The sequence below is a fragment of the uncultured Neptuniibacter sp. genome, assembly GCF_947498015.1.
Classification (GTDB): domain Bacteria; phylum Pseudomonadota; class Gammaproteobacteria; order Pseudomonadales; family Balneatricaceae; genus Neptuniibacter.
Genome location: NZ_CANMIR010000005.1, coordinates 167,860 through 225,530 on the forward strand (window position 1 = coordinate 167,860; position 57,671 = coordinate 225,530).

The following is a 57,671-nucleotide window of genomic DNA, read 5'->3' on the forward strand; positions in this document are numbered from 1 at the left end:
GCCGAAGCGGACCCGACATTTGATGTTGAGGGGATCGATGCTGCACATAAACTGACTATCCTTGCATCGCTGGCATTTGGTGTACCGCTGCAGTTTGAAAAGGCATTTACTGAAGGGATCAGCAAGATCACTCGTGAAGATGTTCAGTATGCAGAAGAGTTGGGTTACCGGATTAAGCATCTGGGTATCAGCCGTCGCACTGAGAAGGGTGTTGAGTTGCGCGTTCATCCGACACTGATTCCGGAAAGTGCTCTAATTGCTAACGTCAACGGCGTCATGAATGCCGTTTTAGTTGATGGCGATGCGGTTGGACAGACTATGTATTACGGTCCGGGTGCGGGTGCAGAGCCAACGGCATCTTCTGTTGTGGCAGACATTATTGATGTCGTGCGTACGCTGACAGCGGATCGTGATAACCGTGTTCCTCATCTGGCATTCCAGCCTTCTGAGCTATCAGATGCGCCGATCCTTCCGGTCGAAGAGACAGAGTCTGCATACTACCTGCGGATGAATGCTCAGGAAAAACCGGGTGTACTGGCTAAAATTACCAGCATTCTGGGCGAGCAGGGAATCAACATCGAAGCGATCATCCAGAAAGAAACCTCTGAAGAGCAGGTGCCTGTCATCATTCTGACGCAGAGTGTTCTGGAGCAGAAAGTTAACGATGCGATTGAGCAGATCGAAGCGCTGGATGAAATTAACGGCAATGTAACACGTATCCGTGTTGAGCAGTTTGGTAGCTAAGGAGTTAATACCGTGAAATATATCTCGACCCGCGGACAAGCTCCTGCGATGAATTTTGAAGAGGTCCTCTTGGCTGGGCTGGCAAGTGATGGTGGCTTATATGTTCCTGAAACACTGCCAACTTTCAGCAAAGAGGAGATCGCTTCCTGGGCTGGCCTGCCTTATAACGAGCTAGCTTATAACATCATTAAACCATTTGTTGATGATTGCATCGAAGATGCTGATCTGAAGCAGATGATTGATGAAACCTATGCTGGTTTCAATCACATCGCGGTTGCCCCGTTGAAAGAACTGGGCACTAATGAGTGGGTTCTTGAGCTATTCCACGGTCCTACACTGGCGTTTAAAGACTTCGCTCTGCAGTTGCTGGGCCGTCTGATGGATTATGCCTTGGAGAAGCGTGGTGAACATCTGGTGATCATGGGAGCAACCTCTGGTGACACCGGTTCTGCTGCGATTGAAGGTTGCTGCCACAGCAAGCATCTGGATATCTTCATTCTGCATCCACATAACCGAGTTTCTGAAGTGCAGCGTCGTCAGATGACAACCATCATCAAAGACAACGTGTTTAATATCGCGCTTGAGGGTAACTTTGATGATTGCCAGCAGATGGTTAAAGACAGCTTTGCCAATCAGGATTTCCTGAAGGGCATGAAACTGGGTGCAGTAAACTCCATCAACTGGGCACGTATCATGTCCCAGATTGTTTACTACTTCTCAGCGTCTCTGGCGGTAGGTGGTCCCCACCGTGAAGTAAGCTTCTCTGTTCCTACAGGGAACTTTGGGGATATCTTTGCCGGATACCTGGCCAAGCAGATGGGTTTGCCTGTTAAACAGTTGGTTGTCGCTACTAACCGGAACGATATCCTGCACCGTGTTATTTCTGGCAATGATATGTCTAAAGGCGAGCTGGTTCACACACTCTCACCTTCAATGGATATCATGGTCTCTTCTAACTTTGAGCGTATGCTGTTTGATGTCTATGGCCGAAACGGTGAAGAGATCAGCGATCTGATGGCACGTTTCTCGAAGGAATCCGTTGAGCTTGATTCAGCTCGCTGGGAGAAGGTGCGTGAGCTGTTTGATAGCTATGCAGTCGATGATGAAACGACCTGTGAAGTGATTAAGCAGGTGTACGCTGAAACAGAATACCTGCTCGATCCTCATACTGCGATCGGAGTTAAGGCTGCACGTGAGTGTAATCGCGATCGTTCCGTACCGATGATAACCCTATCTACGGCACATCCGGTTAAATTCCCAGAGCCTGTAGTCAAAGCGGGTCTGAAATCACCGCAGCTGCCTGCGCATATGACAGATCTGTTTGAGCGCGATGAAAAGTTGGAAGTGTTGGACAATGATCTGTCCACTGTACAGCAGTACATCGCGAGCCATGTGCACACTGAGTAATTAGCGCGTAGGTATGATAATCTGAAAACCCGACCTTACTTAGTCGGGTTTTTTGTATCTTTAGGACCACTCTGTATCTACACAGGAACATCATAGAATATGACGGATCTGTTCTTTTACCTTTCAAAAATCTTCTGGGTGGTCGTGCAACCTGATCATTTCCTTCTGCTGATGCTCCTGTTGGGGTTGCTGCTATGGAATCGGCTGAGCGGTGTGCTGCTGGTTTGGGGGTCAGTGTTAAGCTTCTTCGTGATTAGTCTGTTCCCTGTCGCTAATTTCCTGCTGGAACCACTGGAGCAACGATTCCCACAACCTGACCTGTCGCAGCTATCAGAGCCCATTGCCGGCGTTATAGTACTTGGGGGAGGTGAGGATGCAGAACGCTCTGCGATTCATCAAAGGGCGGAGTTTAATCAGGGAGCGGAGCGCCTGATGGTTGTCCCTGAACTACTGACTAGATTCCCTGAAGTCAAAGTGCTGTTCACGGGCGGCTCGGGTTCGTTGATCCGGCCTGATTATCGGGGTGGTGATGTGGCGCTGCAATGGCTGTCGCAACAGGGCCTGGAAAAACGTGCTGTGATTGAGCGGGAGTCCCGTAATACCTTTCAGAATGCAATTTATTCCCGAGAGCTGATCAACGAGAGGGCTGACCTGCCTGAAGGGAGATGGATTTTGGTGACATCTGCATTCCATATGCCGCGTTCTGTGGGGGTCTTCCGCCAGGCAGGGATTGATGTGCTGCCATTCCCGGTTGATTTCCGCACGGGAGAGATGCGTTTTCATCCAGATCTGAACTGGAATATGGGGGATCTGAATACCGCAGTCAGAGAGTGGATCGGTATCGCCGTTTACTATCTCACCGATAAAACCTCTGAACTACTTCCTGCACCTGAGCCGGGTGTAAACCGCTTATGAAACAACTCGTGATAACGCAACGTCCGGTTGCTGATCCCCACCTTCCTGTTTTTCTACAAACCAACCCGGTGCTGGCGCGCATCTATGCGTCCCGTGGCATTCATGATCTGAGTGGTTTAGGGCGGAACTTAAGTGAACTGCTTCCCGACAGTGGAATGCTGGGTATCGAGGAGGCCGTTTCCCGCCTGCAGAGAGCGATTGAGCAGCAACAAAGGATTCTGATCGTAGGGGACTTCGATTGTGATGGTGCGACCAGTACTGCAGTTGCTGTTCTGGCACTTAGAATGATGGGTGCAGCAGCGGTTGAGTATCTGGTTCCCAACCGGTTTGAGTATGGATATGGGCTCAGTCCAGAGATTGTTGTTGAGGCGGTTAAGCGCTCGCCGGATCTGCTCATTACCGTTGATAACGGCATCTCGAGTATCGACGGTGTTGCTGCAGCTAATTTGGCTGGATTGGATGTCATTGTGACAGATCACCATCTGGCAGGGCATAGTTTGCCGGATGCTTGTGCGATCGTGAATCCCAATCAGCCTGCGTGTAGCTTTAGTGCGAAATCCACCTGTGGAGTGGGTGTGATCTTCTATGTGATGATTGCTCTAAGGCGTGCACTTCAACAAAGTGGCTGGTTTCAGCAACAGGGGTTAGCAACACCCAATTTGGGTGAACTTCTGGATCTGGTTGCATTGGGTACAGTCGCGGATGTGGTCCCTTTAGAGCAGAACAATCGTGTTCTGGTGTATCAGGGGCTGCAAAGGATCAAAGCCGGACGTTGCCGCCCTGGACTCACGGCTTTGATTGAACTGTCAGGTCGGCAGCAGTACAAGATCAACTCTTCAGACCTGGGTTATGCGCTGGCTCCACGACTGAATGCGGCGGGCCGACTGGAAGATATGTCGATCGGTATCGAATGTCTGTTGACTGATTCTGAGTCTAAAGCCCGGGAGTTGGCAGATACCCTTAATGAGCTGAATCAGGAGCGTAAAGGGATCGAACAGGAGATGCAGCAGCAGGCGCTTGACCTGTTGGCAGGGCTGCAGCTTGAGACAGACCAACTACCTTTTGGGCTCTCTCTGTATGAGCCGGAGTGGCATCAGGGTGTGATTGGTATACTCGCTTCCCGTATTAAAGAGCGTACCCACCGACCCGTGATTGCGTTCGCGCAGGGGGATGAGGGGGAGTTGAAAGGATCTGCGCGCTCTATCCCGGGCTTTCATGTCCGTGATGGATTGGATTCGATCGCCACTCAGTATCCCGATCTGCTACGAAAATTTGGTGGCCATGCGATGGCTGCGGGCCTGACAATTAAAGCCAGCGATCTGTCTGTGTTTAAACAGGCTTTTGATACGGAGGTTCGGCGTCAGCTGTCTGAGGCGGATCTACAGCAGCAAGTTCTGACCGATGGTGCCCTGAACGCGGAAGAGATGACGTTGGAGCTGGCTGAGATGCTTCGTCAGGCGGGGCCCTGGGGACATCAGTTCCCGGAACCTCTGTTTGAAGGTGAGTTTGCTTTATTACAGCAACGTGTGGTCGGTCAGCGTCATCTTAAAATGGTATTGATGGAGCCCGTTTCGGCTCTGGCGATCGATGCGATCCAGTTTAATGCGGATATGGATCAGTGGCCTGATGAGTCGGTGACAACTGTCCGGGCTGTCTATCGGCTGGATATTAATGAGTTTCGTGGTCGGAAAACGGTTCAGTTGCTTGTGGATCATCTGCTGCCTGCGTAAACCAATGTGGTAACGAAAGGATATAACAAATGAATGAATTCTCTTTGGAAGAGCTAAACCTACTACTCGGTGTTTTTGAAAAAGCCGGGATTGCTGAAGAGTCGGGTGGTGAGGAGGGCGAGATGTTTAAACGCCTTAAGCAGGCTCAGGAAAATCGCCAGGAGATTGAAGATATGGCGTTTGATGATTGCCTGGGTGGGGCCTGCAAACTATAGGGGGGTGGTATCGCCCTTCCTTTACGACTAGCCTGAGAGCCAAATGGGCTTGATAGCTATCAAGTAATTCTCCTTCGGCCACTGATACGCTGCCACTCCACACATAAGTCTGGGGAGGTAGCTATGGAGTTGGTCTGTCCTGCAGGAAGCTTTCCTGCACTCAAAGCAGCGGTTGATAATGGCGCAGATGCAGTTTATCTGGGCTTTCGTGATGTCACCAATGCCCGTCATTTCCCCGGGCTGAATTTTGATCGTCGAAAAGCAGAGAAAGGTATTCGCTACGCCCATGAACGGGGTATTAAAGTACTCTGCGCCATCAATACTTATCCACAACCTCAAGGCTGGAAGCATTGGACGCAAGCAGTAGATATGGCTGCTGGCCTTGGCGTTGATGCCCTTATCGCTGCGGATATGGGGGTGTTGGGCTATGCGGCTGACAGCCATCCGAATCTGAATCTGCACCTGTCGGTTCAGGGGTCAGCTACCAACTATGAGGCCCTGAACTATTACCAGGCTCAATTTGGTATTAAGCGCGCTGTTCTTCCCCGGGTGCTATCGCTGGCTCAGGTACAGCACCTGGCTCTGCATAGTCGTGTTGAACTGGAAGTTTTTGCCTTTGGTAGTCTTTGTATCATGTTGGAGGGGCGTTGTTATCTCTCCTCTTTTATCACCGATGAGTCCCCCAATACCTGCGGTGCATGCTCACCTGCCAAGGCGGTACGCTGGGAGGAGAGGGAAAAAACGCTTGAATCTCGTCTGAACGAGGTCCTGATTGACCGTTATACGGAGGAGGAGAAAGCGGGTTATCCCACACTCTGTAAGGGACGGTTTGAGGTGGAGGGAGCTGTCTATCACGCCATGGAGGAGCCCACGAGTCTAAATACGATCGACCTTATCCCGGAACTGCTGGAAGCAGGGATCAAAGCGGTAAAAATCGAGGGAAGGCAGCGAAGTCCAGCCTATGTAGCGACAGTCACTAAAATCTGGCGCGATGCATTAGATCAGGGAGATAAGCCTGATCCGCTCAGTAGCGGGCGTTGGAACCAATCATTGTCCGAGGTATCTGAAGGTTCAGTTACTACCCTCGGTGCTTATCACCGCCGCTGGCAGTAGGAGAGAGAGTATGACGCAACAGATGAATCTGACACTGGGGCCACTGCTCTATTTCTGGCCAAAACAGGATGTGTATAACTTTTACGCTGCGATGGCGGAGACTGATCTGGATCTGATCTATCTGGGGGAAACGGTCTGTTCTAAACGACGGCAGCTTAAACTAGATGACTGGATAGGGTTAGCTCGTGACCTTCGATCCTGTGGTAAAGAGGTGGTGCTATCCACAATGGCACTGCTGGAAGCGGAATCGGAACTTAAAACCCTGCGACGGATCTGCCGTAATGCGGAGTTCCAGGTAGAAGCGAATGATATGGCTGCGGTACAGCTACTGAGTGAAGAGGGCGTGTCATTTTCGACCGGGCCTTCGATCAACATCTATAACCTGCGTGTTCTTCAGCAACTCTATCGAAGTGGAATGCGTCGATGGGTGATGCCTGTTGAGCTTGGGTATCAAACACTCACCGAGCTGCATCAACAGATCCTAGAGTGTGATTCAATACCAGACCTTGAAACTGAAGTCTTTGCCTATGGGGCGTTACCACTGGCTTATGCTGCACGTTGTTTTACTGCGCGCTATCGAAATCTACCGAAGGATAATTGTGAGTTTTGTTGCCTCTCTTATCCCGAAGGCCTACCGGTGAGATCACAAGAGGGTACGCCCCTGTTTACGATCAACGGAATCCAGACCCTATCCGCTGAACACTATAATTTGGAATATGAACTGGAAACAATGAGGCGGATTGGTGTGAGCCATGTGCGCCTTAGTCCACAACAGCAGGGGCTGGAAACCGTAGTGCAGCGTTTTAGTGAGCGTTTGCAAGGCCGGTCGCCCTCACATATCGCGATATTAGAGGGACAGTGTAACGGTTACTGGTTTGGACGGCCCGGTATGGAGCATGTTGAGAGATCTGAGTAGATACCAGAGCGTCACTGCTCAGGTGTACGCTTTCCGAGTAGATTGAGTAACATCTTCACACTCTGTGGTAGTTCTTCCCAGTCGATACTGTCGAGAATATTTTTGATGGTAACACCCAGCTCAGTATCCCCTTCAATCAGTAGCTTACGTTGAAAAAAAAGTGAGTCAGGATCTTCCTTCTGCTGCATTAAACTGTGAAAGCTGAGGAGTTCACCTCGGATCCATGTCTCTGCCTCATAGGTTTCCTCAGCGCAAAGTTTATCTTCGGCATTGAGGCTGATGACTAGCCTGACCTGAATATCGACCAGATCGATCCCGATACGCCGCCCTTTCAAACAGTCAAAGTCACCGTCATTCAGAGGCTGGGAAAACACGAAATTTAATAACTTTGTGATCAGTGTACGCTGTAATCCATGGGGGGTGAGTTGGTGAGTGGTACGCATCGCTGGACGCAGAATTGGTAAAATTGAATCTGCTTTAATACCCGAAAAAATCATAGTTAGCTCCTCATTTCGCTATCGAATAGTAAACAAAAACTTTTTTCCTACCCTTGATATCTGTCAAGGTCACAAAAATGATAGAAAACCCATAATGCACAATATGTAGTGTTTTATTTTAAAAAATTAACCATATATAGTGTTGGTGTCAGTATGGATAACTACCGTTCAGTAGCAGTGAAAAGTACGATTGATGAGTACCTGCAGCGGCAAGACTGGCGCGTTAATGCCAATGCCAATCAGGGCTACTCCCTGGGAGGATTGATCCTTAACGTATCAGGTAAGGTGATTGCGAACTATTGGTTGAATGAGGTGTACCCCGCTGAGATCGGCAGTGCTCATCGTCAGGGGGATCTGCATATTCATGATCTGGATATGCTGTCAGGGTACTGTGCGGGTTGGTCCCTGCGTACACTGCTTCATGAGGGGCTCAATGGAATACCGGGTCGTCTGGAGAGTGGTCCCCCTAAACATCTAAGCAGTGCGGTAGGCCAGATCGTGAACTTTCTGGGGACGTTGCAGAATGAATGGGCTGGGGCGCAGGCGTTTAGCTCCTTTGATACTTATCTGGCCCCTTTTGTGCGTAAAGACAACTTGTCCTATGAGGCGGTGCTGCAGTGTATTCAGGAGCTGATCTACAATCTCAATGTTCCCTCGCGGTGGGGTACGCAAACCCCCTTCACGAATCTGACATTCGATTGGCACTGTCCTGATGATCTGAAAGAGCAGATTCCGGTGATTGCGGGGCAGGAGATGCCATTCAGTTATGGGGATCTTCAGGCAGAGATGGATCTGATTAACCGGGCCTATCTTGAGGTGATGTCACAGGGGGATATCAATGGCCGCGTGTTTACCTTTCCAATCCCCACCTACAACATTACCCCTGATTTTGACTGGGACAATGATAATGCAGAGCGTCTGTTTTCGCTGACTGCAAAATACGGGTTGCCCTATTTTCAGAACTTCATTCGTTCGGATCTTGAACCCAACATGGTCAGGTCAATGTGCTGTCGACTGCAGCTGGACTTGCGCGAACTACTCAAGCGCGGGAATGGACTGTTCGGCTCGGCAGAGCAGACCGGATCGATCGGCGTTGTAACCATTAATTGTGCGCGATTGGGGTTTCAGCACCAGGGGGACTGGAAGGGGTTATATGAGCATCTGGATCAGCTACTCATTATGGCCAGAGACGCTCTGGAGTTGAAGCGTGAACGTATTCAGCTGTTAATGGATGAGGGTCTGTTCCCCTATAGCAAACGCTATCTGGGTACCCTGAGAAATCATTTCTCGACCATCGGCGTTAATGGTATGAACGAGATGCTGCGTAACTTCAGTGATGATTATTTTGATATCAGCACGGCACTGGGTCAGTCTGAAGCGGTCAGGATGCTGGACCATATCAATCAAAGGCTCTCAGAGTTCCAGATAGAGACAGGTCACCTGTATAACCTGGAAGCGACCCCTGCTGAGGGCACAACCTACCGTTTTGCCAAGGAGGACCGAAAACGTTTCCCTGAGATCATACAAGCAGGTACTCAGGAGCAGCCCTACTATACCAATTCAAGTCAGATACCCGTTGGGTTCACGGATGATCCATTTAAGGCGCTGGAGATGCAGGATGAACTTCAGACTCGTTATACCGGTGGAACGGTGTTGCACCTGTATATGCGTGAACGGATTTCGAGTGTACGAGCGTGCAAGCAGATGGTTAAAACAGCCCTGACCCGATTTGCACTGCCCTATCTGACCATCACGCCCACATTCTCGATCTGTCCCGTTCATGGCTACCTTTCGGGTGAGCATGAGTTTTGCCCCCGTTGCGACGAGCAACTGTTACTCGATCAAAACAGTGAATCACACACCCATCATTAAGCAGAGGTTATTACGATGAAAGATATCTCAACTGAGCAGTTAGATGCATTAAAACCTGAGCAGCGTCAGCGTTGTGAAGTCTGGACCCGTGTGATGGGCTACCACCGCCCGGTTGCACAGTTCAATGTCGGGAAAAAAGCGGAACATCGGGAGCGCCGTCATTTCTGTGAAACGGTGTAATCTACCGAGTCAGGATCTGGATTGCTCAATCGGAGGGTTAACTCCGTTGACCACCATTGATTTTCCAGATCACCTGGCCTGTGTTATCTACACGCAGGGATGTCCGTTGCGCTGTGGTTACTGTCAGAATACAGAGCTGATTCCTCTCGTGCCGGGGTTGTCCGTTGATGCTCGCTGGACCTGGACAGATGTGGTCGAATTTCTACGTGCGCGGCAGGGGTTATTGGAGGCGGTCGTGATCAGTGGTGGTGAACCATTGATTCAACCCTACTTGCCCCGCATGGTAAAACAGGTCAAGGCGATGGGCTTCAAAGTGGGTCTGCATACTGCAGGTATCAGTGCCGCAGCCTTATCCAGGGTGATCGATGATCTTGATTGGGTCGGGTTGGATATCAAGGCTCCTGAAGAGGATTATGCCCGTGTCACTGGCAGGCGGAACCTGTGGCCGCAGGTGGAGCAGTGCCTGCAACTGTTGCTGCAGGGTGGAGGGGCGTTCGAATGCAGAACAACGGTGGATTGGCACTATCATACGGTGCCGAAGCTCAGATCCCTGGCACAATATCTGAGTCAGCAGGGGGTAACACACTATGCGGTGCAACAGAATCATGGGACCGGTTGTCTGGATCCTAAACTGTGCCAGCCGCTGTTACAGCCGGTCGATATTATCGCTCAACTGCAGCATCAGCTCGATTCGATGTTTACATGTTTCACATGGCGCACTTAGTTACTTTAACCAGAATGCAATCAGCGTGAAGATGGCGATCATGAACCAGACCAGCGACATGAGCTGCCAGAAGATCAGGGCGTTTGGTGATTTCTGTGCAGCTTCGCGCGGGATCAGGAAGTCCGGGTTTGGTTGAGTCAGGTCCTGCATAAACTGGTCGATACTGTCGTAACGTTGTTGGGGGTCTATCATCATCGCCTTCTCAAGTGCCCGGTCGAACCAGATTGGAATAATCGGGTTGTGCCGGTCAGCCGGTATATATTTGAGTTTCTGAAGCTGGTGGGGTTTTTCACAATTTTCCAGACTATCGCCAAAAGGAAGAGCGCCGGTAAACATTTCGTATGTGATGGCGGCCAGTGAGAACATATCTCCTTTAATACCGGTGTTCTGGCCGAGTCGGAATACCGGGTCGGAATAGTTCATCGTCCCTAGAATCCGGTCACGCTCAAGCGGAACGAAGATCTCATTGATACCGGCAACAAAGACCGATCCGAAATCCACAATCACGGCACTGTTGTCAGGTCGAATCATCACATTGCTGGGCTTAAGATCCTGATGCAGGGTTTCACGTTGATGGAACGCTTTCAGGCCCGCCGCGATATCTTTCACGATCTTGATCGCTAACGCGGGCTTGGGGGTAGGGTTTGATTCGATCCATTCATCAAGTGGAACCCCATCGATCGACTCCATCAGATAATAGAGAAAGGTTTTAGCTCGATTTGGAATGTGAACTTCGACCACATGGGGGCTATCGATACGGCTACCGACCCACTCCTCCATGACAAAGCGTTCGATATAAGCGGTGTCATCATCATAGTTCTGCGAGGGGGTTTTCATCACCCAGCACTCATCGGTCTCCAGATCGCGCACTCTGTAGAGCTGGCTTCGATTACTGGCGTAGAGTTCCTGCTCAATCAGGTAGCTGTCGATCTTCATGCCGGTTTCCAGTTCCGGCGGGAAGGGGAGAGTGGTCAAGCGATCAGTCATATCGCTGATAGAATCATCGTCGATCTGATTAACCCGTAGCAGTTGGCAGCTCAGGTTGTCTGTACTGCCTGCATCATAAGCGGTTTGCACCAAACTCTGGCAACACTGATTCAGATCAGAATCGCCCAGTGCAAGGGCTTTCAGTTGTGAAGGCTCTAAAACATCATGGATACCATCGGTGCTCAGCAGAAACAGATCGCCCTCTTCGATATCGATCACCTTGTAGTCGATCTCCAGATGGGTATCCATCCCCATCGCGCGCGAGAGACAGCTGTTGCTCTCACTCAGACGGGTGATGTGATCCTCTGTCAGGAGTTCGAGGCTATCCCTTCTAATCAGGTAGATACGACTATCACCGATATGAAACAGATGGGCTTTCCGTGATTTGATCACCAGTGTGGAGAGGGTACATACGTGCCCCCGTGTGGTCGAAAGGTACTCATGACTGCGGGCGTAGAGCAGACGGTTGATTGAGGTCAGGACCTTTTGTGCGGATTTGCTGACGGTCCAGATATCAGGGGTATCAAAATAATCACTGAGAAACTCCTGCACACAGTACTGGGCAGCTTCAGCGCCCGCCTCTGCGGTGCTCACACCGTCTGCAATGATCGCAACCGCCCCTTTGGTCGTTAACAGGTTTCCTTCAGGCTGAAAAAAGCCCAGACAATCTTCATTGCGGGCTTTACGGCCTTCTACACTGTGTTGGCCTATGGCGATATCGATCTCATTGCTCAGGTACATAGTTGCTTCCTGTATCTGCACCAGCGGGATTGACTGAGGGTGGAAGACCCACCCTCAAGTTTAGTGCGATAACTTACTCCACATCGATCAGTTGTACTGTGCCATCTGGCAATATCTCTGCCATCTTACCACTGGGTTCATCCATAAATTGAACCATCAGGAAGACCACCGCAGCAGATGCTGCAATCACCAGGAAGAAGGTTGAGTAGTCAACGAAGCTTAGGACTGTCAGGTAGCAAACTGCACCCACGTTGCCATAAGCACCTGCCATCCCCGCGATCTGTCCGGTCATGCGACGCTGAATCAGAGGGACGACTGCGAAAACCGCACCTTCACCCGCCTGTACAAAGAATGAGCAGCACATAGTGGCAATCACTGCCAGAGGGATCCACCAGGATCCATCGATCTGGCTAAGAACGGTATAGCCGATCGCCAGGCCGAGAATCAGAACACTCAGTGTCTTTTTACGTCCAATTTTGTCACTCAGGTGGCCCCCTGTGGGGCGCGCTACCAGATTCATAAAGGCAAAGCCTGATGCCAACAGACCCGCCTTCACCGGATCTAGGCCATCAAAGGTTTCCAGGAAGAACAGTGGCAGCATGGATACAACCGCCAGCTCAGAACCGAAGGTTGCAAAGTAAGCCACATCCAGTACGGCTACCTGCTTGAATTTGTAGCGGTGCAGCTCTGGTACACCATGTTTAAGGTTCTCTTCATTCACATGGTAGATTGCTCGCAGCTGCACGAAAAACAGCAATACCAGCGTGACATAGATCGCGTTTGTAGAAAACTCATCCAGCAATCCGATATTGGGCGGCGACAGCTTCCAGGTCAGGACCGCTAAGGCAGCGTACATCGGTATATTCATAAGAATATAGAAAACGAAATCTTTCTTACTGGTGACCTCCAGTCCACCACTTTTCTTCGGCTTGAAGTAGGTTGAACCTTTAGGCGTGTTGCGTGCCATCTTGTAGTAAAGAAAGCCGTAGCAGATAGCTATCACACCGATCGATGCCAGTGCATATCTCCAGCCATTCTCACCACCGTACATTAAAGCGATTGTTGGCAGGGTCATTGCGCCAGCAGCAGAACCAAAATTACCCCAGCCGCCGTAGATCCCCTCCGCGACACCTACCTGTTTGGCAGGGAACCACTCGCTGACCATACGGATACCGATTACAAAGCCAGCACCGATAAAACCACTGAAGAAGCGCATAATAGCAAGCTGTTCATAGGTCTGCGCCGCGGCAAAACCCAGGCAGATCAAGCCACCAATGACCAATAGTATGCTGTAGATAATTCGGGGGCCGTACTTATCAACAAGGGTACCGATCACAATCCTGGAGGGGATCGTCAACGCAACGTTCAATATGAGGAGTGCTTTCACTTCAGCACTGGTCAGATCAAACACCTCTTTGATATACGCCAACATGGGGGCATGGCTGAACCAGACAACGAATGTCAGGAAGAACGCAAACCAAGTGATATGTAAGGTTTTGATCTTGGGATCACCAAAATCCAACAACCTTATTCTGCTGGTGGACATGAGACTGCTCCTAAAAATTTAACAGCGTTGTGGCAGATGTCCCGACAAAACAGGCACTGACGCACTGTGTCATTTATCTATGCCCCTGCGACTGGGCAGGAGGGTATAAGTTAAATTACTCAGATATTGCTGTGTTTAAACCGTTTTGGCGGTTCGGAAAGTTCTTATCTGACTGCCAAAATAGGCCTTTTCGGCCGGATGATTTTTGATGTAAATCAATAGTTACAGAGCGCCCTTCAAGGGGTGATAGGGGAGATACCACCTTTGTGGTATGTGTGGTTTTCTGTGTTAACTTGTTGAATTTAAATGATAAATGATTGTGCTCTTATCTGTTGTTGAGGGGCTGAGGTTAAGCTGATCTATTTGGGGGTAGGTTCCAGGTTATACAGGCGGGTGACTGATTTTCTACCCCGAGTAGTGCTCCTATACAACTTGCTGGGTAACCAAATTTATACCTACAGAGGTATTGGGAAACATCCCGACAGAGCTTAATCTGATTGACGTTGTTTGGGAGGACTCCTCTTGATTGTGCTACGGAAACCTAAGGCAATTGATCTCCTCTCTGCCTTAAGGGGAGTTCACCCGATAACCTTGACTCTCAGAGGTGCCTTCACCTCGTATCAACTTGCCAATAGCACCGGCGTGTATCCCATATACCGCCGGTTTTTTTGATTTAGACCTCTTGAAGCCTAATAAGTCGAAGCGAGAGGTTTCTATTAGGCGCTAATCTGCTTTAATAGCAGTTACTGTCACGTGGTGGATTGAATCACGTATTTCGTTTGTATCGCATTGTTGTACTGGATGTAACAGGGAAGGTCATACCGGTTCATGTTGTCTGCATCTATCCTCTCCTGAATTATTGATGATGTAAGATACTGAGCGATACGGTTAGAAGGTGTTATATGGGTCGTTCTTTCTTACCGTTAAATCTATTGCGCTGGTTTGTATTTGGGATACTGGCGTTGGGGATCATCTACATTGAGACGCTGATCAGCGAGCGTCACGAAGCTCAATCCCGTGCGGAACTTCAAAACCTCTTAATTGATGCTAGAAACCGAATCGAAAATAATCTCATCAGTGATATCCAGCTATCAAAAGGACTCATTGCTGCTGTAGCCACCAATCCCAAAATCTCCCAGGCTGAATTTACTCAGGCCGCTAAAACCCTGTTTCAACAGAACACGCAACTGATCAATGTAACAGCGGCGCCTGATCTGGTGATCCGTAATCTATATCCTCTGGAGGGTAATGAGTCTGCTCTGGGCTTAGATCTGAGGGGAATACCTTCACAGTTTAAGGCGGTTGAACAGGCCAGAAAGACGCGGAAAATGGTGTTAAATGGTCCTGTAGAGCTGGTACAGGGGGGCAGCGCGTTTATCGCCCGTATGCCCGTTTTTCTGGAGAGTGATGACCCGGAAGGGGGAGAGCAGTTCTGGGGTGTGGTAAGTGCTCTGATTGATGAGCAAAAGTTGTATAAAAATAGTCAGTTACTCACCCATGATCAACCGATTGAGATCGCTATTCGGGGGAGGGATGGGGCTGGTATTAAAGGCGGGGTGTTTTATGGGCGGGAGTCCCTCTTTGAGGAAAATCCTGTTACCACAACGATTCAGCTCCCATCCGGGAGTTGGTATCTGGCGGCAGTCGCAACTCAGCCGCTGCTCTCACAGAATCAAATTCATGGGTTTATCCGACTTGGGTATGGCCTGTTTTTGCTGATCGTCCTGGCAGGTTTTGCCCTGCTTAATCGTACCATTCGAACTCTGGACCAGACGCAAAGTAGCCTGTCAGATTCTTTACTTAAATTAAATGAGCGTGAACAGCTACTCCAGACAGTTCTGGATGAGATCCCTGATATTCTGGTACTTAAAGACCGGCACGGGAAGTTTTTGCTGGGTAATGCCGCGGTGGCGCGACTCTATAACACCACGCCAGAAGCGCTGGTGGGTAAAGATGATCTTGATTTTGGTGTGCCTGAAAACATAGCCGATGCTTTTCGTCAGAGTGTGCTGGATGTTATAGCGTGTGGAAAAACAGAGACGGTATATGAAGAGGGTGTGGATGCGAAGACAGGCAAGGTGCGTCACTTCAGATCGATCAAAAAGCCGTTTAAAGATGCTGAGGGTAATCATCAAATACTGATCATCGCACATGACATCACGGAGATTGTCGAAGTGCAGGAGCAGCTCTCTGAGAGTGAAGCGAGGCTGAGAACCATTTTAGATAATGTCGATGCTTGCATCTATCTCAAAGACCGGTCAGGGAAATATCTATTTGCCAACAAAGCTACCCGACAGTTGTGGGGGCTGGGGATGGAGGAGATTGTTGGCTTTGGCGATGATAAGTTTTTTGCCGCAGAGGATGTTCCCGCCATCATCCAAAATGATCGTATTGTGCTGGATGGGGGCGAACGCATCCATGTTGAGGAGAGTGCGGCGCTTCCTAACGGTGAGCGCTCGATTTATCAGGTCACAAAGCTCCCCATCAAAGGGGATGACGATACCATTTACGCCCTATGTGGCATCTCTGTCGATATTACTGAGCGTATTAAAACTGAACAGGCACTACGTGAGAGCGAACAGCGTTTCAAAATGGCTGGTCGTGCAGCCTACGACCTGATCTACGAGTGGGACGTTAAAACGGATTCATTACTCTGGTTTGGTGATGTGGATAAGATCCTGGGTTATGACGTGGGCGAGGTTTCTCACAACATACAGGCCTGGCTGGCATTGATTCATCCGGAAGATGTTGGCCAGCTCTCCAATGCGGTGGAGCGACACCGCTGCGAAACCGATCCCATTAAGTACGAGTATAGAATTAAGCATCGTGACGGTTACTATCTCTCTTGGAGTGACCATGCCCTGCCTCTGCTGGATGATACGGGCCAACCCTTTAAATGGATCGGCGTGTGTACCGATATTACCCTGCAGAAACAACAACAGAGGGAGCTGGAGTTCAGCGCCTATCATGACAAACTGACCTCTCTGCCTAACCGGGTGCTTTTGGCAGACCGGTTATCTCAGGCGATGTCTCAGGCTAAGCGTCGAGAACAAAAGGTTGCGGTGGTCTATATCGATCTGGATGGGTTCAAAGAGGTCAACGATCAATATGGCCACAACGTTGGGGACAAACTACTGATTGAGGTTAGTCAGCGCTTCAAATCCATGCTTCGGGAGGGGGATACCATTGCCCGGCTCGGCGGTGATGAGTTTGTTGTCGTAATGCTGGATATTGACGAGAGTATCAGCGCCATACCGTTACTACAGCGTATATTGATTGCGGTATCCCAGCCGGTCAAAGTGGGAGAATATGTGGTGCAGGTGTCTGCAAGTTTAGGTGTTTCAGTTTATCCACAAGTGGAAGAGATCGGTGAGGATCAGCTGTTACGCCAGGCGGATCAGGCGATGTATCAAGCCAAGCTACAGGGTAAAAACTGCTACGCCTTCTTCGATATGGATCAGGAAAGAACGATCCGGGATCAACGGGATGAACAGGCACGTGTGGTTCAGGCTCTGGATAAAGACGAGTTTGAGTTGTACTACCAGCCTAAAGTGAATATGCGAACCGGTTCTGTGGTCGGCATGGAGGCGTTGATTCGCTGGCAGCATCCCGAAAAAGGCTTGCTGGTGCCGGGACAGTTCCTACCTAAGTGGGAGGAGCATCCGATCTCGATTCATATAGGAGAGTGGGTGATACGGACAGCGCTTCAACAGATGCAGCTATGGCAAAAAGTGGGGTTAGATCTGCCGGTGAGTATTAATATCGGAGGGCTGCAACTGCAGCAGGATGATTTTGTCCCACGGCTTTCCGAAATGCTGAATCTGCACTCGGATGTGCCAGCAAGGAAACTGGAATTAGAAGTTTTGGAAAGTAGTGCTCTGCAAGATATTTCACGGGTTTCCAAAGTGATGAAGCAGTGCAGTGAGCTCGGTGTGAGTTTTTCACTGGATGATTTTGGTACAGGTTATTCCTCCCTGACCTATCTGAAAAACCTACCTGCATCGACCCTGAAAATAGATCAGAGCTTTGTCCGTGGCATGTTGGAAGCGCCCGAAGATCTGGCGATTCTGGAAGGGGTTATGGGATTGTCACATGCCTTTCGCCGGGATGTGATCGCTGAAGGGGTTGAGGAGCTTGAGCAGGGAATATTGTTGCTGCAGTTGGGGTGTGACTGTGCTCAGGGGTACCTGATCGCAAAACCGATGCCCGCAAAATCGGTACCCGGCTGGCTTGAACAGTGGGTACCTCCGGCCGCCTGGTTGGAGGAGGTCAAGGTCGGGCGCGAAGGCATCCCTCTCTTGTTTGCTGAGATAGAGCATCGGGTCTGGATTAAAAAGATCGATACCTACCTGGCAGGCGAAGCCAGTGACTGGCCCGAGATCGAGACTGACCAATGCCGGTTTGGTATCTGGTTAACACACGAAGGGATGAGCCAGTTTGCGCACCTGCCGACCTACACGCACTTGGATGAGCTACATAGCAAGGTTCATCTATACGGAGAAAAAGCCTGCCAGGCGTATCTGGAAGGGGATGAAGACGAAGCTACAGCCTGCCAAGCGTCGCTGCATCACTACAGTGAACTGTTACTTAGTAAGCTCAACTCACTGCGTGGCTATATTCCAGAGAGATCGTTAGAAGTCATCGATTGATAGAGGGAGGGGTTAATTGAGCCCCTCCTGAACCGCCCAGACCGCAACTTCCACACGGGAGCGAAGATGGAGTTTTTTCAGCAGGTGCTTCACATGCACTTTAACTGTACCCTCTGTGATGCTCAGTTTGCGTGCGATCAGCTTATTCGGCAATCCCGCCGCGATTAGTTTGATAATCTGTCTCTCACGAGGGGTCAGGCTACTGATATCAGGCCCTTTCTTGGTTCGTTTGCTCTGAAGAGCCTGAGCAAGAAGGGCGGTCAGCTTTTCACTGATGACCATTTTTCCCAGGGCTGCCTGATTCAGGTTGCTTAATAGCTCCTCGGGTTCCATATCTTTAAGCAGGTAGCCATCAGCGCCTGCCTTCAGTGCAGCGACCACGTCCTCCTCATTATCTGAAACGGTAAACACGATAACTCTGGACGCTACACCCTCCTCACGAAGCATTTTTAACGTTTCAATACCATTGATCTCAGGCATATTGAGATCGAGCAGAATCAGATCCGGTTCATGTTCCAGCGCTGCTGCAACCCCCTCATGCGCATTACTGGCTTCCGCGATCACCTGTAGCTCAGAATCGAGTTCGATCAACTGCTTGACCCCCTTACGTAGCAAAGGGTGGTCGTCGATCAGCAAGATTGACGCTGGGTTTGAATGTTCACTCTGTTGTTCCGACATAGCTGAGTTCCGATATTGTTATCTTTGTTTTGGGCGGAAGCGCATCATCACCAGTACACCCCCGCTATCACGATTACTGACACTCAGGTCGCCCTGAAGCGTACTGGCCCGGTCGCGCATGATCACTAAGCCATAGTGGTTTGTCAGATCTTTATCCGTCGGTAATCCCACCCCATTATCCTGAATACAGACTTCGATCCACTCGCCTGGGTGGGTGAGCTGGACTGAAACCTCGTCCGCCTTACTGTGTTTTACCACATTCGCCAGGGCTTCACGTACCAGTTGCAGAACATGGATCTCCTCATTCGGGCTTAATGACTGGTGGTGTAAGCCATATTTCAGTTCGATCCCGATCTCAAGACGTTCAGAAAACTCTTTAATTGTAGCTTCCAGAGCGGGTTTCAGCCCCGGTTGATCCAGTGTCAGACGGAAGGTGGTTAATAGCTCCCTCAATTGACGGTAGGCGTTATTAAGCCCCTCTTTCAGCTCATTAGTGACATCATCGATCTGCGATTCTTCCGCGTGCTTGTTACGCAGGATCTGTAGGCGGCTGACCTGCATCTTCAGATAGGAGAGTGATTGCGCAAGTGAGTCATGAAGCTCCCGGGCGATCACGGCGCGCTCCTCCATGAGGGACATCTGCTGCTCTTTTTCCGCTTTCAGCTCAAGTGAGAGTACCGTGCCCAGATTTTCAACCAGAGTGGTTAAGAGTCGAACCTGCTCATTATCAGGAGGATTGCTGGAGGCATAATCGACGACAAACTCGCCGAAATAGGCTTCACGAGTTTGAATAGGAAAACTGAGGTTATCTTTCGACTGGGTGTCGAGCTTATTCACCAAACAGTCATTACAGGTATTGTTAGCACAATCAGCAGGACGCTCAAGCAGCTGTGTTGTTAGGGTGCGATAACTGTTGCGCTGGTTGGGTTCGCAGAGGGTGACACTGACAGGTCCGACCGGGATCACCTCCTCCAGCTTTTTCATCACGGGCATGAGACGGCGGCAGATATCTTCATCTTTATTAAAGCGGCGGTTAGCTTCATAGAGAAGCTGTAGGGATTCATTACTCCGGCGCAGCTGAGCAGTTTTATTCTGTACCCGTTGCTCCAGATCTGCATAGGTCTTGGAGAGTTCCTCGGCCATATGGTTAAAGGTTTTACCGAGTAACCCCAATTCATCATCGCTTTCGAAATAGACTCGGGCGTTCAGTTTGCCCTGTCCCGCTTGTTTAGCCGCGCTGAGAAGTTGTGCCAGTGGCTCTATCACGTTGCTCTTAATGTCATACATGGCGATAAATATAATCAAAATCGTCATGAACAGGCTGATCCCCTGGACCAGACTGAGTAGTTTGATTTTTGATTCTGTGCTCTCTTCAAGTAGCTGCACAAGATGATCGATCTTGGGGACAAACTCTTCGATCTGATGCAGATATTTGGCGCTTTCTTCCGGTTTCTGCTGCAGGGCCAACAGCAGGGCCGGTGCCAGTTCCTTCTCCCATTCTGTGATCAGGCTCTCATAAAACTTTCGCTGTTTGTGCTCACTGTCAGTTGGGATGACATTGGCGAGTTTGGGGCTTTTAATCCGTTCCTCAAACTCCTGAAGTGAGGATTTAACCTGGCTGAGAGTCTCCTCTGATGCGTAGATCTCATGCTGCTGCGTTTCAGCGACAATGCGGTAGGACATCATGCGAAGCGAACCCGCCAGATTGATTCCAGCGGCATCACCCTGAGTGCTTTCGGCCACAATAACTGAACTGATCATACTGATCAGCGCCATCAGACTGATGGCGAACATGGCGGCCCCTAGACGGGTAATGATCGATTGATTCAGGAAGTTCATAGGGAGGCTCCCGGTTTTTTAACAGCGGTACTCATAAAGAACCAGCTGTACGAAAGCGTTTTTTTAAGCCTTCAATTTATCAGTACAAATTACCAGTTAAAACAGCGGGTTACAAAGTTTATAAGAGGTACCACTAAAGAGGTATTTTTGGAAAACTGCCTGAATTTCAGCAGGTTATATGTTGATTTCGATCAATACCTGACCCCTCCCTAAGGGTATAGGTTTTGACTTATCGCAATTTTATCACCGCCGAGAAACGCATGGCTCAGGAAACTCAAAAGCAGATATCAGCACTGATTATGAGCACTTTGATGTTCGCTGCCTGCTTTGCTGCCTGGACGTTGATATCGGTGATCGGAGTACAGATAAAGCATGAACTCCAGCTCAGTGAAACCGAGTTCGGTATTCTGGTAGCAACACCGATTCTGAGTGGTGCGCTGGCGCGTTTGCCGATGGGGATGCTCTCTGAACGTTTAGGGGGGAGAAAACTGATGACCGGATTGATTTTGGTGGTCAGTATTCCGCTCTATGCCTTCTCCTATGCTGAAACATACTGGCAGTATCTCTTGCTTGGCTTCTGTATAGGCCTGGCCGGCAGTAGTTTCGCGATCGGAATTCACTATGTCTCCTCCTGGGCTTCCCGTGAAAATCAGGGGTTAGCGATGGGTGTCTTTGGCGCAGGTAACCTGGGAGCAGCACTGACCAATCTGGTCGCACCGCTGATCATTATCGCTTACGGCTGGCGTATGGCTCCGGTCGCCTATGCGTTTGTACTGGTGCTGCTCGCCGCTTTGTTCTGGTTATTGACCCAGGATGATCCGATCCATCAGCGCCGGGCGGAGCAGAAGCGAGTTCCAAAGCTGCAACAGTTGATGAGCCCCCTGAAAGATCTGAGGGTCTGGCGTTTTGGCTTCTATTATTTCTTTGTATTCGGGGGTTATGTCGCGCTGACATTGTGGCTGCCGGATTACTACGTAACTCAATACGGTCTTGATCTTAAGACCGCATCATTTCTGACGTTGCTGTTTACCGTTCCCGGAGCGCTGACACGGGTTATCGGAGGCTGGTGTGCCGATCAGCTGGGTGCGCGTCGGGTGAACTGGACAGTCTTTTGGGTCTGTCTGGTCTGTCTCTTTTTCCTTTCCTATCCACCTACAACGATGACGATTCATGGCATCGAGCAGAACATGACGTTCATGCTCGAGATGCCGGTCTGGATGTTTACTGTGCTGATCATGGTTGTAGGCGTGGCAATGGGATTTGGCAAAGCCAGCGTCTTTCGCATGGTGTACGACTATTACCCGGATCGAATGGGGACAGTCGGCGGTGCGGTGGGACTGCTGGGAGCGATTGGTGGTTTTGTACTGCCGATCTCATTCGGTCTGGTAACAGACCTGTTTGGGGTTCGTAGCTCCTGTTTCATGTTGCTCTATGGTTTGCTCGCCCTGTGCATGGTCACCATGTACTACGGCATCAGCATCCAGGAACAGCGGCAGCGTTTGCAGGACGCGATCCAGAATAACTTTCTGAAAGAAAACCTGGACGCTTAGGATGGCTGACACCGGTAAATGCCGGCTTGGGGTTAGTTGCTTGGAAGGTGCCATTTGAACGCAATATTAGAGCAGCGCAGAGGCGATTGCTCGGTTAAAGCCTGGAGAATCAGTTATGTCTGATCTACTTAAATGGGATGTCGAGGACACTAAGTTCTGGGAGTCCGAAGGCAAGAAAGTGGCGAACCGGAATCTGTGGATCTCCATCCCCAGTTTACTCTGTGGGTTCGCCGTCTGGTTATACTGGGGCATCATTACGGTTCAGATGTTGAACCTTGGGTTCCCTTTTGCAAAAGCTGAACTGTTCACCCTGGCGGGTATTGCCGGTCTGACCGGTGCAACACTGCGAATTCCCAGCAGTTTCTTTATCCGTATCGCGGGTGGACGGAATACGATCTTCTTCACCACTGCGCTGCTGATGTTACCAGCAGCGGGGGCGGGGTTTGCTCTGCAGGATAAAGATACGCCGCTATGGGTCTTCCAGATTCTGGCATTCCTATCCGGTATCGGTGGTGGTAACTTCGCATCCTCAATGTCCAACATCAGCTTTTTCTTCCCGAAACGTCAGCAGGGCTTGGCGTTGGGATTGAATGCAGGTCTGGGTAATGCAGGTGTAACCACTATGCAGATCCTGGTTCCACTGGTGATGACTTTCGGTATCTTCGGTGGCACACCGATGATTCTGGAAAACACCTCCGGTACGCTGATCGGTAAGATCCCGGCGGGTTCTGAAACCTATATCCACAATGCCGGCTTTATCTGGTTGGTGCTGTTGATCCCGCTGGCGATTGCTGGCTGGTTCGGCATGAACAACATCCGTACCGATGCCGTATCTCCAGATATCGGTTCTGCCGGTGGCGCGATGTCGAAAATTACCGGCATGCTGCTGATCGGTTTCTTTACAGCAGCCTGTGGTCTCTATGTGATCCTACCTGCCCCTCTGGGTATGGGGGCACCGGGTTGGGCAAAATGGCCAGTGATTGCGGGTATCCTCTTCGGTACCGTGATGCTGATGAAGATGATTCCGGGAGATATCAAACCGAATCTGCAGCGTCAGTTTAAGATCTTTGAAAATAAACATACCTGGGTGATGTCCATTATCTACACCATGACCTTCGGTAGCTTTATCGGTTACTCCGCGGGTTTTGCCCTGGCGATCAAAGTGGTCTTTGGTTACCAGCACCTGATGGTGGATGGTGTTCTGACCCATGATACGGTTAACGCGAATGGCCCATCCGCTCTGATGTACGCTTGGATGGGACCTTTTATTGGCGCCCTGATCCGTCCGGTGGGTGGCTGGATTGCGGATAAAGTCGGTGGTGCTAAAGTGACCCAGTATGTCGCGATTGTAATGATCGCCAGTGCATTGGGTGTGGCTTACTTCCTGAAAGCGGCCTATCAGTCAGCAACGCCGGAAGAGTTCTTTGTTCCCTTCCTGATCCTGTTCCTGGTGCTGTTCGCAGCGACGGGTATCGGTAATGGCTCAACCTTCCGTACCATCGCGATGGTGTTCCCGAAAGAGCAGGCGGGTCCTGCGCTGGGGTGGACCTCTGCGGTTGCGGCTTACGGTGCCTTCCTGATTCCTAAGATCTTCGGTGAGCAGATCAAGCTGGCAACACCTGAAGTCGCACTCTATGGCTTTGCAGTGTTCTACGCGGTTTGTTTGTTGCTGAACTGGTGGTACTACCTCAGTCCTAAAGCGGAGTTTAAGAATCCATAACACCCCCTCGTAAGGGTTTGACGGGATCTTCGGATCCCGTTTTTTATGCCTGATACTCAGCTCTCCCACCCTCCATACATAGCTGGATATTCAGGCTACCCATTAAGAATTCCGTACAAAAAATAGACTATCCCCTGTTATACCTCTTTTTCGATTATTCCTTTTTAAATCAGAGAGTTAGACGCTCATATAGATATACCTCTAAAGTGGTAACTTATTGATTTGTAAGGATTTTGCTGGCTTTTAGTATTGATTTGGATCAACGGTCCTCAGGGCAAGTTGACGTACTTTGATGAGCACAGTAAACGCAGATCGGGCTACAGGGATGCAGTGCGATCTGAAACAGACACGCCGTAATCCGGGAACGGTTTCTGCTTCAGAGAGGCTGAAGCAAAAGCGAACCCGGGTAAATTGCCAAGTCCATCGCTGGTGGACTTAGTCCTGACCAAGGGGTTTCAGGAGATATGACATGAGCCATTTGCTTGATCGACTAAAATATTTTAAAAAACAGAAGCCGGAAGACTTTGCCGGCGGTCACGGTCAAACGACATCGGAGAGCCGTGATTGGGAGGATGGTTATCGCCAGCGTTGGCAGCATGATAAAGTTGTGCGTTCCACCCATGGTGTAAACTGTACCGGATCCTGTAGCTGGAAGATCTACGTGAAAAACGGTCTGATTACCTGGGAAACCCAGCAGACCGATTACCCGCGTACCCGACCTGATCTACCTAACCATGAGCCACGTGGTTGCCCGCGTGGTGCGAGTTATTCCTGGTATATCTACAGTGCGAATCGTCTGAAGTACCCGACGATTCGTAAACGCCTTCTGAAGCTGTGGCGTGAAGCTAAATCCAGACATGCAGACCCGGTTGAAGCCTGGGCTTCGATCGTGGAAGACCAGAACAAAGCTAAATCCTATAAATCTGTTCGTGGACAGGGTGGTTTTGTTCGTTCCAGCTGGGATGAGGTTAACGAGATCATCGCAGCTTCAAATACCTATACCATCAAAAGCTATGGCCCGGACCGTGTAATCGGTTTCTCGCCCATTCCTGCGATGTCGATGGTCTCCTATGCCGCAGGTGCACGTTATCTGTCACTGATTGGCGGTGCCTGCCTGAGTTTCTACGATTGGTACTGTGACCTGCCGCCAGCGTCCCCAATGACCTGGGGTGAGCAGACTGACGTGCCAGAATCTGCGGACTGGTATAACTCTAACTACGTGATCGCATGGGGTTCCAACGTCCCTCAGACACGTACACCGGATGCTCACTTCTTCACAGAAGTACGTTACAAGGGTACTAAGACGGTTGCCGTCACTCCGGACTACTCTGAAGTTGCCAAGCTGTGTGACCAGTGGATGAACCCTAAACAGGGTACTGATGCTGCACTGGCAATGGCGATGGGCCATGTCATTCTGAAAGAGTTCCACGTCGACAAGCCAAGCGAATACTTTACCGATTACGCTCGTCGCTACACCGACATGCCACATCTGGTTCAGCTGGATCAGCGTGAAGATGGTAGCTATGTTCCGGGTCGTTTCATCCGTGCTGCCGACTTCGACAAGAACCTGGGTCAGGACAACAACCCGGATTGGAAGACCGTCGCGTTTGATGAAACGAGCAACAGCTTTGTTACGCCAAACGGCTCCATCGGTTTCCGCTGGGGTGAGAAGGGTAAGTGGAATATCGAAGCGAAAGAGGGTGGTGAAGGTAAAGACACCCATCTGGCGCTGACTTTCCTGGAAAACCACGACGAAGTGGTTTCCGTGGGCTTCCCATACTTCGGTGGTGTAGAGAACGAATACTTCACCAACAACAAGTTTGAAGACGTTATCCACCACAACATGCCGGCCAAGAAGATCAAGCTGGCAGACGGTGGTGAATCTCTGCTGGTGACCGTCGGCGACCTGATGCTGGCGAACTACGGTGTAGACCGTGGTCTGGGCGGTGACTTCGTAGCGAAGAGCTTCGACGATAACGCACCATACACTCCGGCATGGCAGGAGCAGATTACCGGTGTGGACCGCAAGGTTGTGATCCAGATCGCACGTGAGTTTGCAGACACTGCAGATAAGACTAAAGGTCGCTCCATGATCATCGTGGGTGCCGGTATGAACCACTGGTACCACATGGATATGAACTACCGTGGTCTGATCAACCTGCTGGTGATGTGTGGCTGTATCGGTCAGACCGGTGGTGGCTGGGCACACTATGTAGGGCAGGAAAAACTGCGTCCACAGTGCGGCTGGTTGCCTCTGGCGTTCGGCCTGGATTGGCAGCGTCCACCACGTCACATGAACGGTACCTCCTTCTTCTACAACCACTCGAACCAGTGGCGCTATGAGAAGCTTGAAGTGGATGAAATTCTGTCACCATTGGCAGACAAGTCCAAGTACAGCGGCAGTTTGATCGATTTCAACGTCCGTTCCGAGCGAATGGGCTGGTTACCATCGGCGCCTCAGCTGAGTACTAACCCTATTGAGCTGACAAAAGCGGCTGAAGCTGCAGGCAAAACACCGCAGGAATATACGGTTGAGCAGCTTAAGTCAGGGGCTTTAGGTTTTGCTGCGGAAGATCCGGATAACCCGCAGAACTTCCCGCGCAATATGTTCATCTGGCGTTCTAACCTGCTGGGTTCCTCCGGTAAAGGTCATGAGTACATGCTGAAGTACCTGTTAGGTACCAATCATGGTCTGCTAGGTAAAGATCTGGGCGCAGAAGGGGGTAAAAAACCGGAAGAGGTTAAATGGCACGATGAGGGTGCAGAGGGCAAAGTGGACCTGTTGGTTACGCTGGACTTCCGTATGTCCACCACCTGTCTCTACTCCGATATCGTACTGCCAACAGCGACCTGGTATGAGAAAGATGATCTGAACACATCGGATATGCATCCGTTTATCCACCCGCTGTCAGCTGCGACTGATCCAGCTTGGGAAGCACGTTCTGACTGGGATATCTACAAAGGCATCGCTGAGAAATTCTCCGAAGTCTGTGTGGGTCATCTGGGTGTTGAGAAAGATCTGGTGACTGTCCCGCTGCAACATGACACACCGGGCGAGCTGTCTCAGCCGTACGATGTTAAAGATTGGAAAAAAGGTGAGTGTGATCCGGTACCCGGCAAAACTCTGCCAAACCTGGCAGTAGTTGAGCGTGACTACCCGAATGTTTACAAACGCTTCACCTCTGTCGGACCTCTGCTTGAATCGCTGGGGAATGGCGGTAAAGGGATCACCTGGGATACTAAGGAAGAGGTCGATTTCCTTAAGAAACTTAACTGGACGCACTCGGAAGAGGGCACGCATGAAGGTCGAGCAAAACTGGAAACAGCGATCGATGCTGCCGAGATGATTCTGAGTCTGGCCCCTGAGACCAATGGTCAGGTGGCGGTGAAAGCCTGGGAAGCCCTGGGTGAAGCAACCGGTCTGGATCATACCCATCTGGCGAAGCCCAAAGAGGAGGAGAAGATCCGCTTCCGCGATGTACAGGCACAGCCGCGTAAGATTATCTCTTCGCCAACCTGGTCGGGTCTGGAAGATGAGCATGTCTCCTACAACGCGGGTTACACCAACGTTCATGAACTGATCCCTTGGCGTACCCTGACCGGTCGTCAGCAGTACTATCAGGATCATCCGTGGATGCGTGACTTCGGTGAGAGCTTGCTGGTCTATCGCCCGCCGATCAATACCAAGTCGGTTAAACCGATCATGGATAAGAAGCCTAATGGTAATCCTGAGATCGCGTTGAACTGGATCACACCGCATCAGAAGTGGGGTATCCACTCGACCTACTCCGATAACCTGATCATGCTGACCCTGTCTCGTGGTGGTCCGATTATCTGGATGTCTGAAGTCGATGCGAAGAAAGTGGGCATCGAAGATAACGACTGGGTCGAGATCTTTAACTCTAACGGTGCGATTGCTGCACGTGTGGTGGTCTCCCAGCGTGTCAACGAAGGTATGACCATGATGTACCACGCACAGGAACGTATTGTGAATGTGCCGGGTGCAGAAACAACCGGTACCCGAGGAGGTATCCATAACTCTGTGACCCGTGCATGTCCTAAGCCGACCCATATGATCGGTGGTTATGCGCAGCAGGCTTATGGATTCAACTACTACGGTACCGTAGGTTCAAACCGAGATGAGTTTGTTGTGGTTCGTAAGATGAAGAACATCGACTGGCTGGATGGTGAGAACAACGATTACATTCAGGAGGCAGCCAAATGAAAATTCGCTCCCAAGTAGGCATGGTGCTGAACCTTGATAAGTGTATCGGTTGTCACACCTGCTCAATCACCTGTAAGAACGTCTGGACCTCTCGTGAAGGTATGGAGTACGGCTGGTTTAACAACGTTGAAACTAAGCCGGGCATCGGTTACCCGAAAGAGTGGGAAAATCAGGATAAGTGGAAAGGTGGCTGGATCCGTAAAGCGGATGGCAGCATAGAGCCGCGTATCGGTGGGAAATGGCGTGTGTTGGCTAATATCTTTGCCAACCCGGACCTGCCAGAGATCGACGACTACTACGAGCCGTTTGATTTCGATTACCAGCATCTGCATAACGCGCCGGAAGGTAAGCATCAGCCGGTTGCACGTCCACGCTCACTGATCACCGGTGATCGTATGGACAAGATCGAATGGGGCCCGAACTGGGAGGAGATTCTGGGTACAGAGTTTTCCAAGCGTTCCAAAGATAAAAACTTTGATAACGTGCAGAAGGATATCTACGGCCAGTTCGAGAACACCTTCATGATGTACCTGCCGCGATTGTGCGAACACTGCCTCAACCCTGCGTGTGTAGCGTCCTGCCCAAGTGGTGCGATCTATAAGCGTGAAGAGGATGGTATCGTTCTGATCGATCAGGATAAGTGCCGCGGCTGGCGTATGTGTGTCAGTGGCTGCCCATACAAAAAGATCTACTACAACTGGAAAACCGGTAAATCTGAGAAGTGTATCTTCTGTTACCCACGTATCGAATCTGGTATGCCAACGGTCTGCTCTGAGACCTGTGTTGGCCGTATCCGTTACCTCGGTGTGATGCTTTACGATGCGGATCGTATCGCAGAAGTGGCCGCGGCGGGTAGTGAACAGGATCTGTACGAGAAACAGCTGGAGATCTTCCTGGATCCGTTTGATCCGGCCGTGATTGAACAGGCGCGCAAAGATGGTGTGGAAGATAACGTCATCAAAGCGGCTCAGCAGTCACCGGTTTACAAACTGGCGATGGATTGGAAGCTGGCACTGCCGCTTCATCCTGAATACCGCACGCTGCCAATGGTTTGGTATGTACCTCCATTGAGCCCGATCCAGTCTGCTGCGGATGCTGGTCAGATCGGTATGAACGGTGCGATCCCGGATGTGGATAGCCTGCGTATACCTGTGAAGTACCTGGCAAACCTGTTGACTGCCGGTGATGAAAAGCCAGTACTGACTGCACTCAAACGTCTGTTGGCAATGCGTGCTTACAAACGTGATGAGCAGGTCGAGGGCAAGATCAACCTGCAGGTGCTGGAAGATGCCGGTCTGACTGAACATCAGGCAAAAGAGATGTACCGCTATCTGGCGATCGCCAACTACGAAGATCGTTTCGTTATTCCAACCAGTCATCGTGAACTGGCGAAGGAAGCGTTCCCGGAACGTAACGGCTGTGGCTTCAGTTTTGGTAACGGCTGTGCCGGAGGTGAAACTGAGTTCAATCTGTTCGGGGCGAAAAAGCAGAATGTGACCATGGTCGAGAAGATCAGTGGCGTGAAGCAGGTAGATCCGAAGGAGTTGACTGATGCGTAATCTAAAAATTATCTCAGCTCTGATGGACTATCCCGAAGCGGAACTGCTGGAAGGCCGTCAGGAGCTGACCACTGAGCTGCGTAATGATCCGTTTCTGGATGATGCACAGAAGTCAGCGCTGATCGAATTTACCGACCAGCTCTGCACCTCTGATCTAATGGATCTTCAGGAGGAGTATGTCGGTCTGTTTGATCGCGGCCGTTCAATCTCACTGCTGTTATTTGAGCACGTTCACGGCGAAAGCCGTGACCGTGGCCAGGCGATGGTGGATCTGATGGCGGTTTACGAAAAACAGGGGTTCATGATCGGCCAGCGGGAGCTGCCTGATTACATTCCACTGTTCCTTGAGTTTCTGTCTATCCGACCTGAACAGGAAGTGCGTCAGTGGTTGGCGGATGTCAGTCATATTCTGGCACTGCTGGAAGCGCGCCTGCATAAGCGTGAAAGCGGCTATGCGGTGCTCTTTGAGGCTCTGTTGAGCCTGACGGGTGTGGTGGTCGAACGTGAGGAGCTGAAAGAGAAAGTAGCATCCGAAGCGCGTGATGATACACCGGATGCATTGGATAAAGTCTGGGAAGAGGAGATGGTTCGTTTCACCGAGGGGAGTGCACAAGAGGGTGCTCAAGCCTGTGGTGACAGCTTCCTGAACCAACGGCGTGAAGAGCTGGGAGCGGTTCAACCGTTACAGATTCAGCCAAGTGCACAACCATCGCCTTCAGGACCAACAGGCTCCTGAGGGGCCCGGGAGACTAATTATGTCATACATTAATGATCTGTTATTTGGGGTCTACCCCTACCTCGCCGGTGCAGTGTTTCTGATCGGCAGCTGGATTCGCTACGACCGGGAGCAATACACCTGGCGGGCGAGTTCCAGTCAGATGTTAAGCTCAAAAGGTTTCCGTCTGGCGAGCAACCTGTTCCATGTGGGCGTGTTGTTCATCTTCTTCGGACATCTGGTGGGTTTACTTACCCCGCATGCGGTTTACGAACCGTTTATCTCCAGCGGTAATAAGCAGCTGTTAGCGATTATTACCGGTGGCGCAGCAGGTATTGCGTGCTGGATCGGTGCCTTCCTTCTGCTGAAGCGCCGTTTAGGTGATCCACGTGTGCGTGCAACCAGCACCAAGGCAGATATCTTTATCCTGATACTGCTGTTTGTGCAGGTGACTTTGGGGCTGCTGACCATCCCATTCTCTATGGGCCATCTTGACGGTAGTGTCATGCTGCTGTTGGCAGGCTGGGCTCAGAGTCTGGTGACTTTACAAGCGGATGCGGCCAGTCATCTGGTGGGTGTTGGCTTTATCTACAAGCTACACATCTTTGTCGGGCTGACTATGTTTGTGGTCTTCCCATTCACTCGAATGGTGCATATCTGGAGCGCGCCGGTGAAATATTTCGCTCGGGGTTACCAGATCGTACGCCAGCGTTAAGCACTGTTCCACACCTGTACCTGGTGCAGGTGTGGAATCCCTCGAATAGCCTAGTGAGGAACCTGCCATGCAGCTTATAGATACCACAACACTCTCTTCGGAAGCCCCGGATTTTCCAGATGTGATCGTCAACGGGACTGTGATCGATCCACACGCCATATTACAGGAGATGCAGTATTATCCGGCGGAATCGATGGAGCTGTCGCGCCAGCAAGCCGCTCAATCGCTCGTGGTCCGCGAGCTGTTATGGCAGCGTGCCCTGCAGTTAGGGCTCGCTACGGAGAAAGATTCAGCCGATGATCAGGATATTGTTACGCGGTTACTGGAGCAGGAGGTGACCCTCTCAAGCGCTGATGAGGAGAGCTGTCTCTGTTACTACACTGCGAATAAAGAGAAATTCAAAACACCGGTGTTGATTGCCGCCAGCCACATCCTGCTGGGTGCAGATCCACAGGATCTGGAACAGCGCGATGAAAAGAGAGCGCTAGCTGACAAAATTTTACAACAGTTAGCGTTACAGCCTGAGAGCTTCACGGTATTAGCTGAACAGTACTCGGATTGCCCCTCAAAAGAGGTCGGTGGTCAGATGGGGCAGCTGGACAAAGGGCAGACTGTACCGGAGTTTGAACGTCAGGTTTTCTCCCTCGATGTCGGGCTTTCTTCGCGCCCGATTGAAACCCGCTATGGCTACCATATTGTTCGCATCGATCAGAAGGTTGAGGGTGAACAGTTACCGTTTGAAACGGTTGAACAGAAGATTCGTCAATATCTGCAGGAGAGTAGTTATCGCCGTTCAGTCAATCAGTATATACAACTGCTTGCGGGTGATGCCGATATTGCCGGAATTGAAATTCAGGGCGCCGATTCCATGTTGGTGCAGTAGGAGGGGGCTATGTTAAACGACCTTCTTGCGAACAATAAAAAGTGGGCAGAGCAGATGGAAGAGCGCCATCCCGGCTTCTTCCAGCAGTTGGCAGAGCAGCAGAAGCCTGAGTATCTCTGGATCGGTTGCTCCGATAGCCGGGTACCTGCGAATGAGATTGTCGGCCTGATGCCGGGGGAGCTGTTTGTTCACAGGAACATCGCGAATCTGGTTCTGCATACGGATCTGAACTGTATCTCGGTACTGCACTTTGCAGTAGAGGTTCTGCAGGTGAAGCATATTATTGTCTGTGGGCACTACGGCTGTGGAGGAGTGCGGGCAGCGCTGGGGAACCAGGACCTGGGCCTGATCGATAACTGGCTGCGCCATATTAAAGATATCGGTTACAGCTATCGTGAAATTCTTGCGGAAGAGCCCAGCAAAGATAGCCGGGTCGATCGCTTGTGTGAGCTTAATGTTAAGCAGCAGGTGGCCAATATCTGTAAAACCAAGGTGGTTCAGCGCGCCTGGCAGCAGGGGCATGAGCTGGCTGTTCATGGCTGGATCTACAGTATTGAGGATGGTGTGATCAAAGACCTTAATGTTGATGTTCATGACCAGAGCGCGATGCCAGAGATCTACAATATTTACTGAAAATCTATCCCCTATGCACCTAAAAATTACCACCTCTTAGGTATACATCTGTCCCGGAGTGATTGGGATAATCAAAGCAGCTTAAGGCTCCTGTATTGCACCCTAACGTCCCCTCGCAACGTTACTAGACCGCAGTACAGGAGCCTTTACTTATCCGGGGGTTATGTATGACAGACGCAGCAGATCAGCTCATCGATGGTTATGGTAGAAAGCTGGATTATATTCGGCTCTCTGTTACAGACCGCTGTGACTTCCGTTGTGTCTATTGTATGGCTGAAGAGATGACCTTCCTTCCTCGCGCCCGCGTGTTATCTCTGGAAGAGCTGGCGACACTGGGTGAGACATTTGTAAATCTAGGTATAAGACGGATTCGCCTGACCGGAGGGGAACCACTGGTACGCCGGGATATCGTCAGCCTGATCTCCAAACTTGCAGCTCTGCCAGGGCTGGATGAGGTTACCCTGACCACCAATGGCTCCCAACTGGGACGCTATGCGCAGGCATTAAAAAAGGCCGGATTAAAGCGGATCAATGTCAGCCTGGACAGCCTCAGAGCTGATCGCTTTGCCCAAATGACCCGACGGGATATGTTGGATCAGGTGCTATTGGGTATCGATAAAGCGGTAGAGGTTGGCTTTGAACGTATCAAGCTGAATGCGGTTGTCATGCGGGGGCACAATGATGATGAGGTACTGGATCTGATCCACTATGCCCAGCAGCGCAACATCGATATCAGTTTTATTGAAGAGATGCCCCTGGGGCAGATCAGTTCTCACAACCGTCAGCAGGCGTACTGCTCCAGTGAAGATCTACGCCAGATCATTGAAAACAAGTACCCACTCATATCCAGTACTGATACGACGGGAGGGCCCTCCCGCTATTACCGGATTCCGGGTAAGCCGGGGCGGATCGGATTTATTTCGCCGCACAGTCACAACTTCTGCGCTAGCTGTAACCGTCTACGGGTGACAGCCGAGGGGCGTTTGCTTCTCTGCCTCGGTCAGGAGAACTCCATTGATCTCCGTGCGATCCTACGCCGGTATCCAGGGGAGTCGGATCGCCTTGAGAGTAGTATTCGTGAGGCGATTAAGCATCGCCCGGAAGGACACCAGTTTTCATTTGACGATCAACCGCAGGTGCTGCGGTTTATGAATATGACCGGGGGATAGTGATGCACTGCACACGTTCAGATAAAGATGCGCGTTTGGCAGAAGCGCAACAGCAGGTACGTAAGCACCTCCTGCTGGCGTCATTGGATGATCAGCAGTTCCAGACATTGATGGCACATGCCCGACTGGTTGATCTTGACTCCGATCAGACCCTGTTTATTCAGGGTGATGATGCTGAGCGCTTCTATATCGTCCTGCATGGGCGGGTCAAACTGTTCCGTCTAACCACAGAGGGGCGTGAGATTGTTATGAATGTGCTGAATCAGGATGCTGCGGTGGGGGAAGCGGCCATGTTTATGGCTGAGCACCACTATCCGGTCAATGCCAGTGCCATAGAGCATAGTAGTGTTCTGGCGCTGAGTAGTCAGGTCTATCAACGCCTGTTACGAGATTCCTCTGAAAGCTGTTTTGGCGTGTTGGCTGCGATGGCTTGCCGCCTTCAGAACAGTATGGCTGAGATCGAAACGCTGACACTGAAAAGTGCTTCACATCGCGTTATCCGGTTTTTGCTGACATTAATTGAGGAGAATGAGGAGCAGGTGGAGTTAAAGCTACCGGTTGCGAAGCAGTTGATCGCTGCCCGTCTGGCGATGCAGCCAGAAACCTTCTCCCGGGTGATGCGTGAACTGAAAAGTCACGGGGTACTGGAGGTCCACGGGTGTCACTTAAAGATCATCAGCGTGCCGCGTCTGAAGGAACTGATGCTATGAATGGCAGGGAAGGGCGTAAAACACTGCCGCTGATCTATGCCTGTTCCGGTTGTTCCAGTGTGGCGCAGCTGGCTAATGATCTTGCTCTCAATTTAGATCATCGGGGGCTTGCTGAGATGTCCTGCATCTCTGGAGTGGGAGGTGAGGTGCCCGCGTTAGTGAAAACCGCCCGCTCTGGACGAAAGGTGATCGCCTTAGACGGTTGTCCTTTTCACTGTACCGAGGCCTGCTTAAACCGAATCGATGTGGCTGTGGATAACCATATCCGGCTCTACGATCTGGGGATTCGAAAGAAACTCGGGGTTAAAGCGTCTGCTGAAGATTTTAGTACTGCGCTCAGGTTTATTGAGCAGCAGATTTAACGATTGAATATCTGGAGTACCTCCATGGGTCATGCAAAGAAAGATGCCGTTTTTCAGCCTTTGAGTATTGCGGTACTGACTGTCTCAGATACCCGAACAGCAGAAACTGATACCTCAGGCGATACTCTGCACTCGGCACTGGAAAGCAGTGGTCACCGACTACATGAGCGGGCTATCAGACCCGATTGTATCTATCAGCTCCGGGCGGAGGTTTCTCGCTGGATCGCTGATCCAGCAGTGCATATCGTGCTGGTGACCGGCGGAACCGGTTTTACCTATCGAGATACCACCCCGGAAGCCCTGACGCCACTGTTTGATAAATCGATTGATGGTTACGGTGAGCTGTTCCGGCAGATCTCCTATACCGAAATTGGAACGTCTACAATTCAGTCCCGAGCTGTTGCAGGGGTGGCCAACAGAACGGTGATCTTCACGATGCCAGGGTCGCCAAAAGCGTGCAGAACCGCTTGGGATAAAGTGATTTCTGAACAGCTGGATGCTCGTCATCGCCCCTGTAATTTTGTTGAAATGGTCATGCCAGAGGTTGATACTGCCTGTGCAAGCCGTTCCTAATTGATAGAGGTCTTTCATGAGTGCATGTGGTTGTGATTCCGGACATTCAAAGTTACGTCCCTTTGCTGAGGCGCTAAACCAGTTGATCGATTCCGCGCAGACGGTTTCAGGCGTGGAGAGCATTAAACTGGAAGACGCGTTTGGACGTGTCCTGGCTGAGGATGTGACCTCACCCATCTCCGTACCTCCTGCGGATAACAGTGCGATGGATGGCTATGTGGTGAATACGGCATCTCTACCTGAAGACCTGATGTTGCCAGTGAGTCAGCGCATCGCCGCGGGTGAGCAGGGGGAGGTGTTACAGCCGGGGACGGCGGCACGTATCTTTACCGGATCTGAGATTCCACCGGGTGCAGATGCTGTCATCATGCAGGAACAGTGTCAGTTGGTTGGTGATCAGGTGCAGCTGCAGCTCAGACCGGAACAGGGGGATCATATTCGACCTGCCGGTCAGGATATTCAGCCAGGCCAGTGTGTGGCTGAAAAGGGGAGCTTGCTGGATGGCCGTTATCTGGGGGTGCTCGCAGCGGTGGGGGTCGCCGAGGTTAGCGTTTACCGCAGAGTCAAAGTTGCCATTCTGACAACCGGTGATGAGTTGCAGTCGCCGGGTGAAGCGCCTCGACCGGGCAAAATCTATAATTCAAATTTTTATACGCTGAAAGGTCTGTTAGCGCCGCTGGGTGTGGATATTATCTATCCGGGGATTGTCCCGGATGATCCTGATCTCACAACGCAGGCCATACAGGCCGCAGCCGATGAGGCGGATCTGGTGATCAGTAGCGGTGGTGTCTCCGTCGGTGAAGAGGATCATGTCAAAGCCGCGGTTGAAGCGCTCGGTGAACTGATGCTCTGGCGCCTGGCGATTAAACCGGGCAAACCTTTGGCGTATGGCCGGGTCGGCTCCACGCCATTTATCGGTCTCCCGGGTAACCCTGCCGCAGTGCTGGTGACATTCCTGATGTTAGCCAGACCCTATCTTCTGCGGATGCAGGGGGTGCAGGATGTGATCCCCGCGCGTTATCCGGTGAAAAGTGGATTTAACCGCCATAAGTCAGTCTCTCGTGAAGAGTTTTTACGGGCTGCACTGCTACAGAAAGAGGGTGAATGGGTGGCTGCACCTGCCCACAGCCAGAGCTCCGGGGTGTTGAGTTCGGCTGTTTTATCAGATGGATTGCTGGTAATTCCAGCAGAGACTACGGTGGCAGAGGGAGATATGCTTGAATTCATCCCTTTCCATTCCCTACTGGGTTAATTGGGAGATTGCACTATGACAGGATCTGATCAGTTTTCACTTGCAGCGGTCGTGCTGGCCGGCGGCCAGGGGAGCCGGATGCTGGGTGAGGATAAGGGATTGGTCCTGTTTCGCCAGAAACCGATGGCGCACTGGATCCTGCAGAAACTGGCCCCTGTCGTTGACCAGCTGTTTATCAGTTGCAACCGTAATGAGTTGCGCTATCGCCAGTTTGGCTTCCCAACTTTAGCGGATCAGATACCCGGTTATCCCGGGCCCCTTGCCGGAGTTCAGGCTGCGATGCACTGTTGCGTCGGTAGCTACACACACTTGATGGTGATGCCCTGTGATACGCCTTTGATTGCGAGTGCAGCGCTTGAGATGCTCAGACAGAAGGCTGAAGAGAATCCTGCTTCGATAGTGATCTTGTCAGATGATAATCGCTCGCACTATCTGCACGCTGTTATTCCGGTCGCTTTCCATCAGGATCTTGAAGAGCGATTACGCTCTGGTCAGCGGGCGGTTTATCGATGGTATCGCCAATACCCCGTTATCGAGGTGGATGTGTCTGCATTAGGCCAGGGTCTCATGAATATCAACACGCCACAGCAATTGGCTGTAGGAGCTTAGGTAGCCTCTTTCCTTTATAAAACTGAGCTGTTATTTTCTTGATCTAATTAATTAACAGGTGAAGTAAAATGAGTGCGCAGTTGCCCTATTATGTTGGCGCCCATGTCAGTGCCAGTGGAGGCGTGCAAAATGCTCCCCTCAATGCGAAGCAGATCGGGGCAAACGCATTCGCGTTGTTCACTAAAAATCAGCGTCGCTGGGAAGCAAAACCTCTGGATGCGAAGACCATCGCATCATTTAAAAAAAATTGTGCTGCCCTGAATCTGAAACCCGAACAGATTCTGCCGCATGACTCCTACCTGATTAATCTGGGTCATCCGGAAGAGGAAGCCTTGGAGAAGTCTAGGACTGCTTTTCTGGACGAGATGCAGCGTTGTGAGCAGTTGGGGCTGGTCTATCTCAATTTCCATCCTGGAAGTCACCTGCGTAAGATTTCAGAGGCTGAGTGCTTAGCTAAAATATCGGAGTCACTTAACTGGGCGATAGCGCAGACAGACTCCGTGGTTGCGGTGATTGAGAACACCGCAGGTCAGGGAAGTAATCTGGGGTTTAGCTTTGAACAGCTTGCCACGATTATTGCTGGGGTTGAGGATAAGCGCAGAGTGGGTGTCTGTCTCGATACCTGTCATATGTTTGCGGCGGGTTATGATATTCGTACGCCTGAGAGCTGCGCCGAGGTGTTTGAGCAGTTTGAACAGATCGTCGGCTTCCAATATCTGAAAGGGATGCATCTGAACGATTCAAAAGGTGGCTTAAACTCCCGGTTGGACCGACATCACAGTCTGGGGCAGGGGGAGATCGGACTTGAGGTGTTTAAATTCATCATGAAAGATGATCGTTTCCGTGGCATTCCCATGGTGCTGGAAACCATCGATGAAACGATCTGGGCTGATGAGATTCAACTGCTGCGTCAGTTTTCTCTGCAGGAGGCGTTGGCCTGAAACCTGAATAAACATGTTCACCCAAATGTAATACACAAAAGCTAGCCTTGTGGTTGTAATCACTCAATCTCACAGGTTAGCGTATGTTGTCCCCGTCCATCGAAGTCGGTCGTGAAAACCGCCGAAAGCTGCTGCTTGAAATACTCGAGTCACAGTCACTCTATCCACACTTTCAACCGATTGTAGATATGCGTAAGGGTCAGGTGATAGGGCACGAGGCTTTGATTCGTGGGCCTGCCGGGAGCGCGATGGCTTCTCCTGGCGCACTGTTTCAGACAGCAATTGAGCATAACCTGCTGCATACCCTGGAATTACTATGTCGACGCTGTTCCCTGGAGCGATTTGCCGCGCTTAAACCGGGGGGGAAACTGTTTCTTAATATCAGTGCTTCCCTGTTAGGTACGCCTGAGCATACGGAAGGCTTTACCGCCGAACTGCTTCAGGATTTGGGGATCTCAATCGATGACATCGTGATTGAACTCTCGGAGCAGCACCCTTTTGATCAGCATGGTCTCTCAAATGGTGCAGTGGAATACTATCGCAACATGGGTTTTCAGATCGCAGTGGATGATCTGGGCACGGGGTATTCTGGGCTGAAACTCTGGTCCGAACTGAAACCTGAATATGTCAAAATCGATCGCCATTTTGTGTCTGACATCGATACCGATCCTGTTAAACGTGAGTTTGTACGCTCAATCTTCAACATCAGCAATGCTATGGGGTGTGAGGTGATTGCGGAGGGGATTGAACGGCAGGAAGAGGTGCGGGAGTTACTTGAGCTTGGAATCTTTATCGGACAGGGTTTCTATCTGGGCTATCCCAGTCCTGATCCCCAACCCTCCGCGGCAATACACTCATTTGATGGGGCTGAGCCTATCAATGTGTTGGAGACCAGCGAAACAGCCCTCTCTCTTCTGCGTCAGGCACCCTCGGTTTCACCCAATGATAGTGTGTTGGCGGTGAGTGAACTCTTTCGTGTGAACCCTGACATGGTTTCATTACCCGTCATACAGGAGGGCGCTCCGATCGGTGTGGTAAGAAAGTCAGATCTGTTAGAGCTGTTTTCGACCCAGTATGGCCGTGCACTCTATGAGAAAAAACCTGTAGTTAGGATTCTCTCAGATGATGTATTGCTGGTCGAAAGTGATCTGAGTCTGGTGGAGGTCTCTCGTATGTTGACCGATCAGGAACAGAGTGCGCTGCAGCAGGAGCTGATTATCACACAGGAGGGCTGTTATCTCGGTATGGGCAATCTGCGGGATCTGCTCAGACGCCTGACTGAGCTTAAAATTCAAACGGCGCAATATGCTAATCCACTGACGCTGTTACCGGGTAATGTTCCGATTAACAATGAGGTGGATCGCTTGTTGAAGCAGGCAGCAGAGTTCCATGTAGCCTATTTTGATCTGAATAACTTCAAACCATTCAATGATTGCTATGGCTATTCGAAGGGGGATCAGGTGATCCGTCTGCTGGGTGAGCTACTCACCCGACATGGGGGGCAGGGGAATAATTTTATCGGTCATATTGGCGGGGATGACTTTGTAGTTATCTTCCGGAGCCCCGATTGGAAGCTGATCTGTGAACGGATTCTGCGCGATTTTGATCATGAGGTGCGCTGCTTTTATGCGCCGAAAGATCTTCAGAGTGAAGGGATATGGTCAACTGATCGACAGGGTGGGCAGACGTTTTTCCCGATACTGGGTCTGGCGATCGGTGTTGTGCATCCGGATCCCTATCGTTGCAGTAGTTATCATGAGGTCGCGGAGCTTGCGGCAGTGGCAAAAAAAGAGGCGAAGAAAAGTCTTCAAAGTGCACTGTTTGTGTCACGACGGCGCTTAGTTGGAGTAGCAGAGGATCAGGAGGGGACTCAAATGCAGGCGTAGATCAGACGCCTGCGAGTTCCTGCATCGCCTCATCGGTTGTAAAAAAGATCTTCCCGTTCCCCATCTGCTCAACAAATGGGGTACTGTTTAACTGATCCATAACGGGGCCTTTCACTTCAGAGAGGTGGAGGGTGACCCCAACGTCACGAAGGTTGTGGATAAGCTGTTCCAGCGTTTCCAGAGCGCTGGCATCGATAAAGTTAACCGCTGTACAGATCAGGATAACCTGTCGGATCTCCGGCTTGTCTGCGCACTGTTTTAAAATGAACTCCTCCACAAATCGGGTATTAGCAAAATAGAGACTTTCATCGACTCGCAGGGCCAGTGTGCTCTGCTCTGTGATCACATCGTGACGGTTGATGTTACGAAAATGCTCAGTATCTTTAACGCGCCCGACCACCGCAATATGTGGTTGGCTGGATCGATAGATCAAAAGCACGATTGAGAGGGTGATGCCCGCCAAAATGCCCAACTCGACACCGGCAAAGAGCACCAGTATAAAGGTCGCCGCAAGGGTTAGGGCATCCGCTTTATTGAACCGCCAGCAGTTTTTAAATGCTTTCAGATCGACCAGAGGTAGCACTGCCATGATGATGATAGCCCCGAGTGCAGCCTTAGGCAGGTAATAGAACAGCGGTGTAAAAAATGCGACCGTAATCGCTACCAGTGTTGCGCTGATCAATGAGGCGATTGTGGTTTGAGCCCCTGCGCTATGGTTGACCATTGAGCGACCAAAACCTCCCGCTACGGGATAGGTCCCGCTAAAGGCGGAGCCTAGATTGGCAAGCCCCAGTGCGACTAGCTCTTTGTTAGGATCAATACGCTCTTTGCGCTTACTGGCTAGTGCCGTACCGACTGAGACACTCTCCAGAAAGCCGATCAGTGCAATCAACAGAGCAGGAACAAAGAGTTGCTGCCAGAGGTCCAGATCGATATGGATCCCCTGGATTGTGGGCAGGCCCTGAGGAATCATACCGACCGTATCCACATGATACTGTTGTCCAAGGTTGAAGAACCAGACAGCCACTGACCCGAATAGCACCGCAAACATTGGCCCTGCTTTGCAGATCGGTTGCACCAGCCACTCAGGCATTCCGGCTCTTTGTAGCTGGCAACATAATCTGTTTTTGCTGTACCAGAGTAGGAAAAAAGCGGTCACTGCCAGAAGCAGGGTGGCGGTGTTGCTCTCTGTAATATGGGTGAAGATATCACTCAGGCTTTTATCTACGTGTGATGCTCTGGGAAGGTCGAGTCCAAGAAGATATTTGATCTGACTCACGGCGATAACAATAGCTGCAGCACTGGTAAATCCAGAGAGGACTGAGTGACTGATGAAATTTACAATCGCCCCGAGTCGCAGGCTACGTAGTATCAGGAGTATCACCCCGACTAACAGAGACAGATTGATCGCAGCGTTGAGGTAGCTCTCACTGCCTTGTGCTGCAATCGAGCTGATACTGGAGCTGACCATCAGTGAAGCGATCGCCACAGGCCCGACCGCGAGGGTGCGGCTACTCCCAAAAAGCGAATAGATAAACAGCGGGAGGATGCTTGCATAGAGACCATATTCAGGGGGTAATCCTGCCAGCAGGGCGTACGCCATCGCTTGCGGAATCAGCATGATCGCAACGATGATGCCTGCCATCAGATCGCTGACAAAGGTTTCTCGCTGATAACCTTTGAGCCAGCCTAGCAGCGGTAAATGTTCAATCAGAAGGTGCATCGACACTCACTCACTTGGTAATCTCTCTATATAAGAATAGGATCTAAATTTATATCAAGCAATTATATACGTTCTGCTGTTGCTGAAGCCAGTGATTGCTATAGTGAGTTTTTCGTCTAACGGTGATACGGATCAACAGCAATGTCTGAACATTGGCAGCCGACCTACGGTCAAAAAGATTTCAGTGTCGATAAACAGGACACCCTGTACGATGGTTTTTTTAAGATGCTTAAACTGCACCTGAACCACAAAACCTTTGCAGGCGAGCAGATCAAAATCCAGCGAGAGCTGTTCTGGCGCGATGATGCGGTTTGTGTCCTGCTCTATGATGCGCCAAGACATAGGGTGGTATTGGTAGAACAGTTCCGGGTGGGGGCCTGTGATAATCCGGAGGGTCCCTGGTTACTTGAGTTGGTAGCTGGGATTGTGGAGCCAGGCGAAGGGCCGGAGGATGTTGCCCGTCGTGAGTCGATCGAGGAAGCGGGAGCTGAACTGGGCGAGGTGGTTCATATTTCGCGTTTTATGCCCAGTACCGGAGGAACTCGCGAGTATATCGATCTCCTGTGTGCTCAGGTGGATTCCGACGGTGTAGAAGGGATTCATGGCTTAGCAGAAGAGGGTGAGGATATCCGGGTACACAGATTACCGGCTGAAGAGGCCTTCTCTCTGGTAAGAACGGGAAAAATAAATAACGCCCCTGCGATGATCGCGTTGCAGTGGTTACAGCTTAATCAAGCAGAACTCGATCAGCGTTGGATAGACAGGTCCGTCTGATCGGGGAGAAAAACAGGTAGATGATGAAACGTAAATATATTCCAGATATCAGTCGGCAGATGGCGCAGTGCGAGGCAAATTACCTCCGCATCATGAAACTGTTGCCCGATCTGGATAGTTGTGACGAGCGTGAATTCCAGGTTAGCTGGCCGGAACATCAGGCTTATCTTCGTCTGAAAGTGGACGAGCGTTTCAAATACACATCGACGGTTGTGATTAGCCATAGTTATGAGAAAAGTTCCCCCTGGCTGGAAACGCCGGGGCTGGTGGTGCGTTTGTACCATGATGCGGCGATGGCTGAAGTGATCTGCATGCAGCGTCGTAAACAACTCTCAGGAGCTTACCCCTATCCGAACCGGCAGATGCATCTGCCTGATGAGAAAGTACAGCTCAATGAGTATCTCGGAGAGTGGCTAAGTGAGTGCCTTAACCACGGACATACCATGGAGACGGTTTTTAGTGGCTGAAGCCGATCTCCATCTGTTACAGGTGAGTGATATGCACCTGCAGGCATCACCTGAGAGTCTTCTACATGGAGTGAATGTAGAGCAGCGCTTCCTGCAAGTGCTGGAAAAGATCCGCCATGAGCAGGCTGATCTGTTGCTACTCACCGGTGATCTTTCGCACCATGCCCCCGAAGCTTATTCTCGTTTGTCCGAATACCTCGAACAACTCCCCTTTCCGAGTATCTGGATACCGGGAAATCATGACCTAAGTGGTGAGATGTACCGTTTTGCCGGTTGCGGATATGGTCAGAAAATGGTGGATAAGGGGCGTTGGCGTTTATTGATGTTGGACAGTACCGCTGACCCGGATGGGCACGGTGGTGGCGCGTTGTCGGAGCCTGAGCTTGAGTTTCTCCGTACTGAACTGGAGATGACGGATAAGGATCAGCATGTTCTCATTGTCTTGCATCATCATCCAGTGTCGGTGAACAGTGTCTGGCAGGACCGGATTATGCTCGCAAATGCTCCTCAGTTCTGGAGTGTTGTGGAACGTTATCCACAGGTCAAAGGGGTGGTTTTTGGTCATGTTCATCAGGCCTGGCAGATGCAGCGCGGTCAGGTCAGTCTATTTTCTGTGCCCGCTACAGCACGACAGTTCAAGGTCGGAACGGTTGAGTCTGAACGTGAGAGTGATCCTCGGCTGGATCGGCCCGCATATGCCCGCTATTGTTTGTCCTCCTCGGGCCAGATTGAGCAGAGTCTGATCAGAGTATCCCCTTAATCGGGCTGGCTATTGCACCGGGAGTTTCCCTCCGGTAAGTTCTTTCCCCAGAGGAAAATGATGAAATCACCACTATTTATCTATGTGCACGGATTTAATAGTTCGCCCCAATCAATGAAGGCGCAACTGTTTCTGCGTTATATGCAAAGCCAGGGGTGTGGCGATCAGGTTGAAATTCCTGACCTGTCACATTGGCCTGCTGAGGCGATGGCGCAGCTTAAAAAGCTAGTTGAAATAAACGCGGATCGGCCGGTAATTCTGCTCGGAAGTTCACTGGGAGGGTATTACAGTACCTGGCTGACTGAACACTATTCCAATGTTTCTACCGTATTAATTAATCCGTCTGTTCGACCGTTTGAATTATTGCCGCAATATCTTGGCCGCAATGAGAACTTATACAGTGGTGAATCTTACATGTTAACCGAGACTCATCTGGAACAGTTGTTGGCACTTCACTGTGAGAAGGTTGCACGTCCTGAGGCTTATCTGTTGCTAACACAGACCGGGGATGAAACACTGGATTACCGGGAGGCGGTTGAGAAATTTTCCGAGTCTCCGCAATTTATACAGCCAGGGGGGAGTCATGGGTTCGAACAGTTTGAAACCTTGATCCCATCAATTCTGGCGTTTGCGCAGGGGCAGATTAAGTTGCCACCGGCAACACCGATTTAGCAGGATTACTCCAAACACTCTTTTGTCACTCATAAGCTCTGATGAGTTAAGCGACAGGAAACGCGATTGATGTCAAAGCAATACAATGCTGATTCCATTGAAGTATTAAGTGGTCTGGAACCGGTAAAACGCCGTCCCGGGATGTACACCGAAACAGATCGCCCCAATCATCTGGCGCAGGAAGTTATTGATAACTCTGTTGATGAAGCGTTGGCGGGGCACGCCAAGCAGATCGATGTGGTTCTGAATAAGGACAATTCACTGAGCGTGACGGATGATGGTCGTGGTATGCCGGTGGATATCCACCCGGAGCAGGGGGTCAGCGGGGTTGAACTGATCCTGTGTAAACTCCATGCCGGAGGTAAGTTTAATAACGACAACTATAACTATTCCGGAGGGCTTCACGGAGTTGGGGTATCGGTTGTTAATGCGCTATCCAAACTACTGGAGGTGCAGGTTCGGCGTGACAGTCAGGTTTACAGAATTGGTTTTGCAGATGGTGAGAAGGTCTCTGATCTTGAAGTGATTGATACCTGTGGTAAGCGCAATACGGGTACAACTGTTCGTTTCCTGCCGGATCCGAGCTATTTTGATTCACCCAAGTTCAGTGTCTCCCGACTTAAGCATAACCTGCGGGCTAAAGCGGTATTGTGCCCGGGTCTGAAAATGACCTTTACTGATCTGACAGGTGCTAAAAGGGAGAAGGAGGAGTGGTACTACGAGGATGGTCTGGTGGACTACCTCAAAGGTACCACTCAGGTTTTCGAAGTCCTGCCAGCTGAACCGTTTTCCGGTTCCCTGCAGGGTGAGGAAGATGCCGTCGAGTGGGCTGTGCAGTGGCTCCCTGAAGGGGGAGAGATGACCTGCGAAAGCTACGTTAACCTGATTCCGACAGCGCAGGGTGGAACGCATGTGAATGGCTTGCGTACTGGACTGTTGGAGGCGATGCGGGAGTTTTGTGAGTTCCGGAATCTGCTACCGCGTGGAGTCAAACTGACCGGTGACGACGTTTGGGATAAATGCTGTTATGTCCTCTCGGCCAAGATGCAGGATCCTCAATTCGCGGGGCAGACCAAAGAGCGACTCTCCTCCCGTCAGATTGCTGCCTTTATCTCCGGAACGATCAAAGATGCCTTCTCTCTATGGTTAAACCGACACGTGGAAGAGGGAGAGCAACTGGCGGAGCTGGTGATCTCTACGGCTCAGAAACGGATGCGTTCCAATAAGAAAGTGGTGCGCAAAAAAGTTACGCAAGGGCCTGCGCTCCCAGGAAAACTGGCAGACTGTTCAGGCGGTGATGCGATGCAGTCGGAACTCTTTCTGGTGGAGGGGGATTCGGCAGGAGGCTCGGCTAAACAGGCCCGTGAACGTGAATTTCAGGCGATTATGCCGTTGCGCGGTAAGATCCTGAATACATGGGAGGTTGATTCCTCCGAAGTGCTTGGCTCACAAGAGATCCATGATATCTCAGTAGCGATAGGAGTGGAGCCCGCCTCAGATAATCTGGATGGGTTACGTTACGGTAAGATCTGTATTCTGGCGGATGCCGACTCGGATGGATTGCATATCGCCACGCTGTTATGTGCGCTTTTTGTCCGCCACTTTAAACCGCTGGTGTCTGCCGGCCATGTCTATGTTGCCATGCCCCCGCTCTATCGTATCGATGTGGCTAAAGAGGTTTACTATGCCCTGGATGATGCGGAGCGTGATGGCATTCTTGAGCGGATCAAAGCCGAACGTAAAAATGCCAAGGTGGGGGTGCAGCGATTTAAAGGCTTGGGTGAGATGAACCCGCTGCAACTACGCGAAACCACCATGTCGCCCGATACCCGGCGTTTGGTTCAGTTGATGGTTGAGCCGGGTGATGGCACCAATGAAGTGATGGATATGCTGCTGGCGAAAAAACGCTCGGCTGATCGTAAGCAATGGCTGGAAAGTAAAGGTAATCTGGCAGAGATCTAGCCAGCTAAGCCCAGCTCCGAAACAGATCAATAGATTGAGTGGTATAACGGAAATATGACGGTACAAACCACCTTTGAAGACGGCAATGAAAGGCTGTCACTAAAAGATTTTACTGAAAAAGCGTACCTGGATTACTCCATGTACGTCATTCTTGACCGTGCGCTACCCCATGTGGGGGACGGAATGAAGCCGGTTCAACGCCGTATTATCTATGCGATGTCTGAACTGGGATTAAAAGCGACGGCTAAGCACAAAAAATCAGCCCGTACAGTGGGTGATGTACTGGGTAAGTTCCATCCTCATGGAGACTCTGCCTGCTATGAAGCGATGGTGCTGATGGCGCAGCCCTTCAGTTATCGCTACCCATTGGTTGATGGGCAGGGAAACTGGGGTTCACCCGATGATCCTAAGTCGTTTGCCGCGATGCGTTACACTGAGTCTCGTCTGGCGCCTTATGCTGAGGTGTTACTCGCTGAGATCGCTCAGGGCACTGTTGACTGGGTTCCGAACTTTGACGGCACTATGCGGGAACCCTCTATCCTGCCGGCTCGTTTACCCAATGTGTTGTTGAACGGTACCACCGGTATCGCGGTGGGGATGGCGACAGATATCCTGCCACACAATCTCCGGGAGGTGGCTCAGGCTTGTGTTCACCTGTTAGATAACCCCCGAGCTGATCTGGATGAGCTGTGTGATATTGTTCCAGGTCCGGATATGCCGACGGATGCTGAGATTATTACCTCCCGTCGGGAGCTTAAAAAGATCTATGAAAGCGGTCGTGGCTCAGTTCGTATGCGTGCCGTCTATGTGAAAGAGCAGGGTGAAATCGTGATCACTGCGCTTCCGCATCAGGTTTCTGGCGCTAAAATTCTGGAGCAGATTGCGGCACAGATGCAGCAGAAGAAGTTGCCGATGGTGAGTGATCTGCGAGATGAATCGGATCATGAAAATCCTACGCGGCTGGTCATTATTCCGCGTTCTAACCGGGTGGATATCGAACAGCTGATGGCGCACCTGTTTGCCTCTACCGACCTTGAACGTACCTATCGCGTCAATATGAATATGATTGGCGTTGATGGTAAGCCACAGGTTAAAAATCTGCGCCAGATACTGGTTGAGTGGCTTGGCTGGCGAACCGGTGTTGTCCGTAAGCGCCTGCAGCATCGTTTAGAGAAAGTGCTGGATCGATTACACATCCTTGAAGGCTTGATGGTGGCCTACCTCAATATTGATGAGGTGATTGCTATTATCCGCCACGAGGAAGATCCAAAAGCGGAGCTGGTTAAGCGCTTTGGGCTGACGGAGGTTCAGGCAGACGCCATACTGGATCTGAAACTGCGCCATCTGGCAAAGCTGGAAGAGTTTAAGATCCAGTCGGAGCAGAACGAACTGGATGAAGAGCGTAAAAAACTGGAAGGGATTTTGGGCTCTGACGCGAAGATGCGTAAGCTGATTAAACAGGAGATCAAGGATGCCGCTGAAAAGTATGGAGATGAGCGACGCTCACCCATCGTTGAGCGTGAGGAAGCCCAGGCCTTTAGTGAGAAGGACCTGCTCTCCTCTGATCCTGTGACGGTAGTGATCTCCAAGCAGGGATGGATCCGTGCTGCGAAAGGGCACGATATCGATGCGGCCGGATTAAACTACAAATCCGGTGATGCCTTCAAGCTCGCCTGCAAAGGGCGCACGAATCAGCCGACAATCCTGCTGGATACGACCGGACGAAGTTTTACTCTGGATACACATAATCTGCCTTCTGCCCGTGGTCAGGGTGAACCTGTCACGGGGCGTATTACGTTGCCAAAGGGATCTACAATCGATGCTGCAGTGGCTGGCAAAGAGAGTGATCGGGTACTGATGGCGTCAGATGCTGGCTATGGTTTTGTGACTAAACTGAGTGATCTGACCAGTAAAACGAAAAACGGCAAGGCAGCATTAACTCTGCCAAAAAATGCCCGTATCCTGCCTCCTCTACTGATTCAGTCCATGGAAACCGACCTGCTGGCGGCGGTTACCAATGAGGGGCGCCTGTTGGTGTTCCCGGTGGCTGACCTGCCGGAGCTGGCACGGGGTAAAGGGAATAAAATCATCAATATTCCTTCAGCTAGGGCTGCTTCCCGAGATGAGCTGGTGATCGCTATTGCAACATTGAGTGCTAACGATACCTTGATGGTGCATGCTGGGCGTCAGCATTTGAAATTGAAGCCGGCTGATATTGAGCACTATCGAGGGGAGCGCGGAAGGCGAGGGAATAAACTACCTCGCGGATATCAGCGAGTTGATGCTCTTGAGGTGAGTACTAAGCCGACTTCCGAAGAGGTAACGTCGATCGAGAGTTAATCGTTCTCACAGGGGCTTTCGTTCCGGAGGCCCCTTTTTTTGATGTTCGCCCACCCCTATCCACTGATTATTCCTGCCAAACTTATAGATTTAAACAGAATTGGCTTTTGTGATTGCCCAGTGGATGTTTGTTTTTTAATATTTTTCAAAAATTAACTCATTGTTTCTAAAGCTGTTTTTTTATGAATATTGCTGTGTATCAGTTAACCGTAAGAAAGTTGTGGCTACTCGATTGAATGCGACTTCAAACAGACGGTATGATCTTGTGCACTTTTTATACATTCACTTATTGAGGTTGTCAGCGTCATGGATGGACGTTTGGTTCGCAAACGGTATGGACGACGAATTGCGTTTTTAGCGACTACTCTATTGGCTGGTATCCTGTTGATGGGGTGCTTTCTGCTCTACCTTTCGATGGAAACACGCCAGACCTGGAATGATTACAGTATTCATTCTGAAGGAAGAACCACGGCGCTCTCAGAGCTACATCGCGCGGTGGGTTACGGTGGTTTCATCCATAATTTCAAGAACTACGTCCTTCGTAAAGATAGCGAACTACTGTCACGTTTGAGTCAGGATATTGAGAGAATCGATGCCGCACTGTTGCGTTACTCAAAACTGCCTCTGTCATCGGTTGAGAAGCGATCACTGGCGATCATCTCGGATGGTCTGGATCAGTATCGGGCCAATCTGACGATCGCTGAAAAGGCGATCAGGGTAGGTCTAAGTAGCGGGGAGATCGATCGCCAAGTCAGGGTGAATGATGAAGCTGCGCTTCAGGCATTCCGGGCCTTGCAACAGGAAGCTTATCGATATAACTACAGCATTAGTAGTGAGATGAACCAGCGGATCGCAGGGCTGATTAATGCGCTACTTTTAGGTTTGCTGTCGATGCCCTTTGTGATCATGGCTGCTTATCATTATCACAGTGTTATTGGACGCTTTATCTCCCTAAGGCAGGAGAAGCATGAGGTTGAGCAGGCGCTGGAGAGTAAGTCTGCTCAGGTTGCATTGGCTGAAGAAAATCACCTGCGTATGGCATATGAGGCGCACCATTGTGAACTGACTCAGGTGGCTAATCGAAAAGCCTTTATGAAAAATGGTCAGCGACTCTTAGATGAAGCGGTACAGGAGGGGCGATCCCTGTCAGTGCTGTTTGTTGATGTCGATGATTTTAAAGCGATCAATGATAATTATGGTCATGAGGTGGGTGATCGGGTACTTGTGGAGGTCGCCAAGCGTCTGACCGTCGTGCTTCGTGAGGGTGATTTTGTGGCTCGTATTGGCGGTGATGAGTTCGCTGTGATGATCAGGTGCGGTGAGAGTTGGCCAGATGCTCAACGCTTAGCTGAACGGCTGCTGGAAGAGTTGAACGAAGATTATAATCATATCGTCGATGGTTTAAGTGTGAGCTGCTCAGTAGGCGGTGCTTACTGCCCCGATGAGGGTATTGAAATTGATCAGTTAATCCGGGTGGCGGATGAGCGTATGTACTGTGTGAAAAAAAGCGGTAAGAACGGAGTTTTCCTGCAGGAGGCCTGAATTCAGGCTGCTATTTTTTAAAGATCTTAGTCAGCAGGTGGTTAGCTTGTTTTTGCAGCAGTGTTTGATGCTTGGGAGTCACTTTTAGCAGCAGCACTTTATCTTCATCTTCACGCCGGATGTCGGCACCCTTCAGCATCGCTTCTTTCAATAGGGGAGCTTCTGTCAGGGCAGTATGACTGATCAGTTCATTACTATGTGTGGTTCGGGTCAGGAAATGAGCCTCCTCTTTAACCAGGTCGTACTTGTTATGATGTCCTCTCGCGAGGGACATCTGCAAACTCAGGACCGGCTGAAATCCTTTGATGCGGGAGTGGTTAAAGCCTTTGTAGAGCAGTGAGAACAGCATCGCTGCACATAGCGCATTGGTTCCATGAGAGTCATGATCATCATGCAGCTCAAAGCGGAGCAAAATATCATGATTATCCAGCTGTTCGGCTTCCCCGTTATAGATTCTTGCCACCTGCTTGGCCAGATAGTGATACACGTTCAGCAGAGTGGCCTTGTCATCGGCAGACATATTGTCCGAGCTGGCCGTGGTACTGTCGATATAAAACAGATAGATCGCTTCTTGAGGAGGCAGAATCAGTTCAAGTTCATGCTCAAATGAGTACAGGTCCAGTTGTACCTCCTCTCTTTCGGCCTGCTCCCTGAACAGTGGGTTCTCGGTTTTGGGTGCGTAGGGTGCTTCTTTTGGAGCCCTGGTCGACTCTGTATCCGTAAAAACTAGGGTTTCGGCGTTGAGTTCAGCGGATGGTTCCAGATCCTCAGGGTGATGTTCGAATTTAGGCATCTGGGGGCTTGTATCATGTGCAGGCTTGAGCAGATCAACCAGCTCTTCTGTGTGGTATTGATCTTCAGCTTTCCCTTTCTGCTGCTTATCGACGCTCTCTGGTTGAGGTGATGCCTGGCGCTCCTGAAGTGTTTGTGCACAGGGAGCTTGGTCAGGTGGTGTTGCTTCTGTTGTGCCCTCAGCGAGGGGCTCAGCATGCACAGGTCTTTCTTGCAGCGTTGATGGAGTAGATTGCTGTGCGGACTGAAACGCAAGAGTCTCTTCAAAATTCAGTTCATAGCCCGACTCCTGTTCATCTTCTTTAGACCCAGAGGTTGTTTGCTCTTCTGGCATTCGGTTTAAGAGCCAGTAGAGCAGGGTCAGAGCAAACGTGATGGTTGCCAGAAAAATGATGGTGAGAGGCCATAACTGTTGTGTGAGCATCTGATGAATCGGGACAGTGTTGAGCCATAAAGTGACACTGCCGATCGCTCTGTCCTGTTGGAACAGCTGCTGTTCTATCTTCAGGGGTGTGGAACTGCCTGCCCGGGCAATCACAATCCTGTTGTCATCCTGAACCTGTAGCCCTTTGATGTAGCTGATACCTTCCAGCTCATTCAGCAGGTAATTCAGACTGACCCGATCCTCTGACAGCAGCAGTGGGCGGATCAGTAGTGTACTTTGGCTGCTGAGGCTTTCACCCAGTTTGAGGGTCTCATTCTCTGCCTGACGTGAACTGGCAAAAAACAGATACAGTGCGCTGATCATAAAGCCTGAAAGCAGGATAACCCCAAGGATAAATACCAGGTTATGTCTACGGTAGAGGCGATTGTTGGAAGAGTCAGTCACGGATGTTTATCAGCTCAATTTGGGATGCAGGTGCAGATAATAACAGCTCATCCCATCTAGGGTGAATATCAATTACATTAGAGGTATGACCGGACTGCTGCTGACGTTATAATAAGCGGCTTATCGATAGGAAGGACGGCTATGAACGTACAAGAATATATGATCGAACTGGGTGAGCAGGCGCGAGACGCTGCACGTTTAGTCGCAAAAGCAGATACTAACCTGAAAAATCAGGCGTTGCTGGCAATGGCTGATGCTATCGATAGCAGCCGACCGGCATTGAAGGATGCAAACGCTAAAGATCTTGAAAATGGCCGTCAGAATGGATTGGACGATGCAATGCTGGATCGCCTGGAGCTGACAGATGAGCGTATCGATACCATGATTGAAGGCTTACGTCAGGTGGCGTCACTGCCAGATCCTGTGGGTGCCATTAATGACCTGAAATACCTGCCAAGTGGGATTCAGGTGGGTAAGATGCGTGTGCCGCTAGGTGTCATTGGCATCATCTATGAGTCACGTCCAAATGTTACCGTAGAGGCTGCTAGTCTCTGCCTGAAGTCAGGTAATGCCACAATCCTGCGTGGTGGTTCTGAAGCGATTAACTCCAATCAGGCAGTTGCTGCATGCATTAAACAGGGGCTGGCTGCGGCTGGATTACCTGAAACTGCTGTGCAGGTGGTAGAGACAACCGATCGCGAGGCTGTAGGCCAGTTGATCACCATGCCTGAATACGTCGATGTTATTGTCCCTCGTGGCGGCAAAGGGTTGATTGAACGAATCAGCCGTGATGCCAAAGTGACGGTGATTAAGCACCTTGATGGGATCTGTCATGTGTATATTGACGATCAGGCTGATAAAGGTAAGGCTGTCAATGTCTCTCTGAATGCTAAAACGCATCGTTACGGTACCTGTAATACGATGGAAACGTTGTTGGTTCATTCCAATATCGCAGCAGAAGTCCTACCTGAACTGGCGGAACGTTATCAGGCCGTTGGCGTTGAACTGCGCGGTTGTGAACGAACGCTGGCGTTGCTGCCTTTCATTAATGCAGCGACAGAAGAGGATTGGGCAACTGAATATCTGGCACCGATTTTGTCTGTGAAACTGGTGGATAGTATGGATGAAGCGATTCGTCATATTAACCGCTATGGATCACATCACACAGATTCAATCATCACTGAGAATTACACCAAATCACGTTCATTCCTGAGGGAGGTGGATTCCAGCTCTGTGATGGTCAATGCATCTACCCGTTTCGCTGATGGCTTTGAATATGGATTAGGTGCTGAGATCGGGATCTCAACCGATAAAATCCATGCGCGCGGCCCAGTGGGACTGGATGGACTGACCTCAGAGAAATATGTTGTGCTGGGTGACGGTCATATCCGCCAATAAGGCTGAACGATAGATGCAGTCTGATGCGTTTGTGTTTATGGGGGGGACATTTGATCCCATCCATAACGGTCACCTGAGAACAGCACTGGAAATTCGTCAGTGGATGGGCGTTGAGCAGGTCTGCCTGATTCCATCAAAAACACCTGTGCACCGGGCGGAGCCCGGGCGCACGTCTGAACAGCGTTTTGAGATGGTCCGGCTCGCAGTGGCTGGTGAAAACGAGCTCTGCGCGGATGACCGGGAGATCAGCTCAGTAAAAGCGTCATATTCCCTTTACACCCTGCAATCGCTCCGTCAGGAGATGGGAGCAGACAGGCCGATCTGTATGGTGATGGGGATGGATTCATATCAGACGTTAACACAGTGGTATGAGTGGGAGCGATTTACCGATTACGCCCATCTGATTGTTGTGAAGCGTCCAGGTTATGAACAGCCAAAAGATCAACTGTTAACCCAATTTACCAACCAGCATAAGGTGGAATGCCTGGCAGAGGTATTATCACAACCTGCTGGAAAGGTACTGTTCCACGAGCTAACGCCTCTGGGAATCTCTGCAACCCAGATCAGGGAGACGATTGCTCGGGGAGAATCACCCCGATATCTGTTTCCTGATGCGGTATGGCAATATATACAAGATAACCGTTTATACGGTTTAACTAACTGAAGCGAACACATGCAAACTGAAAAAGTATTAGAACTGGTGCACACCGCACTGGAAGATATGAAGGCTAAAGAGATCGTCGACCTGGATGTTAAAGGTCGTTCAACAGTCACTGACTATATGGTCATCGCCAGCGGTACATCAAAACGCCATGTTGCTGCGGTGGCTGAAGAGGTGATTGTTAAGGTGAAGGAAGCTGGTTTAATGCCTTTAGGGGCTGAAGGGCAGGCTGCTAATGATTGGGTTTTGGTCGATCTGGGGGATGTGGTAGTGCATGTCATGATGCCAGATGCCCGCTCTTTCTATGACCTTGAGCGCCTCTGGGGCGTTGAAGCGGATGCCTGATCTGGTATGAAGATCAGAATTATTGCCGTCGGCGGTAAAATGCCCTCATGGGTCAATGAGGGCTACAACGAATACGTCAAACGCCTGCCGGCTGATTTCCAGATTGAGATGGTTGAAATTCCTCTGGGGCATCGTGGCAAAAGTAGCGATCTCGCACGGGCTAAAAAACAGGAAGGTGACCAGATGTTGGCTGCCATCCCTAAGGGCGATCGGATTATCGCCCTGGAAGTGCTAGGCAAAAACTGGTCGACTGAAAAACTCGCCGCTCAGGTTGAAGATTGGCGGATGGATGGTCGTAATATCAGTCTGCTGATCGGCGGGCCCGACGGTTTGGATCCGCGTTGCTCCTCGCAGGCGGATCAGAAATGGTCACTTTCTGCACTCACTCTCCCGCACCCACTGGTACGAGTACTGCTGGCTGAGCAACTTTATCGAGCCTGGACTGTCATTCAGGGACACCCTTACCACAAGTAGAAGAACCAGTTTGCTATGGCTGCTGAACGGTTAAAAGATCATTCGAGAGAGAGTCGCACCTTTACTGCACGTGCGCTACTTGCGTTTGTAATTGTCGTGGTGCTGTTGGGAGTCCTGTTGGGGCGTCTCTATTACCTACAGGTAGTGGAATATGACCGCTATGTAGCGATGTCAGAAGATAACCGTGTACAGCTGCAGCCGGTCCCGCCCACGCGTGGGCTGATCTACGACCGTAATGGTGTTCTGCTCGCCGATAACCGCCCCAGCTACAGTGTGACCATCCTTAAAGAGGAAGTTAAGGATCTGGATAAGACCCTTGCTGATCTGAGAAAGCTGATCCCTATTAGTGATCGTGAGATCGAGCGCTTTGAGAAGCGTTTGCGTCAGCGTCGCCGCTCTTTCGAATCTGTCCCGGTTCGGTTCCGCCTGTCGGAGGAGGAGATTGCCAAAATATCGGTAAATTATCACCGCCTTCCGGGGGTCAGAGTTGAGGCTGAGCTGATTCGTTACTACCCCTATGGGGAATCATTGGTACATGCGATGGGGTATGTGGGTCGAATCAATGAGAAGGAGTTGAAAGCGGTTGATGAAACCAACTATGCGGCGACTCACTACATCGGCAAGCTCGGTATCGAGAAATTTTATGAGGATCAGTTGCACGGCGAAGTTGGCTTTCAGAAAGTTGAGACCAATGCCCGGGGCCGAGTCATGAGGGTACTGGAGCGCACTGATCCAAAACCCGGAAGTGATCTGATGCTTCATCTGGATCTTCGCCTGCAGCAGATAACTGAAAAACTGCTGGAGGGTCGTAGGGCCTCAGTGGTTGCGATTGATCCCAAATCAGGCGGGATCCTGACGATGGTTTCTACACCTGCCTATGATCCCAATATGTTTGTAACGGGTATCTCATCGAAAAATTATAATGCACTACGAGAATCCAGTGATCTGCCGCTGTTTAACCGTGCGATACGCGGGCGTTACCCACCCGGATCGACGGTAAAACCGATCATCGCACTCTCTGCGATCGATTCCGGAGCGGTCACTCCTGGCTATACCATCTTTGATCCGGGCTTCTATACCCTGACGCATGGAGGCAGGAAATATCGAGATTGGAAACGGGGAGGTCATGGGAAGGTTGATATGTACGATTCCCTGGCTCAATCTTGTGACGTTTGGTACTACAGTGTGGCCCATAAGATGGGGGTGGATCCGATGTCGGATTACCTGGGGCGTTTCGGCTTTGGATCGGTAACCAGTCTTGATCTACCGGAAGCTCTGGGCGCTATTTTGCCCTCTAAAGAGTGGAAAAAGCAGGCCCGCAAAGCATCATGGTATACCGGTGACTCTCTGAACCTGAGTATCGGACAGGGATTTCTGGTGGCGACCCCGTTGCAACTGGCGACAGCCACGGCTGTGATTGCCAATCGGGGAAAATGGGCGGTCCCAAGAATGTTAAAAGGGGTTCAGACTGTTGATGAGATGGGCGAAATCTCAATTGATATGCCCGACATCTCAGGTATCAAGCTGCCTCCTGAAGATGTTGCACTCAATAATGAAAAACATTGGGATGACATCATTCATGGAATGCGTGAGGTGATGCACGGGGAGAGAGGTACCGCACGACGCGCTGGGGCTAACTCAGCTTATGAGATCGCTGGGAAAACCGGAACCGCTCAGGTTGTCGGGATTAAACAGGATGAGAAGTATGATGCTGAAAAGCTGGCTGAGATCCATCGTGACCACGCCCTCTTTGTTGCATTTGCTCCCATTGACGATCCGCAGATCGCTATAGCGGTTATTGTTGAAAATGGTGGCGGTGGATCATCGACCGCCGCACCTATTGCCCGGAAGGTGATGGATGCTTACCTTTTAGGGATTGATCCGATACAGGAGAGTGAGGGCAGTGCCGAATGATGGGGCGTGAATTTCAACGTTATATGCCAGAAGCGCATGATCACCTGCGCCAGCGCCCCAGCTTGTGGAGTTATACTCACCTTGATGGTTGGCTACTGTTCCTTCTGATTCTGCTTTGCGGGTTTGGCTTGTTTGTCCTTTACAGTGCATCCGGACAGGATATGGGCTATGTGACCCGACAAGCGATCCGTATGGGTGCGGGTTTTGTCGTCATGATATTTCTTGCACAGCTGACGCCGCGCTTTTTAGGTCGCTGGGCTCCCTGGCTCTATGTGATAGGGGTGGGGTTGCTGGTCGGGGTGCTGCTATTTGGCGTTGGGGCAAAAGGGGCACAGCGATGGATCGCTTTACCGGGATTCCGCTTTCAGCCATCTGAAATTATGAAGCTCGTCCTCCCTTTGACGGTGGCATTCTATCTGGCTCATCGCCCTCTGCCGCCGGGCTTTAAGCATATTATTATCAGTTTGGTTTTGATCGGTATGCCGACGGTCATGATCATGAAACAGCCAGACCTGGGCACCTCGCTGTTAATCGCTGCATCAGGGGTGTTTGTGCTGCTGTTATCAGGCATCTTGTGGCGTTATATCCTGACAGCATTTGGCTTGGCTGCTGCTGCACTGCCCGGGCTTTGGGCGGTGATGAAAGACTATCAGAAGCAGCGGGTGTTAACCTTTCTTGATCCCGAAAGTGATCCGCTGGGTTCCGGTTGGAACATTATCCAGTCAAAAACAGCGATCGGTTCCGGGGGCGTTTCCGGTAAAGG

General features: G+C 50.7%; 45 protein-coding genes and 1 pseudogene (2 of these 46 only partly in view). 39 read left to right on the forward strand and 7 right to left on the reverse strand.

What is annotated here, in order from left to right; genetic code table 11:
* The 7 genes from Q0882_RS08465 to Q0882_RS08495 form a co-directional block, all read left to right on the forward strand.
* A protein-coding gene (locus Q0882_RS08465; RefSeq protein ID WP_299180489.1) for a homoserine dehydrogenase crosses the window boundary here: on the forward strand, nucleotides 1-744 show its 3' portion. Its footprint begins 558 nt before the window's first position; only the last 744 of its 1,302 coding nucleotides appear in the window; its start codon lies off the left edge, out of view; it ends in the stop codon at nucleotides 742-744.
* Nucleotides 745-756: 12 nt separating this feature from the next.
* Nucleotides 757-2,151, forward strand: a complete 1,395-nt coding sequence (gene thrC / locus Q0882_RS08470) for a threonine synthase (RefSeq protein WP_299180131.1) — start codon at nucleotides 757-759, stop codon at nucleotides 2,149-2,151.
* 99 nt (nucleotides 2,152-2,250) lie between these two features.
* Nucleotides 2,251-3,066, forward strand: a complete 816-nt coding sequence (locus tag Q0882_RS08475) for a YdcF family protein (protein WP_299180133.1) — start codon at nucleotides 2,251-2,253, stop codon at nucleotides 3,064-3,066.
* Nucleotides 3,063-4,796 carry a single-stranded-DNA-specific exonuclease RecJ gene (gene recJ, locus Q0882_RS08480; protein WP_299180136.1) on the forward strand — a complete coding sequence of 578 codons (1,734 nt, stop codon included), beginning with the start codon at nucleotides 3,063-3,065 and terminating at the stop codon, nucleotides 4,794-4,796. Before Q0882_RS08475 ends, recJ begins: the two co-directional genes overlap by 4 nt.
* 29 nt (nucleotides 4,797-4,825) lie before the next feature.
* Nucleotides 4,826-5,011 (forward strand): hypothetical protein, encoded by a 186-nt coding sequence (locus tag Q0882_RS08485; RefSeq protein WP_299180139.1) that lies wholly within the window; start codon nucleotides 4,826-4,828, stop codon nucleotides 5,009-5,011.
* Between the two features lie 123 nt (nucleotides 5,012-5,134).
* Nucleotides 5,135-6,124 (forward strand): peptidase U32 family protein, encoded by a 990-nt coding sequence (locus Q0882_RS08490; protein ID WP_299180142.1) that lies wholly within the window; start codon nucleotides 5,135-5,137, stop codon nucleotides 6,122-6,124.
* A 10-nt stretch (nucleotides 6,125-6,134) separates the two neighbouring features.
* Nucleotides 6,135-7,040 (forward strand): U32 family peptidase, encoded by a 906-nt coding sequence (locus Q0882_RS08495; protein ID WP_299180146.1) that lies wholly within the window; start codon nucleotides 6,135-6,137, stop codon nucleotides 7,038-7,040.
* An 11-nt stretch (nucleotides 7,041-7,051) separates the two neighbouring features.
* Here Q0882_RS08495 and Q0882_RS08500 read toward each other — a convergent pair whose 3' ends face one another.
* A complete protein-coding gene (locus tag Q0882_RS08500) occupies nucleotides 7,052-7,537 on the reverse strand; it encodes an SCP2 sterol-binding domain-containing protein (RefSeq protein ID WP_299180149.1) in 486 nt (161 codons plus the stop codon).
* 153 nt (nucleotides 7,538-7,690) lie between these two features.
* Here Q0882_RS08500 and Q0882_RS08505 point away from each other — a divergent pair.
* Together Q0882_RS08505 and Q0882_RS08510 are read left to right on the forward strand one after the other, a co-directional pair.
* Nucleotides 7,691-9,583, forward strand: a pseudogene (locus Q0882_RS08505) (ribonucleoside triphosphate reductase); the annotation flags it as partial.
* Nucleotides 9,576-10,313: an anaerobic ribonucleoside-triphosphate reductase activating protein gene (locus tag Q0882_RS08510; protein ID WP_299180152.1), complete on the forward strand. Its 738-nt coding sequence runs from the start codon at nucleotides 9,576-9,578 to the stop codon at nucleotides 10,311-10,313. The pseudogene Q0882_RS08505 and the gene Q0882_RS08510, both read left to right, overlap by 8 nt.
* On the opposite strand, the gene Q0882_RS08515 is transcribed toward Q0882_RS08510, so the two are convergent.
* Together Q0882_RS08515 and Q0882_RS08520 are read right to left on the reverse strand one after the other, a co-directional pair.
* The gene (locus Q0882_RS08515) at nucleotides 10,314-12,041 is read right to left on the reverse strand and encodes a bifunctional protein-serine/threonine kinase/phosphatase (RefSeq protein WP_299180155.1); all 1,728 of its coding nucleotides are present in this window, start codon (nucleotides 12,039-12,041) and stop codon (nucleotides 10,314-10,316) included.
* A 73-nt stretch (nucleotides 12,042-12,114) separates the two neighbouring features.
* The gene (locus Q0882_RS08520) at nucleotides 12,115-13,587 is read right to left on the reverse strand and encodes a NarK family nitrate/nitrite MFS transporter (RefSeq protein ID WP_299180158.1); all 1,473 of its coding nucleotides are present in this window, start codon (nucleotides 13,585-13,587) and stop codon (nucleotides 12,115-12,117) included.
* Between the two features lie 902 nt (nucleotides 13,588-14,489).
* On the opposite strand from Q0882_RS08520, the gene Q0882_RS08525 reads away from it, so the two are divergent.
* Nucleotides 14,490-18,236 carry an EAL domain-containing protein gene (locus Q0882_RS08525; protein ID WP_299180161.1) on the forward strand — a complete coding sequence of 1,249 codons (3,747 nt, stop codon included), beginning with the start codon at nucleotides 14,490-14,492 and terminating at the stop codon, nucleotides 18,234-18,236.
* Nucleotides 18,237-18,248: 12 nt separating this feature from the next.
* Here Q0882_RS08525 and narL read toward each other — a convergent pair whose 3' ends face one another.
* Both narL and Q0882_RS08535 read right to left on the reverse strand, forming a co-directional pair.
* Nucleotides 18,249-18,914, reverse strand: a complete 666-nt coding sequence (gene narL / locus Q0882_RS08530; RefSeq protein ID WP_299180164.1) for a two-component system response regulator NarL — start codon at nucleotides 18,912-18,914, stop codon at nucleotides 18,249-18,251.
* 18 nt (nucleotides 18,915-18,932) lie between these two features.
* A complete protein-coding gene (locus Q0882_RS08535) occupies nucleotides 18,933-20,753 on the reverse strand; it encodes a type IV pili methyl-accepting chemotaxis transducer N-terminal domain-containing protein (protein WP_299180167.1) in 1,821 nt (606 codons plus the stop codon).
* Between the two features lie 224 nt (nucleotides 20,754-20,977).
* Here Q0882_RS08535 and Q0882_RS08540 point away from each other — a divergent pair, with 224 nt between their 5' ends.
* The 16 genes from Q0882_RS08540 (at nucleotide 20,978) to Q0882_RS08615 (ending at nucleotide 40,255) form a co-directional block, all read left to right on the forward strand.
* Nucleotides 20,978-22,303, forward strand: coding sequence for a nitrate/nitrite transporter (locus tag Q0882_RS08540; RefSeq protein WP_299180170.1), 1,326 nt, complete (start codon nucleotides 20,978-20,980; stop codon nucleotides 22,301-22,303).
* A gap of 115 nt (nucleotides 22,304-22,418) precedes the next feature.
* Nucleotides 22,419-24,023: an MFS transporter gene (locus tag Q0882_RS08545; protein ID WP_299180172.1), complete on the forward strand. Its 1,605-nt coding sequence runs from the start codon at nucleotides 22,419-22,421 to the stop codon at nucleotides 24,021-24,023.
* Between the two features lie 469 nt (nucleotides 24,024-24,492).
* On the forward strand, nucleotides 24,493-28,248 hold the full coding sequence (locus Q0882_RS08550; protein WP_299180175.1) for a nitrate reductase subunit alpha: 3,756 nt from the start codon (nucleotides 24,493-24,495) through the stop codon (nucleotides 28,246-28,248).
* The gene (gene narH, locus Q0882_RS08555; protein ID WP_299180178.1) at nucleotides 28,245-29,807 is read left to right on the forward strand and encodes a nitrate reductase subunit beta; all 1,563 of its coding nucleotides are present in this window, start codon (nucleotides 28,245-28,247) and stop codon (nucleotides 29,805-29,807) included. Before Q0882_RS08550 ends, narH begins: the two co-directional genes overlap by 4 nt.
* Entirely contained in the window at nucleotides 29,800-30,543 is a 744-nt protein-coding gene (gene narJ, locus Q0882_RS08560; RefSeq protein WP_299180181.1) for a nitrate reductase molybdenum cofactor assembly chaperone, read from the forward strand. Before narH ends, narJ begins: the two co-directional genes overlap by 8 nt.
* Before the next feature lie 19 nt (nucleotides 30,544-30,562).
* On the forward strand, nucleotides 30,563-31,237 hold the full coding sequence (gene narI, locus Q0882_RS08565; RefSeq protein ID WP_299180183.1) for a respiratory nitrate reductase subunit gamma: 675 nt from the start codon (nucleotides 30,563-30,565) through the stop codon (nucleotides 31,235-31,237).
* A gap of 67 nt (nucleotides 31,238-31,304) precedes the next feature.
* A complete protein-coding gene (locus Q0882_RS08570; RefSeq protein WP_299180186.1) occupies nucleotides 31,305-32,120 on the forward strand; it encodes a peptidylprolyl isomerase in 816 nt (271 codons plus the stop codon).
* Between the two features lie 9 nt (nucleotides 32,121-32,129).
* Entirely contained in the window at nucleotides 32,130-32,753 is a 624-nt protein-coding gene (gene can / locus Q0882_RS08575; protein ID WP_299180189.1) for a carbonate dehydratase, read from the forward strand.
* Nucleotides 32,754-32,920: 167 nt separating this feature from the next.
* Nucleotides 32,921-33,922, forward strand: coding sequence for a GTP 3',8-cyclase MoaA (moaA, locus tag Q0882_RS08580; protein ID WP_299180192.1), 1,002 nt, complete (start codon nucleotides 32,921-32,923; stop codon nucleotides 33,920-33,922).
* Between the two features lie 2 nt (nucleotides 33,923-33,924).
* Complete coding sequence (locus Q0882_RS08585) at nucleotides 33,925-34,632, forward strand: Crp/Fnr family transcriptional regulator (protein ID WP_299180195.1); 708 nt, start codon at nucleotides 33,925-33,927, stop codon at nucleotides 34,630-34,632.
* Nucleotides 34,629-34,994, forward strand: coding sequence for a putative zinc-binding protein (locus tag Q0882_RS08590; protein WP_299180198.1), 366 nt, complete (start codon nucleotides 34,629-34,631; stop codon nucleotides 34,992-34,994). The genes Q0882_RS08585 and Q0882_RS08590 overlap by 4 nt, the downstream gene beginning before the upstream one ends.
* Nucleotides 34,995-35,018: 24 nt before the next feature.
* Nucleotides 35,019-35,567, forward strand: coding sequence for a molybdenum cofactor biosynthesis protein B (moaB, locus tag Q0882_RS08595; RefSeq protein WP_299180201.1), 549 nt, complete (start codon nucleotides 35,019-35,021; stop codon nucleotides 35,565-35,567).
* Nucleotides 35,568-35,583: 16 nt separating this feature from the next.
* Complete coding sequence (glp, locus tag Q0882_RS08600) at nucleotides 35,584-36,819, forward strand: gephyrin-like molybdotransferase Glp (protein ID WP_299180204.1); 1,236 nt, start codon at nucleotides 35,584-35,586, stop codon at nucleotides 36,817-36,819.
* Nucleotides 36,820-36,834: 15 nt separating this feature from the next.
* Nucleotides 36,835-37,428 carry a molybdenum cofactor guanylyltransferase MobA gene (mobA, locus tag Q0882_RS08605; protein ID WP_299180206.1) on the forward strand — a complete coding sequence of 198 codons (594 nt, stop codon included), beginning with the start codon at nucleotides 36,835-36,837 and terminating at the stop codon, nucleotides 37,426-37,428.
* A 68-nt stretch (nucleotides 37,429-37,496) separates the two neighbouring features.
* Entirely contained in the window at nucleotides 37,497-38,369 is an 873-nt protein-coding gene (nfo, locus tag Q0882_RS08610) for a deoxyribonuclease IV (RefSeq protein WP_299180208.1), read from the forward strand.
* 83 nt (nucleotides 38,370-38,452) lie between these two features.
* On the forward strand, nucleotides 38,453-40,255 hold the full coding sequence (locus Q0882_RS08615; protein ID WP_299180210.1) for a GGDEF domain-containing protein: 1,803 nt from the start codon (nucleotides 38,453-38,455) through the stop codon (nucleotides 40,253-40,255).
* A 1-nt stretch (nucleotide 40,256) separates the two neighbouring features.
* Here the strand turns inward: Q0882_RS08615 and sulP are convergent, their stop codons facing one another.
* Nucleotides 40,257-41,978 carry a SulP family inorganic anion transporter gene (sulP, locus tag Q0882_RS08620; RefSeq protein WP_299180213.1) on the reverse strand — a complete coding sequence of 574 codons (1,722 nt, stop codon included), beginning with the start codon at nucleotides 41,976-41,978 and terminating at the stop codon, nucleotides 40,257-40,259.
* 141 nt (nucleotides 41,979-42,119) lie between these two features.
* Here sulP and Q0882_RS08625 point away from each other — a divergent pair, with 141 nt between their 5' ends.
* From Q0882_RS08625 to Q0882_RS08655, 7 genes are all read left to right on the forward strand, one after another.
* A complete protein-coding gene (locus tag Q0882_RS08625; protein ID WP_299180216.1) occupies nucleotides 42,120-42,752 on the forward strand; it encodes an NUDIX domain-containing protein in 633 nt (210 codons plus the stop codon).
* Between the two features lie 20 nt (nucleotides 42,753-42,772).
* Nucleotides 42,773-43,219, forward strand: a complete 447-nt coding sequence (locus Q0882_RS08630) for a DUF1249 domain-containing protein (protein ID WP_366915921.1) — start codon at nucleotides 42,773-42,775, stop codon at nucleotides 43,217-43,219.
* A complete protein-coding gene (locus tag Q0882_RS08635) occupies nucleotides 43,212-43,979 on the forward strand; it encodes a metallophosphoesterase (RefSeq protein WP_299180219.1) in 768 nt (255 codons plus the stop codon). The genes Q0882_RS08630 and Q0882_RS08635 overlap by 8 nt, the downstream gene beginning before the upstream one ends.
* 60 nt (nucleotides 43,980-44,039) lie before the next feature.
* Nucleotides 44,040-44,651, forward strand: coding sequence for a YqiA/YcfP family alpha/beta fold hydrolase (locus tag Q0882_RS08640; RefSeq protein WP_299180222.1), 612 nt, complete (start codon nucleotides 44,040-44,042; stop codon nucleotides 44,649-44,651).
* A 69-nt stretch (nucleotides 44,652-44,720) separates the two neighbouring features.
* Nucleotides 44,721-46,613 carry a DNA topoisomerase IV subunit B gene (gene parE, locus Q0882_RS08645; protein ID WP_299180225.1) on the forward strand — a complete coding sequence of 631 codons (1,893 nt, stop codon included), beginning with the start codon at nucleotides 44,721-44,723 and terminating at the stop codon, nucleotides 46,611-46,613.
* Nucleotides 46,614-46,667: 54 nt separating this feature from the next.
* A complete protein-coding gene (parC, locus tag Q0882_RS08650) occupies nucleotides 46,668-48,953 on the forward strand; it encodes a DNA topoisomerase IV subunit A (RefSeq protein WP_299180228.1) in 2,286 nt (761 codons plus the stop codon).
* 306 nt (nucleotides 48,954-49,259) lie between these two features.
* Nucleotides 49,260-50,495: a diguanylate cyclase gene (locus Q0882_RS08655; RefSeq protein WP_299180231.1), complete on the forward strand. Its 1,236-nt coding sequence runs from the start codon at nucleotides 49,260-49,262 to the stop codon at nucleotides 50,493-50,495.
* A gap of 10 nt (nucleotides 50,496-50,505) precedes the next feature.
* On the opposite strand, the gene Q0882_RS08660 is transcribed toward Q0882_RS08655, so the two are convergent.
* Entirely contained in the window at nucleotides 50,506-52,116 is a 1,611-nt protein-coding gene (locus Q0882_RS08660) for a hypothetical protein (protein ID WP_299180234.1), read from the reverse strand.
* A 141-nt stretch (nucleotides 52,117-52,257) separates the two neighbouring features.
* Between Q0882_RS08660 and Q0882_RS08665 the strand changes: the two genes are divergently transcribed.
* The 6 genes in view from Q0882_RS08665 to rodA are tightly spaced (at most 15 nt apart) and all read left to right on the forward strand, a layout consistent with a single transcriptional unit that may run on beyond the window.
* Nucleotides 52,258-53,514 carry a glutamate-5-semialdehyde dehydrogenase gene (locus tag Q0882_RS08665; protein WP_299180237.1) on the forward strand — a complete coding sequence of 419 codons (1,257 nt, stop codon included), beginning with the start codon at nucleotides 52,258-52,260 and terminating at the stop codon, nucleotides 53,512-53,514.
* Between the two features lie 13 nt (nucleotides 53,515-53,527).
* Nucleotides 53,528-54,178 (forward strand): nicotinate-nucleotide adenylyltransferase, encoded by a 651-nt coding sequence (nadD, locus tag Q0882_RS08670; protein ID WP_299180240.1) that lies wholly within the window; start codon nucleotides 53,528-53,530, stop codon nucleotides 54,176-54,178.
* A 9-nt stretch (nucleotides 54,179-54,187) separates the two neighbouring features.
* Nucleotides 54,188-54,520: a ribosome silencing factor gene (rsfS, locus tag Q0882_RS08675; RefSeq protein WP_299180243.1), complete on the forward strand. Its 333-nt coding sequence runs from the start codon at nucleotides 54,188-54,190 to the stop codon at nucleotides 54,518-54,520.
* A gap of 6 nt (nucleotides 54,521-54,526) precedes the next feature.
* On the forward strand, nucleotides 54,527-54,994 hold the full coding sequence (gene rlmH / locus Q0882_RS08680) for a 23S rRNA (pseudouridine(1915)-N(3))-methyltransferase RlmH (protein WP_299180246.1): 468 nt from the start codon (nucleotides 54,527-54,529) through the stop codon (nucleotides 54,992-54,994).
* Nucleotides 54,995-55,009: 15 nt separating this feature from the next.
* Nucleotides 55,010-56,908 (forward strand): penicillin-binding protein 2, encoded by a 1,899-nt coding sequence (gene mrdA / locus Q0882_RS08685; protein ID WP_299180249.1) that lies wholly within the window; start codon nucleotides 55,010-55,012, stop codon nucleotides 56,906-56,908.
* On the forward strand, nucleotides 56,905-57,671 hold the 5' portion of the coding sequence (rodA, locus tag Q0882_RS08690) for a rod shape-determining protein RodA (RefSeq protein WP_299180252.1). 376 nt of this gene lie beyond the right edge of the window; the window shows 767 of its 1,143 coding nt (coding positions 1-767); the start codon lies at nucleotides 56,905-56,907; its stop codon lies beyond the right edge, outside the window. Before mrdA ends, rodA begins: the two co-directional genes overlap by 4 nt.

Excerpts from the sequence above, each read along its gene's own strand:
- Q0882_RS08655 (WP_299180231.1), top strand. The coding sequence starts at position 49,260 with ATGGATGGACGTTTGGTTCGCAAACGGTATGGACGACGAATTGCGTTT.
- parC (WP_299180228.1), top strand. The coding sequence starts at position 46,668 with ATGACGGTACAAACCACCTTTGAAGACGGCAATGAAAGGCTGTCACTA.
- Q0882_RS08665 (WP_299180237.1), top strand. The coding sequence starts at position 52,258 with ATGAACGTACAAGAATATATGATCGAACTGGGTGAGCAGGCGCGAGAC.
- Q0882_RS08495 (WP_299180146.1), top strand. The coding sequence starts at position 6,135 with ATGACGCAACAGATGAATCTGACACTGGGGCCACTGCTCTATTTCTGG.
- parE (WP_299180225.1), top strand. The coding sequence starts at position 44,721 with ATGTCAAAGCAATACAATGCTGATTCCATTGAAGTATTAAGTGGTCTG.
- rlmH (WP_299180246.1), top strand. The coding sequence starts at position 54,527 with ATGAAGATCAGAATTATTGCCGTCGGCGGTAAAATGCCCTCATGGGTC.
- nfo (WP_299180208.1), top strand. The coding sequence starts at position 37,497 with ATGAGTGCGCAGTTGCCCTATTATGTTGGCGCCCATGTCAGTGCCAGT.
- Q0882_RS08585 (WP_299180195.1), top strand. The coding sequence starts at position 33,925 with ATGCACTGCACACGTTCAGATAAAGATGCGCGTTTGGCAGAAGCGCAA.
- Q0882_RS08545 (WP_299180172.1), top strand. The coding sequence starts at position 22,419 with ATGTCTGATCTACTTAAATGGGATGTCGAGGACACTAAGTTCTGGGAG.
- Q0882_RS08500 (WP_299180149.1), bottom strand. The coding sequence starts at position 7,537 with ATGATTTTTTCGGGTATTAAAGCAGATTCAATTTTACCAATTCTGCGT.
- sulP (WP_299180213.1), bottom strand. The coding sequence starts at position 41,978 with ATGCACCTTCTGATTGAACATTTACCGCTGCTAGGCTGGCTCAAAGGT.
- Q0882_RS08640 (WP_299180222.1), top strand. The coding sequence starts at position 44,040 with ATGAAATCACCACTATTTATCTATGTGCACGGATTTAATAGTTCGCCC.
- Q0882_RS08615 (WP_299180210.1), top strand. The coding sequence starts at position 38,453 with ATGTTGTCCCCGTCCATCGAAGTCGGTCGTGAAAACCGCCGAAAGCTG.
- Q0882_RS08625 (WP_299180216.1), top strand. The coding sequence starts at position 42,120 with ATGTCTGAACATTGGCAGCCGACCTACGGTCAAAAAGATTTCAGTGTC.
- narH (WP_299180178.1), top strand. The coding sequence starts at position 28,245 with ATGAAAATTCGCTCCCAAGTAGGCATGGTGCTGAACCTTGATAAGTGT.
- Q0882_RS08515 (WP_299180155.1), bottom strand. The coding sequence starts at position 12,041 with ATGTACCTGAGCAATGAGATCGATATCGCCATAGGCCAACACAGTGTA.
- recJ (WP_299180136.1), top strand. The coding sequence starts at position 3,063 with ATGAAACAACTCGTGATAACGCAACGTCCGGTTGCTGATCCCCACCTT.
- can (WP_299180189.1), top strand. The coding sequence starts at position 32,130 with ATGTTAAACGACCTTCTTGCGAACAATAAAAAGTGGGCAGAGCAGATG.
- mrdA (WP_299180249.1), top strand. The coding sequence starts at position 55,010 with ATGGCTGCTGAACGGTTAAAAGATCATTCGAGAGAGAGTCGCACCTTT.
- rsfS (WP_299180243.1), top strand. The coding sequence starts at position 54,188 with ATGCAAACTGAAAAAGTATTAGAACTGGTGCACACCGCACTGGAAGAT.
- Q0882_RS08475 (WP_299180133.1), top strand. The coding sequence starts at position 2,251 with ATGACGGATCTGTTCTTTTACCTTTCAAAAATCTTCTGGGTGGTCGTG.
- Q0882_RS08535 (WP_299180167.1), bottom strand. The coding sequence starts at position 20,753 with ATGAACTTCCTGAATCAATCGATCATTACCCGTCTAGGGGCCGCCATG.
- Q0882_RS08525 (WP_299180161.1), top strand. The coding sequence starts at position 14,490 with ATGGGTCGTTCTTTCTTACCGTTAAATCTATTGCGCTGGTTTGTATTT.
- Q0882_RS08490 (WP_299180142.1), top strand. The coding sequence starts at position 5,135 with ATGGAGTTGGTCTGTCCTGCAGGAAGCTTTCCTGCACTCAAAGCAGCG.
- Q0882_RS08550 (WP_299180175.1), top strand. The coding sequence starts at position 24,493 with ATGAGCCATTTGCTTGATCGACTAAAATATTTTAAAAAACAGAAGCCG.
- narL (WP_299180164.1), bottom strand. The coding sequence starts at position 18,914 with ATGTCGGAACAACAGAGTGAACATTCAAACCCAGCGTCAATCTTGCTG.
- mobA (WP_299180206.1), top strand. The coding sequence starts at position 36,835 with ATGACAGGATCTGATCAGTTTTCACTTGCAGCGGTCGTGCTGGCCGGC.
- nadD (WP_299180240.1), top strand. The coding sequence starts at position 53,528 with ATGCAGTCTGATGCGTTTGTGTTTATGGGGGGGACATTTGATCCCATC.
- moaB (WP_299180201.1), top strand. The coding sequence starts at position 35,019 with ATGGGTCATGCAAAGAAAGATGCCGTTTTTCAGCCTTTGAGTATTGCG.
- glp (WP_299180204.1), top strand. The coding sequence starts at position 35,584 with ATGAGTGCATGTGGTTGTGATTCCGGACATTCAAAGTTACGTCCCTTT.
- narJ (WP_299180181.1), top strand. The coding sequence starts at position 29,800 with ATGCGTAATCTAAAAATTATCTCAGCTCTGATGGACTATCCCGAAGCG.
- Q0882_RS08630 (WP_366915921.1), top strand. The coding sequence starts at position 42,773 with ATGATGAAACGTAAATATATTCCAGATATCAGTCGGCAGATGGCGCAG.
- Q0882_RS08570 (WP_299180186.1), top strand. The coding sequence starts at position 31,305 with ATGCAGCTTATAGATACCACAACACTCTCTTCGGAAGCCCCGGATTTT.
- moaA (WP_299180192.1), top strand. The coding sequence starts at position 32,921 with ATGACAGACGCAGCAGATCAGCTCATCGATGGTTATGGTAGAAAGCTG.
- Q0882_RS08485 (WP_299180139.1), top strand. The coding sequence starts at position 4,826 with ATGAATGAATTCTCTTTGGAAGAGCTAAACCTACTACTCGGTGTTTTT.
- Q0882_RS08590 (WP_299180198.1), top strand. The coding sequence starts at position 34,629 with ATGAATGGCAGGGAAGGGCGTAAAACACTGCCGCTGATCTATGCCTGT.
- narI (WP_299180183.1), top strand. The coding sequence starts at position 30,563 with ATGTCATACATTAATGATCTGTTATTTGGGGTCTACCCCTACCTCGCC.
- Q0882_RS08520 (WP_299180158.1), bottom strand. The coding sequence starts at position 13,587 with ATGTCCACCAGCAGAATAAGGTTGTTGGATTTTGGTGATCCCAAGATC.